This window comes from Thalassotalea algicola, from assembly GCF_012932965.1.
GTDB lineage: Bacteria > Pseudomonadota > Gammaproteobacteria > Enterobacterales > Alteromonadaceae > Thalassotalea_F > Thalassotalea_F algicola.
Genome location: NZ_JABBXH010000002.1, coordinates 173,015 through 230,685 on the forward strand (window position 1 = coordinate 173,015; position 57,671 = coordinate 230,685).

A 57,671-nucleotide genomic window follows, 5' to 3' on the forward strand; every position below is an offset into this window, starting at 1 on the left:
TAGGTTTATCTGGTGAATGGACAGGTAAAGACATTCAGTTATACGGTCGTAACTCGGTATCTGGTACTTACGGTTACTTCAAGAAGAAAGCTCTTTGTAAAGGTGACTTCAAAAATACGGTAAATGAGCAACCAGGTTCAGCGTCAGTTGTACAGTCTGTTTCAGCATCATTAAACGGTATTGGATACTCTGGTATTGGTTACAAAACTTCAGGTGTTCGTGCACTTCCTTTAGCGAAGAAAGGCGATAACTTTGTTGAAGCTAACATGGACAATGCGGTTGCAGGTAAATACCCACTTTCTCGTTACTTATACGTTTATGTGAACAAGCACCCGAACCAGCCATTAGATCCAATGACTGCTGAATTCTTGAAAATGGTAATGTCGAAAAGCGGTCAGAAGATCGTAGAAAAAGACGGTTACATTCCTCTACCTGCAAAAGTAGTGGCAAAAGAATTCAAGAAGCTAGGTTTATCGCTTTAGTTTAAAGTTTGAATAGTAAACTAATCATTAAAAAGGCCAGCAATGCTGGCCTTTTTTGATCCGCTGAGTCGTAATTTAAAGCGTTGTTAGCAAAAACTTAACGATAAACCCAGCGTATTAAACTGTTTTCTTTCTTGAACTAGGTCAGCTTGAAATAATGGTCGCTCAGCTAGCCAATCGTTAGGAAAAGATAATTTAATATTATCGTTGTGAATTGCAACTTCAAACTCTACTTGCTCGGTTAGCTGTCGTTGCTGGCTTAAAAGAACGGATAATCTTAATATTGCTAATACCTTGGTTAAACTTACTTCTTCTAATAAGTAACAAAATTGCTCATCTTCAAATTGCACTTTCTTTCGTTGATTGCCAACCAGCCAAGCTAATGCTTGCTGTTGCTCAAGCGTAAAGCCTGGTAAATCGGCGTTTAAAATAATATAGCGGCTATGCTTATGATGAGCTGAAGGGTTAATGTCATAGCCAATTTCATGGACAATAATCGCCCAATCAAGCAATTTTTTGTAGGCTTTCTTATTAAGCTGCCAGGCTTTTTTAGCTGCTTTAAATAATTTATTTGCGGTGGCTATTACGATATCTATTTGTTTTTTATCTGCGTTAAAACGAGTGGCTAAACTATTTATTGTGCGATCGCGAATATCTTTGGTTTGAATCGTATCTAATTGCTCATTAAGTACACCTTCGCGCAATGAATTGTCGCAATACTCTATCGTGCCGACAGATAACATTTCGACGATGCCAATTAATATAGCCAGACCCGGTGCAATAATCGCGCGTCGACTCTCTTTTAATGCGGGGAGTTCAATATTGTCGGCGTGACCAAAATTAATTAGTGCTTGCTTAAGCTGGTGGAGCTCCGCTAGGGTAAAAGGCTGCTGTTTTCCTCGTATTTGGTTTAGCTGATTATAGATTGATTTAATGGTACCAGATGTTCCAATAACCTCTTGCCAACCTGTTGAGGTAAATCTTTTTACATGAGATTCAATCTCTTGTTTACTCTCCAATATCGCTTGATTGAATGCTTGGCTGCTAATTTCGCCAGTAGAAAAGTACTTATTAGCAAAGCTAACACAGCCGATATTTAGACTGGTTAATTGCTTTGTTGTTAAGTTCTTGCCGATAACACACTCGGTGCTGCCGCCGCCTATATCAATAACTAATCGTTGACTTGAAGGCGGAAGGTGATGTGCAACACCTTGATATATTAAACGAGCTTCTTCATGCCCTGAAATAACTTCGATATCAAAAGGAAAAACTTTAGCTGCCGCGTTTAAAAATGTTTGTGCATTTTTTGCGCGTCTTAGCGTATAAGTTGCGACTACCTTAAAATTATCTGGAGTGAGCTTTTCTGTTAGTGGTGCGAGATCGGATAGTGCTTTGAGCCCTCGTTCAATTGCTGAGTCATCAAGTATCGCGTTGTCGTCTAACCCTTGGGCAAGTTTAACGCGATATTTTTCAGAGTGTAGGATTTGTATATTGTCGTTGACCACTCGGGCAAACACAAAATGAAAGCTATTTGAGCCTATATCCAATGCGCCAATGTGGTAATTGTCATTCTCAGCTGCTGGCTCTATAACTTCATTCATTAGGTTTATTCCATTTTTTTCAGCGCTTTTTTATCAAGGTGCTCTTGTGCTTTCAAATAGTTGTAAATTGCAATTTGGGAGCGAACAGGTCTTGCATTACCTTGTTTAACGTACTGATTATCCTGTGCTTGGTTAACTATACGTGCTTTTTGATTGTCTTTAAATTGCAGTTCTAGTATTTCAATGATTCGCGTTTTTAACACAGGGTCGTATATCGGGCAGCCAACTTCAACTCGTTGGTCGATGTTTCGTTCCATCCAGTCAGCGGAGCTGATATAAAGTGACTGTGCACCTCTATTATTAAATAACATTACTCGAGGGTGCTCTAAAAACTGATCGACGATAGAAATAATTTCTACGTTTTCACTGACGCCTTTTATTCCCGGAATAAGTGAACACATACCGCGGATAATCATGCGTATTTTTACACCAGCACTGCTGGCTCGGTATAACCGATCGATTAGTCCTTTATCGACGAGGTTATTAACCTTCAATGTTATACTTGCAGGTTGACCCGATTCAGCTATTGCCACTTCATTATCGATTAATTGATAGGTCTTTCGACGAGAAGTTAACGGAGAAACAATTAAATGATTAAAACGAAAACGTTTGTAACTATGGGCAATAAAAGAGAATACGTTATCAACTTCCTGTGATATTTCTTTATGTTTTGTAAATAAAGAAAAGTCGGTATAGATACGGGCATTTTTTTCATGAAAATTTCCGGTACCAATATGGGCGTATCGGACAAGTCGTTCATTTTCCATTCGCGTAATAATGCACAGCTTAGAGTGTACTTTTAATGATTCAATGCCAAATTCAACTTGAATTCCTGCATCTTTCATACGTTTGGCCCACTCAATATTCGCTTGCTCATCAAATCGCGCCCTTAATTCGACAACTACTGTGACATGCTTACCGTTTTTGACGGCCTCAATGAGCGAGTGAATTATTTCTGAGTTTTTTGCAACCCGATAAATATTGATTTTAATACTTCGTACTAATGGATCATAAGATGCTTGGCGCACAAACTCTGTAAAATGTCTAAAGCGGTAATAAGGATAATAGACAAGAACATCTTGGTGGCTTATCGCTTCAAATACATTATTAAATGCCAAGAAACGTTTTGATTCTAAAGCTACTAAATCTTGTTTTTCTAACGAAGGGCCACCCAAATTAGGAAACCCTAAGAAGTCTTTGAAATGGCGGTAGCGTACCCCAGGCACAAGATTGTTAGTATCACGGATTTTCAACGCTTTACGTAAAAATTTCACCATGTGCTCTGGCATGTGGCGATCATAGCCAAGGCGCGCTGGAACTGCTTTTAGGCGTTGCTTTAGCCCTTTAGACATTTTATCAAGCAAACTTTCGTCAAGTTCGTCGTTTAGATCGTATTCAGCATCTCGTGTAAGTTTTACCGAGTAAGCGTCCATGTCTTCATATTCAAAAATACCAGAAAAAATATCGTCTAAGAAGTAATGAACAACGTCATCTAGCATGACAATACGCTGCATGGATTCGTCAGCTTCTTTCGGTAATATAATAAAGCGGTTAACTTCTTCTCGTGGAATTTCAATTAATGCGTATTGAACGTTTTCAGTTTGCTTTAATCCAACAAGTAGATAAATTCCATCGTCATCAAGGCAATTTGCTAGCTGTGTATTCGATGAAATGATAATTGGCGTGATATGTCGAATGACTTGATGTTCAAAAAATGTTTTTAGCCATTTTTTCTGGTGACCTGACAATTGCTTTTTAAAAACTTTAGATTTTTCATCATTAAATAATAATTCAATATTATGTTGGGCAAGTTCATTAAAGGCTTGAATAGCAATAGGTTGAAATTTATAAGTTAGTGATTGTACTTTCTCTATTATTTGGTCAAGTAGTCGCTGTTCTTGGTTTTCCTTCGAAGATGTGTCTTCACTTGTTGCTATTGCGACTAATGCTTTACGTCTAATGTTAGCAACTCTAACTCTAAAAAATTCATCTAGATTGGCAGAGTAAATACCAAGGAAATGGATGCGTTCTATTAGTGGAACGGCCGGGTCCGCTGCTTCTTGTAGTACACGTTCGTTGAATGATAACCAGCTAAGTTCTTTATCAAAATAAATGCGAGAATCGTTCATTGTCACTTCAATTAGGTCAAACTAGAAAGTGTAAGTAATGAATATGACAGTTTGACGACGAGAGTAGTTAAACTGTCATATATATAATTAATGTTATTTAGAGATATCCACCATTAAATCATCAGCAATGTTTTCAAGTGCTTGAATTAAATCATCTATATGATTGTCGTTTACTGATATTTGTGCTTTTGCGCTAAACATTGTTTGACCGGTATGCGGGGCAGCACCTTGCTTACTAACTAGTTTTAATAAATTGCCGTTTTGTTGATGTATTACAGATGAAATATCTTGCACAATGCCGCTTCGGTCATTGGCAGTTAGTTCGAGTGTTACCGAGGTGGCTTCATCATCACTACTGGGTGAAGTTGTTTGCGTAATAATGTTGAGGTCTTCAATTGTACTAAGCGCTTTATCAAGCGCTGAAATGTCTGATTCACTTGCTGAAACTTCAATAACGCCGGCAAAAGTACCGCTTAAATGGTGCAGACTACTGTTTTGCCAATTGCCATTATGTGCTTTCACTATGTTCGATAACTTATCAACCAAGCCTGGTTTATCGGTACCAACAAAGCTAATAACGATATGATTCATATATAACCCCTTTGAAAATTAATGCGCTTTGGTAAGTTGGGAGAGTTCTTTTTCTAGTTGGCTTTCATCGCCTAAATTCAGTTCTACTAATCGCCGTAAATGGGTAACACTGTCGATATCTATTGCATTACATTGCAATCCAATGACGTCAGGTTCTTGATGAACAATGGCAACATGCATTTCAACGTGAGTTTCGCCGTCAGCTAACGCGAAATTGAGCGTGCCTAATCTGCCTTTTAATGTTGCATCGGATTCAGGTGCTGTGACTAGGGCACCATTTAATGAAATATCATGGATAGAAACCGGAAATTCATGCTCATCGACAAATAGTGAGGCTTTGATTGAAAACAGGATGCGGGTGAATTGACGTCTATTTTCCATTTCGGTTGCTAAGATTAGTTATACATAATTGTTAGCATAGCCTGTGTTGACAAAAAAGGCACCCTTAGGTGCCTTAATTAATTAAAATTTAACCGATTTTTTTATATTTTATGCGATGCGGTTGATTCGCTTCTGGACCTAAGGTCTTTTTCAGCCACTCATCATAATCGCTAAAGTTACCTTCAAAGAAGTTAACTTGTCCTTCATCACGGTAATCAATAATATGTGTTGCAATTCGGTCAAGGAACCAACGGTCATGAGAAATGACCATGGCACAGCCAGGGAACTCTAATAAGGCTTCTTCTAAAGCTCTTAATGTTTCAACGTCAAGGTCATTGGTTGGCTCATCGAGTAACAATACATTGCCACCAGTTTTAACCAGCTTTGCCAAATGTACGCGGTTACGTTCACCACCCGATAAATCACCAATAAACTTTTGTTGGTCGTTACCTTTAAAGTTAAAGCGACTGCAATAGGCGCGAGAGTTAATTTCGTAGCCACCTATTTGAATGATATCGTGACCTTCAGATATTTCTTGATAAACTGTATTTTTATCATCCATATCGTCACGGAACTGATCAACACTTGCAAGTTTAACGGTATCGCCTAATACCACATCGCCAGAGTCTGGTTGTTCTGCACCTGAAAGCATTTTAAATAGTGTTGATTTACCAGCACCATTGGCACCAATAATACCGACAATCGCACCTTTTGGAATTGAGAAGTTTAAGTTGTCAATTAATACGCGATCACCGAAAGACTTTGTTAGGTTATTTACATCAACCACTTTGTCACCTAACCGAGGACCTGGAGGAATGTATAATTCGTTAGTTTCGTTACGCTTTTGATGCTCTTGGCTTGTCAACTCTTCAAAGCGAGCCATACGCGCTTTGTTTTTAGATTGACGTGCTTTAGGGTTTTGACGAACCCATTCTAATTCTTGTTTGATGGTTTTTTGTAAAGAGCTTTCAGAACGAGCTTCTTGTTCCAAACGCTTATCTTTTTGTTCTAACCAAGAAGAGTAGTTACCTTCCCATGGAATACCTTCACCACGGTCCAGTTCAAGAATCCAGCCTGCAACATTATCTAAGAAATATCTATCATGGGTAATTGCCACAACAGTACCATCATAGTCATGTAAGAAACGCTCTAACCAAGCAACGGACTCTGCATCCAAGTGGTTAGTTGGCTCATCAAGCAGCAACATGTCTGGCTTTTTAAGTAGTAAGCGACAAAGCGCAACACGGCGACGTTCACCACCACTTAATACTGATATTTTTTGGTCCCATTCAGGCAGGCGAAGTGCGTCAGCTGCACGCTCTAGTTGGTTATCTAAGTTATGACCATCGGCGCTTGCTAAAATGGCTTCTAATTCACCTTGCTCTTTAGCTAAAGCATCAAAGTCAGCATCTTCTTCAGCGTACGCTGCATAAACAGCGTCTAATCGCTCTTGTGCGTCTTTAACAATAGAGACACCTTCTTCAACAATCTCACGAACAGTCTTGTTTTCATCCAGTTCAGGTTCTTGTGGTAAATAACCAATATTGGTACCGGCAAGTGCTTTTGCTTCGCCTTCAAATTCAGTGTCTACGCCTGCCATAATGCGAAGTAACGTTGATTTACCAGCACCATTTAAACCTAACACACCAATTTTAGCGCCAGGGAAAAATGATAGCGAAATATCTTTTAGGATTGTACGTTTAGGTGGAACCACCTTGCTTACTCGATGCATCGAGTAAATAAATTTATCTGGCAATGCCATGAATAGAGCCTTTTTGAGTTAACAGAATTGGTATGCGGCTATTTTAGTTGAATAAAGAAAGGATTGGCAAAATAAACTTTACTATTTGTTAATAAAGGGCATAGTTTGCTATGCCCTTTATCCAGTATTTAACTTAAAGGCATTAATTTATTCGTCGTTAAGTTATACAAATAAAATTTATGGTTATCACCCGTGGTTGTTTTAACAACAAACTGGGTGTCGTCATTACTCTTACTGACGATGGTTACTTCTTGATTTTTAAAAACATTGAGTAAGCTGCTAAATATCTTAGCTTCCATCGAATCTTGGTTTAAGACTATGTATTCAATTGGTGCTTGTTTCGTTAGAAGCGCATAAACATCGTGACCATCTAATGTGATATTCGCTGACTCTATATCGAGCTCACTGTCAGGAGATGTTATTGTATATTCTTGATTGGCGAGATTAAGCGTATACAGTTGAGTGCTTGTTGCTTTATTCGTTAAAGCAAACAATTTGTCGCCAGAATGATTAATTGCTAATGGTGTAAAATTATTGCCAAGCATGCTTGATGGAACTTGTTGCCAGCCATCTTCATTTTTAAGGTAAAACTCATTTTGTTTGTCTTTGCCATATGACGCTTTTAGCTTGCCTGTCGCATCAGTCATGAATGTTGTATAAGGAACTGGCCCACCTGCAATGCGTTTAGTGCTAATTTGGCCATTATAAATATCAAGTTTATACACAGATGCTAAGCGACTACCGTGATCAACCCAGTGTGTATCTGATGGGTGAGTGCCTTCAGCCCACAAAGTAGAGCTTATTAAAATCGCTCGTTCGTCATTCGGTAACAGGTCGATAATTTCCGCTGAGCCGTCTAAGCGTTTTTTCTTTTTAAACTTCGAACCAGCGCCACGTGCTTGTCGCTCGTATAAATTTCGGTAACCATAGATCATTTCACCTTTTGTGCCATCAATATTTACCGCAAATAATTCGCCATAGTAGATAGGCTCTGGACGCCAGGCTTCTTTTTTGAGAACTTTCATAACCACACGTTCGCTATTTCCCCAAAAGAACTCGCCGACTTCACTTAAACGAGGTAATTTGGCGCCGCCAACAATAGACATGGTTTTAGCATCTAAAAATGCAAGTGTACGCTTTCCTTTAACATCCATCAGTACAGCAAGGTGTCTGCCATCTGGGGATATTTTGGCGTTATAAAATTGTTGTTTTGATTGTGTGTCTTTTTGAGGTGCTGCGTAACTTACTGTTGTTAATAGTAAAAATGCAAAAAATATACAGCATTTTTTTAACATCATAATGACTTGTCCTTTAATGTGAACATTACTTAAGTAAAGGTTCATTTCCAAATTAAGCTATCAAAAATTCAGCCTTAAACAGCATGTTCAAAGCTAGTTTTTAATAAGTCTTTTAAAATCAGCGCATTGTATCAGGTTTGAAAAAGTAATTTTGAAGTAAAAAGTGTAAGAAAATGCGTCTGTCGTCTATTTAAAAATCAGTAATATGTGCTTGCTTAAAGGTTTCTCGGGAAGGAAATATTTTCTTTAATCGGCCATCGATGGCCATTTTAAGTATTGCAGTATCAAAGTATTCTTTTAAGTAGCGGCCATGAGCGGTATTTTGAAATGCTAAAAATAATGGTGTTCTATCTATTATGGTCATTTTCTTAAAGTGTTTAAGTTGCTCAGGTAAGTGATATTGATATGTCACGATAAGATCGATGCTTTTGTTTTTTAATAAGTCTACACATTCTTCAATAGGGCGTTTTAATATATTTTTGTTATCGACAAATGATAATTCTTCAAACAAAAAACTACCAGCATCTGGAAGTACACATATTTTAAGCTTACCGTCTCTTTGTTTATAGTCGAGTAGCAATGACTCTTGATATGAAAAGCCAACTAAAGGGTATTCAAAGTCAATGTGATAGTGAGAGAAAATGGCATCATTGGTTGGTAAGCTTCGGTATGCGCCAACCAGTATGTCTTTTTGGCCACTTAAGAATTGAAATAACACTTCTTCTTTTACTGCAGTAATTTTACTGGTAGTAAACGTCTTAAAAACGCTATCTATTAGTTGCCAATATATGCCAGTACCATCATTATTGGTGTAATCTGTCCAATTATTGGCGATAAAGGAAATCGGTCGTTCAGGTAATATTGTAGAGTCCAAGTAAGAGTTTTTATTATACTTTATTTGAATCGCTTGAAGTTCACCTGATTCTTTCATCGCTGCAAATATCGTTTCTAACTGGCTAGCTAAATTGGCATTTTCTGGCGATAAATAGTGATAGTCGACTTCTATATCCACCTTATCGATAAGCAAGTAAGGGTTTAAGTATGCCGCTTGATCTAATTGAAAGTTCATTAATAAGACTGAATCAATGCGTCGCTTAGCGATCATTGCATTGAGTTGCTGAGGGTTAGATACTGCAAATTTTTCTGCATGTTTAGTAGCATCTTCAACATATTGCTCTGCTATCAATGCACCTGAAGCATAGGCGATGGACCTGATGTCTTTATTTAAGCAGTAGCCACATCGGTATCTGTCACTAACTTTAAGTAATTGAAAGGTTAAAACGGGAAAATCTACTCGTACCAATTTGGGGTATTGTTGCTCAATAGAAGATACTCGAGCGAGTGCGCCAGAAAGTTCATTATTTGATGCAAGTTTTAGCTCTCTTGCTCCGTTAACTTGTAGCCACTTAATTTGAATACCTAATTTGCTATATGCAGTTGTTAATAACTCTTTTATATATTCGCCATTGGCATTTGTCGGAGGTGAGCGCAGTACAACTTCATTTGCCAAAATAGGGTATGAGGTAAGCAACCATAATATAATGAGTAAGTGAGTGAGTTTTGGCAAGGCTACGTTGTATCTGTTAATTCATTCATCTAATCAAGTATAACTAATGAAAGGCAAAGTTTCCGGTATTTAATTCTTATGATCTTATTTATATTAAATATTTACAAATTTCTGTAACAGAATTAGAGTATTATATAGGACACTTCACCTTTAACGTTTATGGACAAACATAAAAAGCGCCGCAGTTCTGAAGAAGTAGTATTAATGTCGATGAGCGCTTTCGCCAGCATAGTTATTTTGCCTTTTGCTTGCTATCGCTTTATGGAGCAACATTGGCCTAGTTTTTTTACAGATCTAGCATTAATTACAGGCCTATTATCAGTCTTTATTTGTGTCTATTTTACTCGGAAGATTAAGCTTGCTGCTTGGTTAGCGATTAGTATTGCTGTTATTGGAATATGTTTGATCGTTAAGTTCAATGGCACCTTTCCGATTTATTGGTGCTATCCGGTAATTATTGCCACTTATTTTTTAATAAAACCCACCGTTGCTGTTTTTATTTGTTTAGGCATGCTGAGCGTTTTATTAGCGCTTGTCATGGATATATTAGCGTTTGTCGATTTATTTACGTTTTTAGCAACTTCATTGATTACTATCGTATTTTCTTATGTGTTTTCGAAGAAGACCTTACACCAGCATAAAAAGATTAGTCATAATGCTCATGTAATGCAGTTACGAAATCAAGCGCTAGAAGAAATAGTGCATGGTTCTGATTTATCGGGAAGTTTAGATAACTTATGCCGCAATATTGAGCATGGGTTCGCTGGAATGAAATGTTGTGTTGCATTAGTTTCCGCTGATAGAAAGGTTATCGAGGTTGGAGCTGCACCATCGATGAAAGACAATTTTATTTCAGCAGTTGCTGAACAAGAAATTGTCTTGTCTTTAAATCCATGCGCCTATGCAATAAAGTCTAAATCTCGCGTTGTTATAGAAGATATTGCTCAAAGTCACCAATGGCCGCAATGGCGTGATATTTGTGTGTTAAATGGGTTAGGAGCATGTTGGTCAGAGCCGATATTGGGCAGTAATGGCCAAGTATTAGGCACCTTTTCGTTTTATCATGTCGCGGCACGCAAACCAACCAGAAAAGAAACGGCTCTTATAATTCAAGTTGCAAACTTAGTAAGTATGGCAATAGAACGAGAGCGCTCAAATCACCTAATTTGGCATCAGGCAAATTTTGATCAATTAACTAATTTACCCAACCGAAACATGATGCAAGATCACCTAAAGCAATCACTTGCTGTAGCTAATCGTGAGCGTAAACAAGTCGCTGTCGCGTTTCTTGATTTAGATCATTTTAAAGAAGTGAATGATAGGTTGGGGCATGATATTGGTGATTTATTCTTAATAGAAACTGCAAAGCGTTTAAAAGCTTGCTTACGTGCTACCGACGATGTCGCAAGGTTAGGTGGTGATGAATTTGTGGTAACTATGACCAATATAGACGGATATAGAGATATTGAGGTAATAACCGAACATATAGTCAATGCGCTATCAACGCCTTATTATTTACAAAATGAAATTGTTCATAGCTCGGTAAGCATCGGGGTAACGGTATACCCTGATGATGGCCGTGATATTGATACGTTGCTTAAAAATGCAGATCAAGCAATGTATGGCGCTAAGCACAGTGGCCGAAATGGTTGTCATTTCTTCACGGCAGCGATGAGAGATGTAGCAGAACAGCGTTACCAAATGCTACAAGACCTTAGAGTCGCTTTAGCCCAGCAACAATTCATGCTGTATTATCAACCAATAGTTTGTATGAAAAGCCAACAAATAATTAAAGCTGAAGCTTTATTGCGCTGGCAGCATCCAGATAAAGGCATTATTTATCCGAACGACTTTATCTCATTAGCCGAAGAAACCGGCTTAATAGTTGATATCGGTAATTGGGTTGTTGAGCAAGTCATAGAACAATTAACAGACTGGCAAACCCAAATACACCCTGAATTTCAAGTGAGTATTAATACTTCTCCAGTACAATATAGGCAAGGTTATCACCACTTAGCGCAGTGGACGAAGAAAATGCGTATGAAGTGCTTATCAAGCAACGCGCTTTGCTTGGAGATTACCGAAAACTTGTTGATGTCAGATAAAATAGAAGTGCATCAAACATTAACGCAATTACAAGAGGTGGGATTAGAAATCGCCATTGATGATTTTGGTACTGGTTATTCTTCATTTGGTTATTTAAAACAATATTCAGCAGACTATTTAAAAATAGATCAAAGCTTTGTAAATAAAATCACGCAAGATCCTAAGGAACTTGCATTGTGTGAAGCGATCATTGTCATGGCGAAAAAGCTGGGAATAAAAGTTATTGCTGAAGGTATTGAAACATTAGCGCAGGCTCAACTGTTAAATAAAATTGGTTGTGATTACGCTCAGGGATATTATTTTGCTAAACCAATGACTAAAGATGATTTTGAAGCGTATATTAGTCAGAAACTTCTTATAGAGGTTTAGCTATTTTGACGGTGCACTTGCGCTAAAACTTTTACGATATCTCGCCAAGAAATAATACCGACCAATTGTTTTTCGTTGATTACGGGTAAGCAAGAGATGTGATTATCATCAAACCAAACAATGGCATCTTTTATCGCCAATGTCGTCGGTGCAGCGACGATATCCCTAGTCATAATTTGGTGCACTTTCTTTTTTAACATGGCTAAGTCATCGTGACTTTCTTTAGCTGTGCCAATCGTTGGGCTAAGGTGCTTGTATAAATCTCTATCAGTAATTAGTCCTGAAAGTTGCTTGTCATCATCGAGAATTAAAATATGGTGGATAGTGTGCTTTTCAAATATATCTTTAGCATCACCTAATGTACTGTCTATAGTCAATGTGATGAGTTTAGTAGACATAATACTGCTGATATTCATTCAACTTGTCCTTTAATTTACATATTTGAGCAACTTCATATTAGCTAAGCTAATTTCTTCGTGCTAAATGTCAATATTTTTATGGTTGATCACCTATTAAAAATTAAGTAACCTTGGGTAACTTAGTATAATTAAACATTTGGTATCAATATAATGGCTGATAATAAATACACGTTAGAACAAGACCATCAATTAGTTGAATCACTCGATCAGCTATTTGAGCAGCAAAAATCTGCATTTAGACAGCAGCCATATCCCAGCGCAGAGCAAAGAATTCAATCACTTAAAAAGCTAAAGGCCGCTATGCTCGCTTACCAAGACGAACTAGTGTCAGCGTTAAATAGTGATTTTGGCTGCCGATCAGCTGATGACAGTAAAATGGGCGATTTTATGCCAACATTAATGGCTATCGATTATTCGATTGCTCATATTAAGAAGTGGATGAAGCCTTCTAAGCGTAGTGTTGGCGTTTTGTTTCAGCCAGCTAAAGCTTATGTAATGTATCAGCCATTAGGGGTGATCGGCATTATCACACCTTGGAATTATCCGCTTTACTTGTCTATTGGTCCGTTAGCTACTGCTTTGGCTGCTGGTAATACGGCAATGATAAAAATGTCAGAATTTACTCCGGCGACTAATGAAGTGTTGGCAAAAATGTTGTCAGAAAATTTTGATAGTAGCCAAGTTGCTATTCTTGGCGGAGGCCCTAAAGTGGCTGCGCACTTTTCTACAAAGGCCTTTGATCATTTATTATTTACTGGTTCTACTCGTGTCGGCAAGTTAGTTATGGCTGCTGCGGCTCAAAACCTAACGCCAGTTACTTTAGAGTTAGGTGGTAAATCACCTACCATTATTGATGAACAAATCGATATGAAAGATGCTGTATCGCGCTTTATTTTAGGTAAAACATTAAACGCAGGGCAAACCTGTGTTGCTCCTGATTACATTTTGTGTCCCTCTAATCGTATTGATGAATTAAAATCTGCTGTTGCGCATTGGTTTAATAAAATGTATCCAAGCGTTGAAAATAACCAAGATTACACAGCAATTATTAATGACGCGCAGTTATCGAGGTTGAAGGCTTGGCTTGATGATGCAACAGAAAAAGGCGCTAGTGTAACAACACTTGGCAGTGATTCATTAGCTTCTTGCATTACATCGGGTAAGCTCCCTTTAACCTTACTTACCGATGTTAATATGGATATGACGGTAATGCAGGAAGAGATATTTGGCCCACTACTGCCTATCGTAAGCTATGAAACAGTTGAACAAGCGATTGACTATATTAATGATCGCGATAGACCTTTAGCTTTATATGTTTGTAGCCAAGATAGCCAGTTCCAACAGCGAATTTTAGAGCATACTCATGCCGGTGGTGTTTGTATTAATGATGCTGCAATGCATGTTGCTCAAGATGATCTGCCTTTTGGTGGTGTTGGACCATCGGGAATGGGGCATTACCATGGGCCGGAAGGCTTTAAAACTTTTAGTAAGGCAAAGCCCGTATTTGCAAAAGGTAAGTTCAATTCGGCAACAATGGCGTTTCCACCGTATGGAAAATTAATTCATAAGTTAATTTATAAATTTTTTATCAAGTAAATAGCGCTCATTTTGAAGTTCAATAATTACTAACGTAGTTATTGAACTTCATTATTTTATATCGCTTTAATCTGGGTAATTATTCACTTCTTAAATGCCGCTATATAGCTTCTTTCATTTTAAACCCACGGCTAACAACAGTTTGCATAAAAACATATATATGACTCATTCATAATTGATGAATAAAAACCGAATAAAGTCATAAAAATTTCACTATGTTACCGTTGGCTAAAATGGCGCTACCCCTTGTTAAATGTGGGATTAACAATAATGTTACTATTTAATGAATTAGTGATTGTCACAAAACTGTCATATTTCTGTCTTATAATTCCGCCAGTTTTTTAATCCCATTAATTAAAGTAGGTAAATTGAGTGTCTATAGCGTCTCAATCAGCTGATATACGTCAGATGAAAAATAAGCTAGCAAAATGGTTCATCTCCCTTGGAGGTGTCATGGTGCTATTTACTTTGATCTTAATTTTCTTGTACTTGCTATACGTAATTAAGCCGATATTTGAATCGGCTGACGTAGAACCGGTCAATGAAATCAGTGTTCAGGCTAATGGTCAAATATTAGCAACTGGACTTGATGAGCTAAAAGAAGTGGCTTATCTAATTGATAGTCAAGGTTCGATGACCTTTTATCAAATGTCTAAAAGTGACTTTCGTGATCAAGGCAGTGAAATATTATCTGAACAATTAGTGCAGGGTGATATTGAGCAAGTAATTGCTAGTGACAATGGTCGCCTTCTTATTGTTGATGAGCAAGGTCAAGTACAATTAATCACTGCGAAGTTCACCGCCACTTATCCTCAAGATAGCCGAGATATTACTCCTTCCATCGAGTACCCACTTGGTGAAGAAGTCTTACCGGTAGATGAGCAGGAAGGGAAAGTCGAACGTCTTGGTTTTGCCATGAATGAAGAGAAAGCGGTAGTTGTTGCTTACACTGAAGATAATCGCTTAATTAAAACCACTTTTGTTGCAGAAGATGATTTTAACTACGATCCTGAGTTTGAAGCGGTTTATCAGGAAATAGAGTTTTTTGGTCCAACGGTTGACGACATTAAAGTTACACCAGACCTAAGAATGGCATTTGTCCGCGTTGGAAATTCAGTAAGTGTTTATAACCTAGACGATGAGTTTTCTGTTGATAAAAAAGCTGAACTAAATTCAATCGTACCCAATGGTGTAGATATTACGGCTACGGCACTTCTATCTGGCGGAAGCTCGATATTATTTGGTGATAGTGACGGAAAAGTGAGCCAATGGTTTGAAGTTGCAGGTAAGTCAGGTAGAGAATTTAAAAAAATTCGCTCTTTTACCGCAAGCAAGACAGAGCCTGTTGTCGAAATTCACACAGAAATGTTCCGTAAAAGCTTTTTTACCATTACGCCTTCTGGTGAAATGGGAATATTTTACACGACAAGTGATGCCGATTTATGGCATGGCAACATCGCGCAGAAAGTCCCTTCTGCACTAGCTATAGCGCCACGAGCAGATGCAATAATTTTTGCTGATCAAGCAAGGTTATCTTTATTAAAAGTTGATAATCAACACCCTGAAGTAACATGGAAAGCGTTATGGCAGGAAGTTTGGTATGAAGGTTATCCAGAGCCAGACTATATTTGGCAATCTACAGGTGGTGTAGATGATTTTGAGTCTAAATTTTCTTTAGTCCCAATTTCTTTCGGTACCATTAAAGCTGCGGCTTATGCGATGTTATTCGCGATGCCATTAGCACTAAGTGCCGCTATTTACACCGCGTACTTTATGCCGCCAGGTCTACGCAAGAAAGTAAAGCCTACGATAGAATTAATGGAAGCTCTTCCTACCGTAATTTTAGGCTTTTTAGCGGGTTTATGGTTAGCCCCGCTAATTGAAGACTACTTGCCGGCGATATTCTTGTTGTTATTGACCTTACCAATTGCAACTTTCTTAGCGGCATTTGCTTGGTATAAATTGCCGAAAGAGATGAAGGTTAAATTGCCTGAAGAGTGGGCGCCGATTATTTTGATACCTGTTTTATTGGTCGCTGGTTTCTTATCATTTGCTCTATCTCCTATATTGGAAACTGTATTTTTTGGTGGCGATATTCGTCAGTTTATTACAAACGATTTAGGTATTTCATTTGATCAACGAAACGCATTAGTTGTTGGTATCGCAATGGGATTTGCAGTAGTACCTACAATTTTCTCTATGGCAGAAGATGCAATTTTCAGTGTACCGAAACATTTAACTAGTGGTTCATTAGCCTTAGGTGCGACTCCTTGGCAAACATTGATCAAAGTTGTATTGCTAACGGCAAGTCCAGGTATTTTCTCTGCTGTAATGATGGGGTTAGGTCGAGCGGTAGGTGAAACCATGATTGTATTAATGGCAACGGGTAATACACCAATTTTAGACTGGAGTATATTCCAAGGTATGCGCACCTTATCGGCTAACATAGCGGTAGAAATGCCAGAATCTGAAGTAGGTAGTTCTCATTACCGAATATTATTCTTAGCGGCATTTGTTTTGTTCGTGTTCACCTTTGTATTTAATACGCTTGCCGAGTTTGTTCGTCAGCGTCTCAGAGAAAAGTACAGTTCGCTGTAAGGGAAGGATTGATTAAATGAAAGATTGGTTTAAAACAGGCTCCCCTTGGGTATGGCTTTCAGCCGGCGGCGTAAGCTTGAGCTTAATATCAGTAATTGGTTTATTGTGGCTAATTGCTTCAAATGGTTTGTCATATTTTTGGCCGTCACAAATTCATCAGTTTGATGTGGTTGATGAGCATGGCAAACAAAGCGTAGTTATCGGTGAAATATACGATAGGGAAAGCATTCCTACCGTGCAGCTCGCTCATTTAGATTTAGGTAGGGAAATAGAATCGGAAACCATTGAGCGAATCTTAGTTAAAACGGGTAACCGAGAATTAGTGAGTTTAGATTTCAGATGGATTCTAGAACCGCTAATTACACAACGTTCATTACCTGAAGACGTAGCGGTAGTAGAGCGTCGCAGTAATGGTAATTTCTATGGCTTCATAGAAAAAATTGTATTAGATGGAAAAGATGTTGATAGCTCGAAACTTGATGAGTTGCTTGAGCGTGTTAATGAATTTCAAGCACAAATTAGCGAGCTTCAAAAAGTAGATATTGGCGCAATCAACTATCAACTAGAGCGTATTCGTTTAAAAGAGCGTAAACATATTTTAGATGGCACGCTTACCGAAGACGTTAAAGCTGATTTAGTTAGCCAAAGCGATGCCCTTAAAGCAGAGTATCAAACGTTAGAAAAAGAATTATTGGCGTTGCGCAAGGAAGTCTCACGAGATCAAATTGTTATGCGTGCGATGGGCGGTGAAACTGTTGCTATTAATTTTGACCAAATTATTAAAGTCACTTTTAGTAACCAATTGGGTGTAATTGGCAAGTTTGGCGTATTCATAGAGCAAATCTATGGTTTCATCTTTGATGATCCAAGGGAAGCCAATACCGAAGGTGGTGTTTTCCCAGCAATTTTTGGTACGGTACTTATGGTGCTATTGATGACCGTAATTGTTGCGCCATTTGGTGTTATCGCTGCGATATATTTACATGAGTACGCAGGTAAGAATGCCTTCACTAAACTACTACGTATTGCAGTGATTAATTTAGCTGGTGTGCCGTCAATAGTTTATGGTGTATTTGGTTTAGGTTTCTTCGTTTATATGGTTGGTGGTAACCTAGATAGACTTTTCTATCCAGAAACCTTGCCTAGCCCAACATTTGGTACGCCAGGTGTTTTATGGTCGGCAATCACCTTAGCAATATTAACGTTGCCGGTTGTAATTGTTTCAACAGAAGAAGGTTTAGCTCGAATTCCATCTTCTATGCGTCATGGCAGCTTAGCACTTGGCGCAACTAAGGCAGAAACCTTATGGCGAATCATTCTACCAATTGCTAGCCCGGCAATTATGACGGGAATTATATTGGCGATTGCCCGTGCTGCTGGTGAAGTTGCGCCACTAATGTTGGTAGGTGTAGTTAAGATGGCACCAACATTACCGCTAGATGGCAACTTCCCGTTCTTGCATTTAGAGCGCAAGTTTATGCACTTAGGTTTCCATATTTATGATGTTGGCTTCCAAAGCCCGAATGTTGAAGCTGCACGCCCATTGGTTTATGCAACGGCGTTATTGTTAGTGACGATAATTGTAGGTCTGAATATGACCGCAGTAAATATTCGTAATAAGTTACGTGAGAAATATCGCGCGTTAGAACATTAATACTAAAGCACTTATAAACGCATAGTTGGATTAAAAATTTATCGGGTGTGGCAAATGCTGCACCCCCGGAAGAGTTAAAGAGTTATTATGATTACAGTAAGCCCTAAAACACTAAATGACGTGCCAGCACCATTAGATTTGGCTAACTTAACGCCAGAGCAAACCGCTTTGGAAATTAAAGACCTTAATTTATTTTATGGCGAGAAACAGGCGCTACAAAATATTTCGATGAAGATACCTAAGGGTCAGGTAACAGCTTTTATCGGACCAAGTGGTTGTGGTAAGTCAACGCTATTACGTTGTATAAATCGTATGAACGATTTAGTTGATATTTGTCGAATAGAAGGCGGAATAGAGCTAAACGGTGAAGATATTTATGGTAAGCACGTTGACGTAGCTGCACTTCGCCGTAAGGTTGGTATGGTATTCCAACGTCCAAATCCATTCCCTAAAAGTATTTATGAAAATGTTGTTTACGGCTTACGAATCACTGGTGAGAAAAATCGCCGTGTACTTGATGAGGCGGTAGAGCGCTCTTTAAAAGCAGCTGCACTATGGAATGAAGTAAAAGACAGATTGCATGACAGCGCTTTAGGTTTATCTGGTGGTCAGCAACAACGTCTGGTTATAGCTCGTGCTATTGCAATTGAACCAGAAGTACTTTTATTGGATGAGCCAACGTCCGCACTTGATCCAATTTCAACGTTGACGATTGAAGAGTTAATTAACGATCTAAAGAAAAAGTACACAGTGGTTATCGTTACACACAACATGCAACAAGCTGCACGTGTATCAGATCAAACGGCATTCATGTATATGGGTGATTTAATCGAGTACAGTGATACTAATACACTTTTTACTACGCCAGCTAAGAAGAAAACAGAAGACTATATTACGGGTCGTTACGGTTAATTTAGACGATTGTAACTATACTGAGTAAGAATACAGGATAGAGATACTATGGATAATTTAAATGTCGGCCGTCATATTTCGGGCCAATTCAATGAAGACCTAGAGCGTGTTATTAATCATGTAATGAGCATGGGTGGTTTAGTTGAAAAACAACTTAAAGATGCAATTAATGCAATGATAGAAGGCGACGAAAAACTCGCTAAAAAAGTGCTTAAAGGTGATTATCAAGTTAATGACTACGAAGTTAATATTGATGATGAGTGCACTCGAATTATTGCTAAGCGTCAGCCAGCAGCAGGTGACTTACGCCTTATTATGGCGATTATCAAAACCATTACTGATTTAGAACGTATTGGTGACGAAGCTGAAAAAATCGCAAAAGTTGCACAGGAAAGCTTTTCTAAAGAGCAACGCGATCTATTAGTAAGCCTTGAAAACCTAGGACAAAGTGTTTTAGTGATGCTTCAAGCAACGCTGGATGCGTTTACTCGTATGGACTTCGATGCTGCACTTAAAGTGCATCAGACAGACGATAAAATTGATCGTGAATATGAAGGGTTAATGCGTCAACTAATGACGTACATGATGGAAGATCCACGTTCAATTCCACAGATTATGAGTGTTATTTGGTCAGCGCGTGCATTAGAGCGTATTGGCGATCGTTGCCAAAACATCTGTGAATACATCATGTATTTCGTAAAGGGTAAAGTAGTTCGTCATACAAGCCCTGAAGACATGGAAAACTTATAAACTTTTGTTTTCACTAACAACTGTTTTAAAAGTAAGCTACACTGCGAAAAGATACATCAGTTTGATGTATCTTTTTTTTACCTGAAATATGACAAAGATTTTAAAGTTTTGTGAATAATGAGGTGAGTATTTGTTGCAAATAGCCTTAAATTCGCTAGAATCCGCGTCGAAAAATAACAATTAGATTTGTATCCGGAACATAAATTATGCCGAACAATTCAATACTAGGTGTATTTGCAAAATCACCTATTAAACCACTTGAAAAACACATTCGAATCGTCACTAAATGTGCTCGTCAATTGACCCCATTTTTTACAGCTGTTGAAGCTAGTGATTGGGAAAAAGCGACAAAGGTTCGTAAAGATATTTCACAACTAGAAAAAGACGCTGATACGCTTAAACGTCAATTGCGATTAGAATTACCTGGCGGATTATTTATGCCAGTTGATCGTGCAGATTTGTTAGAGCTTTTAACTCAGCAAGACCGAATCGCAAATAAAGCCAAAGATATTTCAGGACGAGTATTAGGCCGAGAATTAGAAATTCCAGATGCATTGCAAAAGGACTTTAATAGTTATTTAGCTCGTTGTATCGATGCCATTGAAAAGGCTGCTGATGCAATTAACGAACTAGATGATTTATTAGAAACTGGTTTTAGAGGTCGTGAAGTAGATTTAGTCGAAAAAATGATCCTACAACTAGACGAAATTGAAGATGATACAGATTCAATGCAAATAAGCCTGCGCTCTAATCTTCGCAGCATAGAGAAAGATCTAAACCCAGTTGATGTAATGTTTTTATATCAAATTATTGAATGGGTAGGTGATCTAGCCGATTTAGCAGAGCGTGTTGGTGCTCGCTTAGAAATTTTATTAGCGAAAAATTAGAGTTAAGTTTCGATGGATATTTTAATTACACACGGCCCTATGTTGGTCATGATAGCTGCTGTTGTCGGCTTTTTTATGGCTTGGGGTATTGGTGCAAATGACGTAGCTAACGCGATGGGTACATCAGTTGGTTCAAAAGCACTTACAATTAAACAAGCGATTATTATCGCTATGATCTTTGAATTTGCTGGTGCATATTTAGCCGGCGGAGAAGTTACCTCAACTATTCGTAAGGGTATTATTGACCCCGAGTATTTTACTGACATTCCGCATTTACTTGTCTACGGTATGATCTCAGCTTTACTTGCTGCTGCTACATGGTTACTTATCGCTTCTGCGCTAGGTTGGCCAGTATCTACAACACACTCAATTGTTGGCGCCATTATTGGATTCGCAGCAATTGGTGTAAGCGTTGATACAGTTGCTTGGGGTAAAGTAGGTGGTATTGTGGGGAGTTGGATAGTAACGCCATTACTTTCAGGCTTTATTGCTTTCCTTATCTTTAATAGTGCTCAAAAGCTTATTTTCGATACAGATCACCCACTACGCCAAGCTAAGCGTTGGGTGCCAATGTATATGTTTATGGCAGGCTTTGTACTTTCTTTAGTAACAATTAAGAAAGGGTTAAAGCACATAGGCTTAGAGATTGGTGCAACGGAAGGCTATATTTACGCGGTTGCGGTAGCATTGCTTGTAGCAATTGTTGGTAAAGTGTTTATTGCTCGTCTTAAGTTTGACGAGACAGGAGATAAATCAAGCCACTATGTAAACGTAGAAAAAGTATTTGCCGTGTTAATGATAATTACCGCTTGTTGTATGGCGTTTGCTCACGGTTCAAACGATGTTGCTAACGCGATTGGCCCATTAGCTGCTGTTGTGAGCATTGTTGGTAACGAAGGTGAAATCGTTAAGAAAGCTGCGCTAGCATGGTGGATACTACCATTAGGTGGTTTAGGTATTGTTGCAGGTCTTGCCATTTTTGGTCATCGAGTCATCGCAACAATAGGTAAAGGTATAACTCACCTAACGCCAAGTCGTGGTTTTGCCGCAGAGCTTGCAGCAGCGTGTACCGTTGTGATTGCTTCTGGTACAGGTTTACCAATTTCAACTACTCAAACGTTAGTTGGTGCGGTATTAGGTGTAGGTATGGCACGTGGTATTGCAGCAATAAATTTAGGTGTAGTGCGTAATATTGTAGTATCGTGGGTTATTACATTGCCTGTTGGTGCAGGTTTATCGATTGTATTCTTCTGGATATTATCTAGCTCACTTGCTTAGTAACTTATTGAGTTTAAAAAGCCACTTATAAAGAGTGGCTTTTTTTTATCTGTTAAATTGCTAATATTAATCAATATGTGATTTTTAATTATAATTATTGATAAATATGGCCAGTACTTTACCTAATTTAAAACATCTTCAATACCTACTTGCACTCCATCAGCATCAAAACTTTAACCGAGCGGCCGAGGCATGCTTTGTAAGTCAATCGACGTTAAGTAGCGCGATATTAAAGTTAGAAGAGCAATTAGGTTGTCAGCTGTTAGAACGAGATCATAAGTCTTTCGTCTTTACTCCCCATGGCGAAGAAGTCGTTAAAAAAGCAAGACAAATTATCGTTGCAACCACTGAATTGGCTGATTTCTGTCAACATCATGGCACACCTTTCGGTGGTGGTTTACGTCTAGGGAGTATTCCAACTATTGCACCTTATGTACTTACTGACCTAGCTCGCATCTGTCATGAAGAATTGCCTGAACTCTCTTTATTCTTACGTGAAGACACGACTGAAAACTTAATGAGAATGTTAGCTGACGGTGAAATTGATGTAGCGTTACTTGCTTTACCGGTACAACAGCATAGCTTTCAGCAAAAAGTGGTTGGTAAAGATGCTTTTTATATTGCAGGCAATCCAGCGTTGATAACAAAAGTTAAAACGCAATCCGATTATCGCTTGCTGCCCCAGCACTCTATTTTTCTTTTATCACAAGAACATTGTTTATCAGAGCATGCGGTAAGCGCATGTAATGTCGAAGATCAAACGTTAATTAACCCATTTTTCTCTTCAAGTCTAACAACATTGGTACAAATGGCGGCATACCATAACGGGGTTACGTTCTTGCCTGAAATGGCGGTAGATAAAGGGGTTGGTTCAGAAGAAGGGTTGGCGTTAGAAAAAATGCCTAATGATATGTATAGAGAAATTGGCCTACTATGGCGCACAACCAGTATGAGGCAAAGGCTTTACGCTAAGTTGACCAATATAATCTCAACGTTGTTTGAAAAAAATTAATTTTTTTCAAACTATTTAAACTCTTGCCTCTACCTTATTAATAACAACGTTGATAAATCAATAAAAAGTAGGAAACTCAGTGTTCAAACGGAGCGATGAAGCGCTAATTAAACAAGCTTTGAAAGGGAGTAAGTCTGCCTGGGAAGGTTTAGTTAAACGCTATGAAAGCGGCATCTATAACTATGCATATCGTATGGTAAATCATCCTGATGATGCGATGGATTTAATGCAGGATATATTTATTGCTGTCTTTAGGAATTTATCTTCTTTTCGCGGTGATAGTCCTTTCAAGGGATGGCTATTTAAAATTGCGCATTATCGCTGTATTGAGTATTACCGAAAGAAAAAGCCGCTACAGTCGATAGATGATACGCCAGAGCAGGAAGATGAAAGTGAAGAAAGTTGCCCTGAGTATGATTTAACACAAGGTCAGGAAAACAAAGCCTTACACCTTGCAATGCAGCGTTTACCATTTAATCAAAAATTAATGGTAGAAATGAAGTTTTTCCAGCATTTTACATTTGAAGATATTGCTAATCAGCTAGGTATTTCAACTAATACAGCAAAGTCGAGATTGTATAGTGCATTAGATAAATTAAAAGACTATCTGGAGGTGGAAGATGTCGCCGCGTGATAATCAATTTGATGATTGGCTTGATAAGAAGTTAAGTAACGAGCAGTCAGAACAGTTTGAGAATGATGTAAATAATGAGCAATCAATGAAAGAACAAATTGCTACAGCAAAATATGTTGAATACTTAGTTGATCAAGAGCACACCCGAAAAGTACCTGATTGGGATAGATCAGCAGGTATCGAGTTTGAAGACAAACGATGGTGGCAATGGCAAGGTTTGCCTGTGTTATCCATGGGGTTTTCATGCTTTGCAATGGTATTGGTGTTGTTCAATGTGCAATTAGCGGTTAACGATGATGGTGTGCTGTTAATCTTCGGTCAACAGAACTCTAGTCAACAACAAGTCGCAAAATTAGTCGATGAAAAGTTGAATGCTTATCAACAACAACAACAATTAGCGCTTGCAAACTTTACAGCTGATTTATCAGCGAAACAGCAAGAAAGCAATTTACAGCTAGCAGGTTATATTCTTGATACGTCACGACAGGAGCGTAAAGAAGATATTAGTGATTTTATTCAGTTTGTTAATGCTCAGCGCCAAGATGATGTTGTTGAGCAGCGCATTCGATATCAACGATTAGAAGATGCTATTCAGTATCAAGGTCAGTTTATAAATAATACAAGTATTCAGCCTGCAAGCTGGGTGTCAGAGGAGTAGAAAAATGAAAAAGTTAGCCGCAGTTTTACCTTGTTTTATCGCAGGTGCGTCAATGGCTGCCGATGTAAGTTTTGAGCAGTTACACAAGCAACTTGATATTATGAATAATATTATCAAATCATCAGTAACTAGTGGTGATAATAGGCAAAATATTAAACTTTCAGGTGTTGAAAGTACTTACCTAAAAGGACAAGGGGTACTGTTTACTTTGCGCTCTCAAAGCCGTTTTGGTCACTGGGGCAATTATAATTTTGATGTTGTAATGCCACCAATGCCGCCAATGCCGCCGCTATCTCCTGATCAAATTGTTGATATAGAGACTACAGTTGCTGAAGCTGCAGAAATTGCCGACATTGATGTAGAAAAGGAAGTTGCTAAAGCAATGGAAAATGCGTCGAGAACCTACGAGCGTGTTATCGAAATCCATCACGATAAGCATGAAACTTACCGAGATTTAAGAGAAGAGCAACGTGATTTAGCTTACGAGCTTAGAGATATTACTCGTGAAAAACGCGATATGGAGTATCAATTAAAGCGCTCTGAAGACAAAGAAGACAAGGCCGAACTTAAGTCTGAGTTAGCTGCACTGGAAAAGAAAAAGAAAAAAATCCTTGCCAGTAAAAAAGAATTAACTGAGAAGGCGAAACAGATAAAGTCCAAACAGTTAGCAGAACAAAGTAAGCAAGAAACTGCACGTAAGGGGTACTATGAAAATTTAAGTGCTGCGATGGCTGAAACTTTATGTTTATATGGTAACGGATTGAAAGCACTACCTAAAGGTGAGAATGTAACGGTAATTTTAAAATCCGGTGGCGATAAATTAGGTCGTCAATACCAAGATAAAATTCATGTGTTTACTAAGCGTAATATCAATGGCTGTGCGATAGATAAAATTACATCGACACAATTGCTAGAGAAAAGCAAAGCCTATCAGTTTTAATCGCTAGGGCGAGTGTAAAAGAGAATTAAAAAAGCCACTGTAAAGTGGCTTTTTTAATTCAAGAAAAGGGTTCAACGATTAACTACGTTTTACATTGCAAGTGCTATTTTGATGCTTTTTCAGTGTCATTTCACCTTCCTCATTCATCGAGTAACTTGGCGTTGAGTGAGTAAAGCTAGCAATAAGTTGTTGAAGCTTGTCATTAAATACTGTGGCTAGTGCAAAAAAATCACTCTTCTTCGCTACTGGGCTCATATGGTTAATGACTTTTTCGTCGAGCGGAATCTTTACCAAAGGCTTATCAAATATTTGTGCGAACTTTTCAGTCGCATATAAACTGTCTGACACTCCAAAATCGTTGTAGCTTTTGACTGACGTATATTTATTAACAATGACTAAATTGTAGTCGGCAGCTTGCGGTACAGCAGCAATAGCATGAGATACAGTAAAACATAAACTGGCAGAGCTTACGGCTGCAGCAGCAAATATTGCTTTTAGTTTTGTTTTCATAAATCCATCCTTTTAGCTTTTCTTACAAGACCGTCACACTTGTAACTAAATTGCACAATTTTAATATAATTTGTAACAATCGAATATGCTAACGCTTTGGGATAAGTGGCGGGTATTCTGAGATAAACCGCAAAGATATTACTTATTACAAAGGTTTTTCATCTTCGTACAGTGTTTAATAAGCTTAATTACAAAATTAGAAGGTTGGATGTAAGAAAGCGTCATTGGTTCCATAAGAATTATAGAAACCTAATATGACGCTTTTATTAAGGTGGGATTTTTTACTTAGTTGCTTTGTTTCTTAGTTAAACGGTACTGGTGAAGTAGTGGCTCAGTATAACCGCTTGGTTGTGTTTGGCCTTTAAATACCAAATCACATGCTGCTTTAAAGGCAATGCTCTGCTCGAAGTTATCCGCCATAGCTTGATATAAAGGGTCACTAGCATTTTGCTGATCAACAATTTTAGCCATTTTCTTCAAACTTGCCATTGCTTGTGCCTCTGTACATATGCCGTGCTTTAACCAGTTAGCCATATGTTGACTTGAAATGCGTAGCGTTGCTCTATCTTCCATTAGGCCTATATTGTTAATGTCTGGCACCTTTGAACACCCAACACCTTGGTCAATCCATCGCACAACGTAACCTAAAATACCTTGTGAGTTATTATCGAGTTCTTCGCAAATTTCAGCTGCAGACCAGTTTGTATTATCAGCTAGCGGGATTTGCAAAATATCATCGATATTTGCAGGCTCTCTACCTTTAAGGGTTTGTTGTAGATCCGCGACGTTAATTTGATGGTAATGTAGCGCATGAATAGTTGCTGCTGTCGGCGATGGTACCCAAGCGGTATTTGCACCTGACTCAACATGCGCTAATTTTGCTTTATACATAGCGTCCATATTATCTGGAACTGGCCACATTCCTTTACCTATTTGAGCTTTTCCGCTAAAGCCACATTGTAAACCAACATCAACATTGCTTTGCTCATAAGCACCTATCCACTGTGTTAACTTGATGTCATTTTTTCGCGTCATGGCTCCGGCTAGCATAGATGTATGAATTTCATCACCTGTTCTATCTAAAAAGCCAGTGTTAATAAATACAACTCTATCTTTTGCCTGGTAGATACAGTTTTTAAGGTTGAGGCTAGTACGGCGCTCTTCATCCATAATGCCCATCTTTATAGTGTTATCAGGTAAACCTAACATTAGTTCTACACGTGCAAACAATTCATTTGCAAATGCAACTTCTTCACTGCCATGCATTTTAGGTTTTACGATATAAATAGAGCCCTGATTACTGTTTTGGCCTGCGAATTGTCCTTTAACATCCAAGCTACCAATTAAGCTTGTTACTATGGCATCAATAATACCTTCTGGCATTTCATTACCATTGCTATCTAAAATGGCATTGTTAGTCATTAAATGGCCAACATTACGCACAAACATGACGCTGCGTGATTTTACTTCGAGTGTTTCGCCGTCAGTTTTAGTAAAGATTTTATTTGCATTCATCTTACGAGCAAACGATTTGCCGCCTTTTGATACAGTCTCAGATAAGTCACCTTTAATAAGCCCTAACCAGTTTTTATAAGCGACAACCTTATCTTCAGCATCCACAGCTGCAACTGAATCTTCACAGTCCATTATCGTGGTTAGCGCTGATTCTAATAATACATCGGACAAACCTGCTTCGTCTTGCTGGGCGATAGCACTGCTTTGATCAAAACATAACTCGATTAGTAATTGATGGTGTTTAAATAAGTAGCTGATATTGCTATCGCTATGCTGTGCAAACCCCATTAAAGACTCTGGCTTTTGCAAGCCAACTTGATTACCGTTATTTAATGTAGCAACTAGATTTTTTTGCTCAATTGCATACTTAGTGACGTCTGCATGAGACCCTTGAGTCAATGGTAAACTTCTATCAAGAAAGTCTTTAGCAAACGCTACAACTTTAGCGCCTCGCACTGGGTTATAACCACCTGCTTTTTCAGCACCGTTATCTTCGCCAATGATATCAGAGCCATACAAAGCGTCGTATAAACTGCCCCAACGAGCATTCACTGCATTTAACGCAAAACGTGCATTCATAATTGGCACAACAAGTTGAGGGCCTGCCATTGTTGCAAGCTCCTTATCTACGTTTTGTGTGCCGATTGAGAAGTTTTCAACAACGGGTTCAATATAGTTAATGTTTTGTAGAAAACTTTTGTATTGCATAAAAGTATCAGCGTTATAACTATTTTCTTCATGCCAGCTGTCAATTTGCTTTTGTAATTGCTCTCGTTTTTCTAATAACGCCTTATTCTTTGGCGCTAGTTCGGTAAAAATATCCGAAGTTTTTTGCCAAAAATGCTCAGGCTCTATATCTGTTAGGGGTAACACATTTTGTGAAATAAACTGGAATAAGCTGCTAGAAACTTGCAAATCATGAATCGAATTGTACTCAGCCATAGAACACCATCATTTAAATTTATTAAGATTGTGACAATGTATTCACAAAAGGTTATATAGGCAAGTGTCCAAAGAAAGATGTAAAGTGTAACTAAGTTGATACTAGAGCGGCAATAATTGTTGTTATACCATTAAACTCTCTTAAAACAATGACTTAAGATTTTCCGGTGTGCACGGAATATTACTTTATAGCTGTTATTGTTGTTGTTGATACTTTGTATTCATGCTGTTTATATAGGGGCCTGGTTGTAAAAAAACCACCAAACATCACATTTGATGGTTTTATAACAATATAGATTAGCCTTTACCTTAAGTCACTTTAGCAATCAGCAGCCGCTTCCATTACGAGTTGTCTAAACCAAATGTGGCTTGCATCATGATGTAACAAAGGGCTCCAGATCATTTTCAATTCAATATCAGGAATATCAAACGGTGGTTTTAAAATAGTGAAGTTTGGATCGTCTTTGTGAAGCAAAGCCGCTTTACTTGGTAGTGTTGCTATTAAACCATCTTCAAAAGCTAATTGCATAGCTACATGGTAGTTACGAGTAAAAACCTTTATGTCTCGCTTCTTGCCAAGCCGTGCTAAAGCTTCGTCTACCCAACCAAGTTTTTGTACGTCTTTAGGATCCATACCGACACCGACACCAAACCCTGTTTTAGACACCCACACATGCTTCGAGGCCAAATAACTGTTCAAATTAAACTTTGTAACTACTTCATTATCAGCACTTAGCAAACAAGAGAAACCATCTCGCCATACTGTTTTTTGGTGGAATGACTGCGGTAGCTCATCAAAACGGTTAATCGCCATATCAATTTTACCGGCTTCAACATCATGGAAATTTACATCACTTGGCGTCATGATATCCATGGTGACATTTGGTGCTATTTTATTAATTCTTTTCAATAGCTTTGGTATTAGTGTAGATGCGGCATAGTCACTTGCCATAATACGGAATACACGTTGGCTATTTTCCTGGTTGAAATCTTCTTCTCCTTGAAGCGCTTCTTCCAATTCGAGTAATATTTTGCGGATAACAGGTGATAAGGCACGGGCACGTTCGGTAGGTACCATGCCATCAGAAGTTCTTACTAAAATAGGATCGTTAAATAAGGTTCTTAGACGCTTTAAACCGTTACTCATTGCGGGCTGAGTAATGTTTAATTGGCTTGCTGCACGCGTTACATTTTTCTCTCTAAGTAGCACGTCTAAATAGATTAATAGGTTTAAGTCTATTTTAGATATATTCATTGCATTTATCCTGTTACCAAAAAGTATTACTAAAGAATATGGCTTTGCTTGGTTATTTTGCAAGTGGTTTTTTATTTATTAGAGTAAATGATGTTTTTACTACTAAAATAACTGTTGTGAATGGTGGTAATATTTAATATATATTTTAAGAATGCGTGATAGTTGTTGTATTGTTCTTGCAACTCGATATGAAAGTTTACTTTGTCGATATCAAGATGAAACGAACGGTTAAGTTGTTGACTTGATGAACAACACAACGAAGTGAATAAGCCTTTAAGCTGATAAATATCGTAAGACATTTTAAATTTTTGAAAAAGACACGTGGAGAATGATATGTCTAATTATCAAAGTGCAATTGAAGCAGTAAGAGCGATTAAAGAAAAAGCAGGTGATTCTTGGGGAGCAATCGACCCTGAAAATGTTGCCCGTATGCGTGTTCAAAATAGATTTAAATCAGGTCTTGATATCGCTAAGTATACAGCAGACATTATGCGTGCAGATATGGATGCTTTTGATGCAGACAATACAAAATACACACAATCATTAGGTTGTTGGCATGGTTTTGTTGGTCAACAAAAGCTGATTTCAATTAAGAAGCATTTTGGTTCTACTAAGCGCAGATATTTATATCTTTCTGGTTGGATGGTTGCAGCGTTACGCTCTGAGTTTGGCCCTTTACCTGACCAATCAATGCATGAGAAGACAGCGGTAGCATCTTTAGTTGAAGAGCTTTATACATTTTTACGCCAAGCAGATGCTCGCGAATTAGGTCTTTTATTCAGCGCATTAGATAAAGCAAGAGAAGCTGATGATCAAGCGAAGGCTAAAGAAATCCAAGACGCTATCGACAACTTCGAAACGCATGTTGTGCCAATTGTTGCTGATATTGATGCAGGTTTCGGTAATGCAGAAGCAACTTACTTGATGGCTAAGCAAATGATTGAAGCTGGTGCCTGTGCGCTTCAAATTGAAAACCAAGTAGCAGATGAAAAACAATGTGGTCACCAAGACGGTAAAGTAACCGTACCACATGCAGATTTCCACGCGAAGATTCGTGCGCTACGTCATGCTTTCTTAGAGTTGGGCGTAGATAACGGTATCATTGTAGCGCGTACCGACTCTGAAGGTGCAGGCCTTACGAAAGAAATCGCTGTTGTTAAAGAACCAGGCGATGAAGGTGATATCTATAATTCTTACTTAGATGTAGAAGAGATTGATGTATCACAAATGCGTGAAGGTGATGTGTGCTTAAATCGTGATGGTAAGCTAGTTCGTCCTAAGCGATTACCTTCAGGTTTATATCAGTTCCGTGAAGGTACAGGTCATGAACGTTGTGTATTTGACTGTATTGGAGCATTAAACGCTGGTGCTGATTTGCTTTGGATTGAAACGGCTGTTCCAACAGTACATGAAATCAAAGGAATGATGGACGACGTTCGCAAAGTTCATCCTAATGCAAAACTTGTTTATAACAATTCTCCATCGTTTAACTGGACGCTTAACTTCCGTCAGCAAGCATATGATGCTTGGGCAGAAGCGGGTAAAGATGTTTCTGCATATGACCGTGGTGACTTAATGAATGCTAAGTATGATGATTCTGAATTGTCTGCAGAAGCTGATGAGCGCGTACGTACATTCCAAGCCGATACGTCTCGTGAAGCGAATGTATTCCACCACCTAATTACATTACCTACTTATCATACAACAGCCTTGTCTGTAGATAACTTGGCGAAAGAGTACTTTGGTGAAGCAGGTATGCTTGGCTATGTTAAAGGTGTACAACGTCAAGAAATTCGTCAAGGTATTGCCTGTGTAAAACATCAAAATATGTCAGGCTCTGATATTGGTGATTCGCACAAAGAGTACTTCGCTGGTGAAAACGCGCTTAAAGCGGGCGGTGCGAAAAATACTTCTAACCAATTTAGCTAATATCTTATCGGTTTTGATACTAGCAAATGCTAAAAAACGCTTAGGTCCCAACCCCTAAGCGTTTTTTTTATCTACAAGATGTAATGTATGCCACGGTGCCAAGCACGGCAAAAAGTAGCGATGTACAGAATATTCGGGAATAGAAGCTATTTAGCTAAATAGGCTTTCATAGTATCGACATCACTGACTTCAAAAGGATCTGTTGGGCAATTATCCATTAAGCCATCTTCGACAAACATTTGTTTAATTTCTCCATCGACGACATGCATTGAGTAACGCCAAGATCTATCACCAAAACCTAGATTTTCTTTTTTAACTAACATGCCCATGAGGCGTGTAAAATCGCCATTACCATCTGGCAATAGTTTGACATTTTTGGCACCAAGCTTTAACCCCCATTGATACATAGTGAAGGCATCATTAACACTTATGCAATAAACCTCATCGACTCCAAGTGCTTTTAATTCGTCGTATTTTTCATCGTAGCCAGGAAGATGTGTACTTGAGCAGGTAGGAGTAAATGCTCCAGGTAGTGAAAACATTACGATATTTTTATTTTTAAAAATGTCATCAGTAGTGACGTCTTGCCATTTAAATGGGTTGTCGCCACCGATACTTTCGTCTCTAACTCGCGTTCTAAATACTACTTGTGGAACTTGGTTTGGCATAACTGCTTTCCTTTAATAAATGATTCTACTTATAAAAATAGAAAAGAGATGAGATAAAGCAAGCATTATTGAATGATAAAGTAGCGTATAGAATTATACCCATAAAAAAAGCCGCAAAAGCGGCTTTTTAACGAAACTGATTCAGTTATTTAACTTCTTCTCCTGCTGCTTGCTTATCTGCGTGATAAGAAGATCTAACTAGCGGTCCGCAAGCTGCGTGTTTAAAGCCCATTTTCATTGCTTCTTCATGGAACATGTTAAATTCATCTGGATGAACGTAACGCTCTACAGGAAGGTGATCTTTACTCGGCTGCAAATATTGTCCTATGGTTAGCATAGTTACACCATGGGCACGAAGGTCACGCATTACTTCTAAGATTTCTTCGTTGGTTTCTCCTAAGCCGACCATTAAGCCTGACTTTGTTGGTACATCTGGGTTTGCTTCACCAAACTTTTTCAATAGATCTAATGACCATTGATAGTTAGCACCAGGTCGCGCTTTGGTATATAAACGTGGTGCAGTTTCCATATTATGATTAAATACATGTGGAGGATGAGCATTCAATACTTCTAATGCGCGGTCCATTCGACCACGAAAATCTGGTACTAAAATTTCTACTTTCGTGTGTGGTGCAAGTTCTGCAATTTCCTTTACACATTCAGCAAACTGACTAGCACCACCATCACGTAAATCGTCGCGATCTACCGAAGTAATAACGACATATTTCAATGCCATGTCTTTTAGTGTTAACGCTAGTTTTTTAGGTTCTTCTGCATTTGGTTTTAAAGGACGTCCGTGAGCAACATCACAAAATGGACAACGGCGCGTACAAATATCTCCAAGTATCATGAAGGTGGCAGTACCGTGATTAAAGCACTCTGAAAGGTTAGGGCATGAAGCCTCTTCACAGACAGAATGTAAACCATGTTTACGTAATCCAGATTTTATTGCATCAATCTTCTCTGTTGTACGAGGAAGTTTGATTCGCAACCATTCAGGTTTTCTAAGCATTTTTTCTCGCTCAGAAGGGACTACTTTGATCGGGATGTGCGCTAATTTATCGGCATCACGAAGTTTAGTGCCTGCCTCGATTCGGGAAGATTTAATTGTCATATTGCTGTTCCAAACCTGTTTGGTATTGAAGCTCACTTGCTTCAAGTAATTCGCTTAAATGCTTGACTAAGCTTTCACCCGCTTGCGTTACGGTAGAAGGCCCTGCTAAGTCTGTACTTTGCACCATTTCTAGTCCTGCATATCCGCAGGGGTTAATACGTAAGAAAGGCTCCATATCCATGTTTATGTTTATTGCTAACCCATGGAACGAGCAGCCCTTGCGAACACGTAAACCTAGTGATGCTATTTTTTTATCGTCAACATATACACCTGGCGCATCTGGCTTTGGATATGCTTTAATGCCGAAATCAGCCAATGAGTTGACTATGCCGTTTTCAATTAAAGTAACTAACTGACGAACACCCATTTTTCGACGTCGTAAGTTGATCATAAAATAAATTACTTGCTGGCCTGGACCGTGATAGGTTACCTGACCACCACGATCTACTTTAACTACAGGTATATCACCTGGCATTAGTAAGTGTTCTTCTTTACCCGCTTGGCCTTGAGTAAAAACTGGAGGGTGCTCCACTAACCATAACTCGTCCAAGCTTTGTTCATCACGATTATCGGTAAAGGCTTGCATAGCATGCCAAACTTTCGTGTAGTCCATCTGCGCGAGTTGTCGAATAATTAACGGATTATTCAAGGGAATACCCTATAAAATTTAATTGAGTGGATTATATCTGAATAAATAACCTAAATCACCGGAGGATGAGTATGGGTATTTGATCTTACACAAACTTACAGAACGTATCTTACTTGTTCAATTGCCGTAAGTGTTTTATAGATTTTTTCAATATGGTCTTTGCTCGTAACTCTTACTGCAACTGACACTGACCAATAGTTGCCTTTTGAGCTAGGTTTTATTTTTGGTGAGTAATCACCAGGGGTGTGCTTTTGTAATTCTGCAACAATTAAATCGGGTAATTCGTCACAAGCGACACCCATTATTTTAAAGTTAAGTACCGTTGGGAACTCTAAAAGTTCATCAAATTTCGTTTGCATGTTTACTCTCTATGCCTGACCATTGACTAGCGATTGCTTAAATGATTGAAATAACTTATGTATTTCTCTCGCTGTGTCACCTATCTCACCATTAGCGATTATTTTATCATTAATCTGATAAACAGGGCTAATTTCACGAGACGAGCTGCTTATCCAAACTTCGTCAGCTTGTAACAATTGCTCAACACTTATCGCACTTTGAACTACCTTAATGGAGGCTTTTTCTGCTAATTCAATAATTAGATCGCGAGTAATTCCCGCCAATATGTAATTATTTTTAGGTGGCGTGTAAATAACCTTGCCTTTTACCATAAAAACATTGCTGGCCGTTGCTTCGGTTACTTGATTGTCTCGATATAAAATAGCTTCTTCAAAGCCATTATCTTGTGCTTGGTTACGGAGGATAATGTTTCCAAGTAAAGCGGTTGTCTTTATGTCGCAATGTTGCCAACGAAAATCATCTAACAGTGCTACTTTTATAGCCTTGAGTGTCGCGACTTCGGTTGAAAGTGGCATTGGCATTATAAGCACTGTTGGTAGAGTTTGCTTATCTAGCACATGGTCACGTTCTTTGTCTGAGCCGCGTGTTACTTGTATGTATATAGATAAGTGGCCACCCCCGTTTTTGTTGATGACTTGTTCTATGAGTTCTTGCCATTGAGGCGAGGAGTGAGGAGAGTCTAAATTAATTGCGCTAAGGCAGAACTCAAGTCTATCGAGGTGCTCTTTTAACCGAAACGGTTCATTATTGTAAACAGGAATAACTTCATAAATACTATCTGCAAATAGAAAGCCTCGGTCACATACTGAGACTTTGGCATCTTGTTTTGCGATATATTCGCCGTTTAAATAAACCGTTTTTGTCATCGTTTGAGTTAAATTTATTTAACGAATTGAAGCTTTACATAATCGACTAAGCGACTGAACATACTGCCTTCATTAATTTCTTGCAATGTGACTAGCGGGTATTGGGCAATATCTTCACCATTTAATGTTAGGTAAAGCGTACCAACTTCTTCACCTTTTGCTAATGGCGCTACCAGTTGCTTACTTAATTCAAAGTTAGCTTTAATTTTTTTACGTTGACCACGTGGAATAGTTATTGGTGTGCTAGACAGTATGCCTAGGTTTACTTCTTTAACATCACCCATCCAAACGCGATCTGTAGCAAATGTTTCACCTGCCTGGTACGGGGTAATTGTTTCGAAAAATCTAAAGCCGTAATTGAGTAGTTTCTTACTTTCTACTTTGCGAGCACGTTCACTTTCCGTGCCCATTACAACAGTCACTAAGCGCATGCCGCCCTTAACTGCTGAGGTTACTAGGCTATAACCTGCTTTTGAATGATAACCTGTTTTGATGCCGTCTACGTCTAAACTTTTATCCCAAAGTAAGCTATTACGGTTGTATTGCTTAATGTCGTTGTAGGTATAAGATCGTTGTTTGTAGAGCGCATATTCTTCAGGTACATCACGTATTAATGCGATTGCTAATGTCGCCATGTCTCTTGGCGTAGTAAAATGCTCTTTGCTGTGCAATCCATGGCTGTTTTCAAAGTAAGTACTGTTCATACCTAACTGCTGCGCATGGGCATTCATTAGGTCAGCGAAAGCGTCTTCACTACCAGCGATATGCTCAGCCATAGCAACACATGCATCATTCCCAGACGCTACTACGATACCTTGATTAAGTTCTTCAACGCTTACTTCAGTGCCTACTTCGATAAACATTTTAGAAGAGTCAGGGAAGTTTTTTGCCCAGGCATTTTCACTAATTGGCACCATGTCGGTTTGTTTAATGTTGCCTTCTTGTAACTCTCGTCCAATGATGTAGCTTGTCATCATTTTAGTTAGGCTAGCAGGCTCCAACTGAGAGTCAGCATTACCTTCAGCAATAACTTTACCAGTTGTGTAATCTAGAAGAATAAAACCGTTGGCGTTAATTTCTGGAGCGTCTGGCGTCACACTAATTGATTGTGCAAATGCAGTCGAAGATAGTGTAATAGCGCCGAATAATAGCAACCAACGCTTAGTTGATTTAGCCAAAGATTTAGCTAATGGGCGTGACATAATATTCCTTGAATTTAGTAATTTGTAAGAAGTGTTGCAAACGAGCACAATTTTCGAAGGCAACAGACAAAATTGCCGACAGTATACCATTACTGTTGCTATTTTCTACGGGGAAACTGGCTAAGATAAAGACTTAATGTAATATTTTGCGACGATAGGCTGAATCATAGCCAGAGCGTTTTAAAGTGCTAACCAATTCACTGGTGTCAAACTGCTCATCAAACGGACCCATTTGCACACGGTACACGCCATTATTCTCAGGAAAGATTACATTTTGCTGATAAAGGCTGGCTAAGGCTGTTGCCGTATTTTCTGCGACTTCAGCATTTCGAGTTGCAAATACTTGTATGTATATCGCTGATTGTGTTTTAGCTGATGGTTTTACTGCTTGTTTGTTTTCGTTTTGGGTGTTCTGTTTTGTTATTTTTTGAGTATCAAGTTGTTGATCAAATTGCGTAATTGCTTCAATTTTCACTTGGGCAGTACCGGTTTTTAACATGCCAAGTTTGTATGCAGCGCTATATGATAAATCGATAACGCGACTTTGGTGGAATGGCCCACGATCATTGACGCGTACAATCACTGATTTTTGATTCGTTAAATTGGTAACTCTTACATAGGTCGGCAACGGTAGGTTTTTATGAGCTGCGCTCATCGCGTACATATCGTATATTTCGCCATTTGAAGTCAGGTGCCCGTGAAATTTATTACCATACCAAGAAGCTATGCCTGTTTGCACAAAGTTATGTGCTGAGTCTAGTACTTGGTAACTTTTACCTCTCACTTGATATTGTTTCTTGTTACCACCACGACTTTTAGGTTCGAATCGTGGAATTGGATCTCTAAGCTCTGCTTGTGTAGGGAGCCGGGTAGGAGTGCTGTCATGAGCCTGCTGGTAACGGCCAGAGTTATAGCTACAACTTGCTAATACAAATGATAAAGTAAGAACAAAAAGTAAATTTGAATTCCGCATAAGCTATTGAGCTATAAACCTACGATGTGTGCCAATTGCCATTAGCATGCCAAAGCCTGCCATCAATGTCACCATTGAAGTTCCACCATAGCTTACAAGTGGTAGCGGTACCCCTACAACAGGTAATAAGCCTGATACCATGCCAATATTAACGAAAACATACACGAAAAAAGTTAATGTAATGCTGCCTGCGAGTAGTTTTGCAAAAGCTTGCTGGGCATTTACTGCAATCCATAAACCACGCATGACTATGGCTAAGTAAGTAATCAATAGCAAAGAAACGCCAACTAGCCCAAATTCTTCACTGAAAACAGCAAAAATAAAGTCAGTATGCCTTTCAGGTAAAAACTCTAATTGAGACTGTGTACCTTGCAGCCATCCTTTACCGTTTAAGCCGCCTGAGCCGATAGCGATTTTTGATTGAATAATGTGGTAACCCGAGCCTAATGGATCTTGCTCTGGGTTTAAGAAGGTGAGTACTCGTTGCTTTTGATAATCTTTCATCAAAAACATCCAAAATACAGGTGTGAATGCTGATGCTAAGCCAACGCAAGTACCAATTAATTTCCAGCTAGCACCGGCAAGGAATATAACAAAAAGTCCTGAGCTAGCAATAAGCAATGATGTACCTAAATCTGGTTGCTTGGCAATTAATAGTGTGGGAATAAGCACAAGAATAAAAGCAATAAGAATGTTGCCTAGTTTGGCTGGAAGGTCATGCTGACTAATAAACCAAGCAACAGTAATAGGCACTATTAGTTTCATAACTTCTGATGGTTGAAATTGCATGAAACCTAGGTTTAACCAGCGTTGTGCACCTTTACCCATTGTGCCGACAAGTAATACCGCGACTAACATTCCCAGACCTACGACAAACATAGGTACGGCCCATTTTAAATAGTACCGAGGAGGGATCTGAGCAACGAAGAACATGACGACTAATGCAATGCCTAAACGTATTCCTTGCCTAACCACTAAGTCAGCGTTTTGCCCACCTGCACTATATACAACGAAAAGCCCTAGAATCATCAGGCATAAAATACCGACAAGCAATGGTAAATCAATATGAAGTTTTTGCCAGATATCCTTTTTCTTGGCTTGATCATGTCCAGTTGAACGCATTAATGAGCTCCAGTATGAGATGCAGATTCAGAAAAGTGTTCATTGTGAACTGGATGCATAGTAGAACTATATTCGCTTTTGATCACTCGATTACCAAAATATTGATCCATAATTTGTCTAGCAACAGGTGCGGCATTAGTCGCTCCACCGCCTTGAGCTACATTTTCTATTGCTACCGCGACTACAATCTCGGGTTTGTCAAAAGGAGCAAAAGAAATGAACATTGCGTTATCTCGTTTGTTTTCTTGAATCTTACTGGCGTCATACTTTTCATCTTTAGCTAATCGAGCTACTTGAGCGGAGCCTGTCTTCCCCGCCGCGTCATATTGGTGACCTTTAAATGCATTATGTCCAGTTGCACCTTGTTTTTGCACTGTCGAATGCATTGCATCTAGGACTATTTGCCAGTTACTTTGTTCAGTTAGTTGTATTGGAGGGTGCTCTTCTATTTCATAAGGCTGTGCTTGTACTTTTACAATATTTTTGTCGTCTGCTTGAACATAAGTTGTTTGAGAAGTTGCTTTAAGCATGTGTGGTGTTTTTACTTCGCCTTTATTGACGAGTATTGATGTTGCTTGTGCTAGTTGCAGCGGTGTAACTGTCCAATAACTTTGTCCAATACCAACGGATATGGTTTCCCCTGTGTACCAAGGCTGATTAAAACGAGCTCTTTTCCAACCAACACTTGGTAAAATACCGCGACTTTCTTCGTGGATATCGATACCTGTGTATTCACCAAAGCCAAATTTATCCATCATATCGCTAATGTTATCGATGCCTAATTTATAGGCCAGATTATAAAAATAAACATTACAAGATTTTTCAACCGCTCTTGTTAGGCTAATCCAACCATGACCACCTTTACGCATGTCCTTATATTTTTTTTCTACTTTTGGTATTTGAAAAAAGCCAGGGTCATACACCTTACTTTCTTTGGTGATAACGCCTTTATCTAAGCCCGTAAGTGCAATAAATGGTTTAATCGTAGAGGCTGGTGGATAGCCTTGAACTGTACGGTTAATTAGCGGTAAGTCTTTAGAAGATAGTAATTTTTTATAATTTTTCGAGCTAATACCGTGGACAAATAAGTTACCGTCATAACTTGGATTAGAGTACATAGCAAGTACGCCACCATCTCTAGGATCGATAGCGACAACGGCGCCACGTTTGCCACTTAATGCGCGTTTAGCGATCATTTGCAACTCGATATCTAACGTTAATGTTAGATCTTTGCCAGGAGTAGGGGGCGTAAAGTCTAAGGTACGAATAATTCGGCCTTGGTTATTTATCTCTACTTCTTGGTGGCCTATGGTGCCATGTAAAATATCTTCGTAATATCTTTCTAAGCCGAGTTTTCCTATTTCACGAGTAGCGGCATAGTTTTCTGTTTTCCCTTGTTCTTCTAACTTATTGGCATCTTTGCGGTTAATACGAGCAACATAACCTAGATTATGTGTAGTTAGATCGCCAAATGGATAATAGCGTTTTAAGCGTGCATCAATAAACAGCCCAGGATATTTATGCTGATTTACAGAAAATAGTGCAACCTGTTGGTCACTTAATCTTGAATGGAGCTCAAGCGGTTTAAAACGTCGCTTTCCTTTCGTTGCTTTGAAAAACTTTTCTTGTTTCTCTTTGCTAATACCCAATAAATCGCTGACTTCAGCAATTGTCGTGTCCAAATCTTCAACTTGCTCTGGAATGACCTCTAAGCTGTAAATGGGCTTGTTTTCAGCTAATAACACGCCATTGCGATCGTAAATCTGGCCTCTGTTAGGTGCAACAGGTAGTAGTTTAATGCGATTACTGTTCGAGCGTGTTTGGTACTTTTCGAAAGAGTTTACTTCTAGGTTGTAAACGTTACTAAATAATATTAACAACATTACAACGACACCAATAAAGGCGATAAATGTTCGGCGAGCAAATAGATTTGCTTCTGCCGTGTGATTTCTTATCGATACGCGTTTAATAGGTGCCATAGATTTTTAATTATTCTCTATGGTAAGGATGATTATTGTTTACGCTCCAAGCTCGATATAAGCTTTCTGCAATCAATATTCTTACCATAGGGTGTGGCAAGGTTAATGGGGATAACGACCACTTTTGCTCTGAAGCTTTTATACAAGCGGGCGCTAAACCTTCTGGGCCACCCACTAGCAAGGCTACGTCTCTACTATCGTGTTGCCAACGTTCTAATTGTTTAGCTAACATTGGGGTATCCCAAGGTTTACCTGTAACTTCAAGTGTGACGATACGATTACCTTTAGGAATTGCCGCCAACATTAGTTCGCCTTCTTTATCGAGAATTCTGGCGATATCAGCATTTTTTCCTCGCTTTCCAGGCGGGATTTCAACTAAGTCGAAACTTAAATCACGTGGAAATCGTCGTGCATACTCTTCAAAGCCTTGCACAACCCAAGCGGGCATTTTGTTACCAACGGCATATAAGGTTAATCGCATAGTCTATAAGCCTATTGGTTATTTACTCTTCCCAAAGTTGTTCTAATTGGTATTTGTCTCTTTGTTCATCAGTCATAATGTGAACAATCACTGAGCCTAAATCGACTAAAGACCATTCACCGATATCATTTCCTTCGATGCCCAATGGCTCTACACCCTCAGCGCGACATTCCATCGCAACATTTTGTGCAATTGATTTTACATGTCGGTTTGAGTTTCCAGATGCGATAACCATGTAGTCAGCAAAACTTGCCTTGTTTTGAATGTCCAGCGTAATAATATCGCGGCCTTTTAAATCATCGATCTTTTCATGAACGAAAGTGGAAAGCGCTTCACTTTGCAAGGTTTTTTCCTTATTCAATAATGTCTTTGGCAATACTACCATTATTTATTTCAGCCGTTAACCGCAGAAATGTAAGATAGCTTTAATTAATTACGATATAAGCCAGTTTCAGAAATATATTGCGCAATAGCCGCAGGTAAATGAGATTTAGTAATCTGATCTAGGCCAGTATTTGCCAATTGGGTTTTTAACAAGGTTGATGAAATATCGTAATTCATTGGAGGAAGTAGATAGATTTGGCCACTGTTTGCTAAGTTTATATGATTCACCAAATACTGAGTAACATTACTGTTAAGGTTAGAGTATTGAGCGTCAAGTTCAATACCGGGGCGAGTACAAACAATTAAATTAGTGAGTGTTAATATTTCCTGCCATTTATGCCATAAATGAAGGTTTACTAAAGAATCCATGCCAATTACAAAGTTCAGTGCTGATTGCGGTAGCTCCCGCTTAATTTCAGCTAACGTATCTACAGTAAATGATGGTGTTTCTCTGTTTAACTCTCTGCAATCAATACTCAGAAACGGCTCTGTTGAAGCTAAAGAGTTTAACATGGCCAAACGGTGCTCACTACTTACTTTGGGAGTTGCTTTATGAGGAGGAATATGTGCCGGCAATAAAGTAATATTTGGTATAGCTAGAGACGTCGTTACATGCTTAGCAACCGCTAAATGACCATTGTGAAATGGGTCGAAAGTACCCCCAAAATATAACTTGATTTCTCCGGTCATTTTTTATCTACAATATTAATGAAAGTCTAAGCTAAGTGGTTTTAGTTTGCTGCTCTGATATAAGCAAATACATACATCAGCAAGCAATTGAAAAGGGCTAAAATCTGACGTTGTTTTACTAATAATGTCTACGTCTGCAATTCGATGTAACGCGATTAGCGTGTTCTCTAGGCTACCATTTTTTAACGCATGTTGATAAAGCGGTTTACGTTTTTCCCATACTTTGAATAATTTTAATACCTCGGCGATATTGCTGCCTTGTTGCAGTTGCGTATGCATTTGTTTTAATTGGTTTAGCTCTTTATTAATAAAGAAAATAATTTTAGCTGCCGGAACACCTTCTTGCTGCATTTGATCTAACATCAAAAGGCATTTATCCGTTTTACCTGAAAGTAGTGCATCGATAAGGGCAAAAGGGTTGAATTTTGATTGATTGATCACTAATTCAGAAATAGTGTCAGCGTTTATTGCCTGTTGACCATATAAAATAGATAACTTTTGTAGCTCTTGGTCTAAGGCAAGCACATTGCCTTCAAAAAAGCTCAACATGATGTCTATCGATTGACGATCTAAATTAAGCTGATATTGCCTAATTTGTTTATTTAACCACATACCTAAACCTTTGGTATCAAGGTCGTACAATGGTAAATAAACACCAACGGCTGAAAGCGCTTTAAACCACTTTTTGTTCGTAGTTGCGCCATCTAACTTGCCGCCATGGCAAAGTAGAAGTACATCAGGTGTTAACTGCTTTGTAATTTCGGTTAATGCTTTTACGCCGGCTTCATTTACTTTGGCTGATACAAACTCTAACTCGATGATACGACGAGCGGCAAAAAGGCTCATTGCGCAATATTCGTTTATCAAGTCATCCCAGCTAAATTTATCATCAATGCTAAAACGGATCAGTTCATCAAAGCCTTGTGACTTTGCAGCGTTTTTTATTTGATGAAGGCTATCATTTTTCTGCCAAGGCTCATCACCAAATATTAGCCAAATAGGGGAAAGATTTTGCGCTAACGTTGATGAAAGTTGATTATGGTAAATGCGCATTTGCTTGATGACTAGCCGTTAATTTGAATACTAGCCATATCCCTGAGGATTTTATCTGCGGCTACTTTGCGCATTTCACTAAGCAATAGCGATAATTCACGACTTTTTGCTAATGCACGGTCGGGATCATCTTGATAGTCTCGATACAGTTCAAAGCTAAATGATTCGGGCTCTTGGTTGGTAATTCTAAGCTCGTACTTAACGGTATAAATGAGCTCGTATTCCGCTACTTGACCATTTGGAAATACGGAAAGGGTACGACGATTAAGCTCATCTTTTAAGATTCTTAACTCTGGTAATTCAACACTATATTTATCGACCAAGTTTACTTGGTTGATACGTAAATGTTGTTTTACTACTCGAGTAAGCTCACCGTGTTTATCTACTGAGCTAACGTATAACGTTTGTAACTCAGGCGCGAGTAAAAAGTCGCCACGTAGCCGAAAGCCACAAGCGGATATCGTTAAAGCACAGCTTATAAGCAAAATAGCTTTTAAAGACGACTTGGTTACTCGCATTTATTATCCTTAAGTGTGATTAGTTTGCCACTATATTTAATAGTTTACCTGGTACATAAATCACTTTACGTACGGTTTTACCTTCAACGAACTTTGAAACATTCTCTTCGGCTAAGCCTTTTGCTTCAACGCTGTCTTGGCTTGCATCTGCAGCGACAGTAATTTTAGCTCTTAACTTACCGTTTACTTGAACGATAATCAGTTTTTCGTCTTCAACTAATGCTGTTTGATCTACTGCAGGCCACGCTGCTTCTTCAACTAAAGAGCCATCACCTACTTCTTGCCAAAGTTTATGGCTTAAGTGAGGAACGATTGGTGCAAGCATTAACACAACCGAGCGAACAGCTTCTTGCATAACCACTAAGTCTTCATTGCTGTCTAATTTAGCTTTTGCTAAGTGATTCATCAGCTCCATAATCGCTGCGATTGCTGTATTAAAGGTATTACGGCGACCAATATCATCACTTACTTTTGCAATAGTTTTGTGAAGTTCTCGGCGCAGCGCTTTGTGATTGCTGCTAAAGTTAACGGCGTTAGGCTCAATGCTGTCGGCTTTCTCTGAAAAATCGTGTGCTAGTTTCCATACACGTTTCAAGAAGCGGTGAGCACCTTCAACACCTGAATCTGACCATTCTAATGTTTGCTCTGGTGGTGAAGTAAACATAATAAATAAGCGAACCGTATCAGCGCCAAACTGATCAATTACCGCTTGTGGGTCGATACCGTTGTTTTTAGATTTCGACATCTTGCTCATGCCTGCAGATATTACAGGTTCACCATCTAGCTTACTTTTGGCAAAGGTAACTTTACCTTTTTCATCACGCTCAACTTCAACATCTGTTGGTGAAATCCAATCTTGGCTACCGTTTGCACCTTCACGGTAGTATGTGTCTGCTAATACCATGCCTTGACAAAGTAAACTCTTGAATGGTTCGTCAGAGTCAACTAAACCTACATCACGTAGTAATTTATGGAAAAATCGAGCGTATAGTAAATGTAAAATAGCGTGCTCTATACCACCAATATATTGATCTACCGGTAACCAATAGTTTGCTTTTTCAGGGTCTAACATCTCTGTTTCAGATTCTGGAGAACAGTATCGTGCGTAGTACCACGATGATTCCATAAAGGTATCGAAAGTGTCTGTTTCACGAAATGCTGTTTCACCGTTGTAGGTGGTTTTCGCCCACTCTGGATCGTCTTTAATTGGCGAAGTTACACCATTCATTACCACGTCTTCTGGTAATTCAACTGGTAATTGATCTTCTGGCACTGGCACTGATTCACCATTTTCCAAATTAATCATTGGAATCGGTGCGCCCCAGTAACGTTGACGCGATACGCCCCAATCTCTTAAGCGGTAATTAACAGTAACTTTACCTTTACCTAAAGATTCAAGTTTTGCAGCGACGGCTTTAAAGGCTTCATCAAAGCTTAAACCGTCAAACTCGCCTGAGTTAATTAGTGAATTCTTTTCGGTAATTGCCGCTTTGGTAATATCGTCTTCTTCGCCGCCTGAAATAACTTGCTTAATTGTTAAATCGTATTTTGTCGCAAATTCAAAATCACGTTGGTCGTGACCAGGTACTGACATAACAGCACCAGAACCGTAGTCCATCAGCACAAAATTGGCAGCCCAAACAGGTACTAACTCACCAGTAATTGGGTGAACGGCTTTAAGACCAGTATCAACACCTTTTTTCTCGGCAGTTGCCATATCGGCTTCTGATAATTTGCTTTCTTTACATTCAGCAATAAACTCAGCAAGTGCTGGATTATTTGTCGACGCTTTTAGGGCTAAAGGGTGTTGAGCTGCTAATGCTACATAAGTAACACCCATAACTGTGTCTGGGCGGGTAGTATAAACATCAAAGCTTTCTTCACTGCCATCAACAACGAAGGTCATTTCTACACCTTCAGAGCGGCCGATCCAGTTGCGTTGCATAGTTTTTACTTGTTCAGGCCAGCCTTCTAGCTGATCTAAATCATTAAGTAACTCTTCTGCATAGTCTGTAATTTTAATAAACCACTGTGGGATTTCTTTACGCTCGACGACTGCTCCTGAACGCCAGCCGCGGCCATCAATTACTTGCTCATTTGCTAGTACAGTTTGATCGACAGGATCCCAGTTAACGGTAGCATTCTTTTTATACACTAAACCCTTTTCATATAGTTTAGTGAAGAACCATTGTTCCCAACGGTAATATTCTTTTGTACAAGTCGCGAATTCACGATCCCAGTCATAACCAAAACCTAATGACTTTAGTTGGTTACGCATGTAGTCGATGTTTTGGTAGGTCCATTTTGCCGGGGCAGAGTTATTCTTAATTGCCGCGTTTTCCGCTGGTAAACCAAAAGAATCCCAACCCATAGGTTGCAGCACATTTTTGCCTTGCATGCGTTGATAACGTGAAATCACGTCACCAAGGCTATAGTTACGCACATGACCCATGTGTAATTTACCACTAGGGTAAGGAAACATTGAAAGACAGTAGAACTTTTCTTTTCCTGGCTTTTCTTGTGCTTTAAAGGTTTTATTTTCAGTCCAAAATTGTTGAACTTCTGATTCAATCGATTGGGGATTGTAGGTGGATTCCATCAACTAATTTCTCAAAACTTAGACGAGTAAGCCCAAATTAAGCGATTTTCGCAATAAGGGCACAGTAAATTCGGCATAGAATACCTTATCTAACAAGGTAACAACAAGCTTATATCGGGGGAATCAAAGATAAATATCAACTAGCAGAAAATAATGACGGTTAATCCATTATATTTTAATCATTTGCAGTTGCTATACTCAAAGTGAAGGCCTGAAATTAAGGGAAGTAATATGACCGAAAAGAAATCATTTGATGACGTCTATAAATCGTTAAATAATTGGCTAGAAGATGTAAAAAGCCATGAAGTGAACCAGTTAGTGGAAATTGTTGAAGAAGCAAAAGCGTTAGTTGGGGCGGCAGAGAGTCTATCGCAAGAAAGGGTGACACAATTCATTAGTAACTTTAAATACGATTTAAAGGAGTTTGTTCAGCAATGGCAAGATGATTCTCAACACTCTATTTATCTAGGGCTGCTGAATGAAACATGGTGGGACACAATTGCTAAGACCGCAGACAAAGCACAAATAGAATGGGCGGAACTGCCAGATGACTTTGCGCATGATGGTATTTATCGCAAAGGTGACTTTATTGGCTTTGGTCAACTAACATGTTGTCAGTGTTCAGAAGTATTAACCATATCTCATTTCTCTCAAGTTGGTGAGTGTCCGCAATGCGGAAACGACGAATTTAATCGAGTTCCGTTGTCACCTTAGCTGTCGAAAAGACTGAGATTTAGCCTTTGCTATAGCAAAGACATACACGTTAAAATAAATAACATTAAACAAAAATAACAATTGTCATTAGAGTATCTGCATGAGTTCATCCGCTGTTAACTGCTTGCTAAAACCCGCTCAGCTTACCGCTAAGTTATCTGAATCTATGTTTAGTCATTCCTCGGAGGAAGCGATTGAACGTCAGCCATTTGTTGGTCATGAAAGGGCAAAAGAGGCATTAGAATTTGGTTTGTCGATGGAAGCCATAGGTTTTAATGTATTTGCAATGGGCGAGCATGGCACAGGTCGTCAGACTCTAATAAAACAAATGTTAACCCAGCTAGCCACTGAACGAGATACGCCACCAGAATGGTGCTATATCAATAACTTTGATGATAACCACGCGCCTTTTAAACTCTATGTAAGTCCAGGGGATGGCAAACAATTAGTTGCACGCATTAATACCTTTATTGATGAGTTGTTGGCTCTGTTTCCAGAAATTTTTGATAATCCTGGCTACCAAAGGCAAAAAGCGGCAATCGATCGTGAATTTAATCAAAAATACGATGGTGCAATTGCAAATGTTGAAGAAACAGCGTTAAGCAATAGCGTCGTTTTGTATGAAGAAGCGGGCGAAATAGGTTTTTCTCCTTTAGTGGAAGGTAAACCCGTTAATGACAAAGAATTTGCCAATTTACCTGATGAAAAGCGTACTGAATTTTACAAATTACTCGCGGCACTAGAGAATTTATTGTCGGAACAATTACTCGAATTACCGCTATGGAAACGAGAGTCGTCTGATAAGCTGCGTAAACTCAAATATGAAACAGCTGCGCAGAGTATCCGTCCATTGATAAAGGAAATGGAGCACGAATTTGCGAGTAATTTGGGGGTATTGAAATACCTCTCTAAGTTAAAAGCACATGTTGTGGATACTGTACTAGAAGTACTAGTCGACGAAAGCAACGAAAACACAAACGATAAAGACAATCGTAAACTACTTGTTGAACAATTTTTACCAAACCTGTTGGTAGAGCGTAAATTAGAGCAAGGTTGCCCCGTTGTTTACGAGCAAAACCCAACATTTCAAAATTTGTTTGGTCATATCGATATCTCGTCATTTCAAGGCGCACCATATACCAGTTATCGTTTAATAAGGCCGGGGGCACTACATAAAGCAAATGGCGGCTATATTATTTTAGACGCTGATAAGTTAATGACTCAGCCATTGGTATGGTCACGATTGAAACTAGCGCTTAAAACTCAAAAACTGGCCATTGAAAACCCATATTCAGAACTAGGTACTGGCGGTAGCTACAGTTTGCAGCCAGAGAAGATCCCGTTGAATGTGAAGGTTATCTTACTGGGGAGCTCTGATGTTTATTATATGCTCCAAGAATATGATCAGGAGTTTACTGAGTTATTTAGGGTGTTAGCAGACTTTGATCGTTATTTAGAAAATGACCACAACAGCTTAAAAGCTTACGCTAACTTAATTCGTCGTCGTGCGATTACTCATAATTACCCTGAAATTTTAGATGAAGCTGTTGTGGAGTTAGTGCGCTATGCCCTTCGACGTGCAGAGCACCAACATAAACTTTCTGCCAATATTGTTCAGGTCAATGATTTGCTCGATGAATCAGTGTACTGGTGGAAAAAACAAAGTTTAGAAAATACCGTAACAGCGGAGTTTGTTAAATTAGCTTTAGCGGCAAAAAAACGTCGAACTGGACGTTTAAGTGAAACTTGGTTAAGTGAAATTAAAGAGCGACAAGTACTTATTAGCACTGAAGGAAGTAATATAGGCAAGGTGAATGGCCTTACTGTACTAGAAATTGGTGATAGCGTCTTTGGCACTCCGGCTCGTATTACTGCAACTGTATATGCAGGAAGCAATGGTGTTACTGATATTGAGCGAGAAGTAGATTTAGGTAAATCGATTCACTCTAAAGGTGTTTTATTACTTACCGGTTATTTGGGACATAAATATGGCCAAGGTTTTCCTGTCTCTATTTCAGCTAATATAGCGATTGAACAATCGTATGGTCATATCGATGGCGATAGCGCTTCTATGGCCGAGCTTTGTGCTTTAATTTCAGCGATTACTCTACTACCAATTGATCAAAGTATTGCCATTACTGGTTCGATTAATCAGCACGGTGAAGTGCAATCAGTCGGCGGTGTAAATGAGAAAATCGAAGGCTTTTATCGTTTATGTAAAGATAAGGGCTTATCTGGCACTCAAGGTGTGATCATTCCTAAAACTAACGTGATTAACCTAATGCTAGAGCAAGATGTTATTGACGCAGTTAAACAAGGCAATTTTCATATATATGCAGTTGAATGTATTGATCAAGCGATAGAAATATTGATGGCGACAAGTGCTGGTGAGTTAAGTCGTACAGGCCGTTACCCGAGAAAGTCTATCCATGGTTTAGCGTTAGATAAATTGAATACATTCGCTAATTTACTGCACGGTGAAGAAGAGTAGTCGTATTTAATACTTTGCCTGGAAGGAAAAACGTTTTGTTTTCGTGTTGTAATCATCGGCAGTAGGTATTACTGCCGATGAAATATCGAGTCGCGAACTTATGCTTGCGGCTGATAAGGTAGTGAAGATTGATGTAATATAATTCTGACTCTACCGTCTTCACATTCTTTAAAAACAAAGCTTTTGTTTACAAAAATGTGGCTATCGTCTGAGCCAATAAAGTGAACATTACACTGCACTATTGCAAGATCGCCGTGCAAAATAAAATCTTCTTTACTGAACCATACTTTTACCCAAGGCTTTAATTTAAAGCCATTGTCATCTGGAAATTCGCTATTTCCACCAACAAAATAGGAGAGTGCCCCTTCTTTAGTTGGTCGGAAAGTCTGTTGACCATGAGTTAGTGTCGGTTTAAACAACACATGGCCATTATCATAATCGTAGTGATCAGATAAAACCTGATCAGAGAAGGCTTTAGCATCGCCACCTTCAGCGTAAATTTTACCTACTTTAACGACGTTGTCGCACCAAGTTTGTAATGCTGTATTCACCATTTCTGCAGTAAACATAGAGGGTATATATCTCCTTCATTATTCTGGTTTTGTCGGCTAGATGACCAACAAACCGATCGTAAATATAAAACGTTAAGCCCAGTTAAGCGCTACTATGAAATACATAATGGCGGCAACTTTATCACAACTCTCTAAGTAAAGTGGTTGAATTAGTTATAGGTTATTCTCAAATAGGGTAAAATAGTGCAATTATTATGTTTTGGAGTTTTATTTTATGGCGACAGCATGCGCAAGGCATATTTTGGTGAAGCATAAAGAGTTAGCGGAAAAGTTAAAGCAACAATTAGAAAAGGGCGCTGACTTTGGCAAGCTGGCTAAAAAACACTCGACTTGTCCATCTGGAAAAAAAGGTGGCGATCTGGGCGAGTTTCGCCGTGGTCAAATGGTAAAAGCGTTTGATGATGTGGTATTTAAAAAAGAAGTCTTAAAAATACATGGGCCAGTAAAAACGCGCTTCGGTTTTCATTTAATTCAAACCATCTATCGAAGTTAATGATTGTATTTGCTTAATTATGCGTCCTCATTTTCTTCTTTATCTAATTGCGCTTGCCTTGCTTTAATTTTTTCTTTTTGTTCATCGGTTAAATTAAATTTTTTGGCAGATTGTTTTAGTAGCAAAATACCGCTGACAATAATGCCAAGCGCAAGTGCAATGATCAAAATCAGACTGATATTCATATGATTTTTTACTAAACCTATTCGTAATATAAATTTCTAATAGCAAAATAACTGATTTGTAGGTAACTTGGTATCAGTTATTAACTATTAAACAAAAGGCGCTTGCCTTAACTAAAAAAATAAACTGGATAGTTACTATGTTAAATAAACTTAACACTAAATTGTTGTTGCCGGTTGCGGCGGTTGGGTTAGTTTTTATTATTGCTGCGGCAGTAATGGGTGTTGGATTTGGGTTAGTAAGCGTGATGTTTGCTATGGTTGTTGTGCAACTGGTGGCTGGATTTGTTTTCTCGCAAATGCAGTTAACTAAACGCTTAGAGGTATTGCAAGAATATTTATCGCTAGTAGTGAGTACGGAGAAAGCTCCTGACGGGCCGTTAGTTGATGAATCTAGTGACGATTTAGCTCAAATCACTAATGAGCTTAGCGCCTTTATTTCAAATCTAGGTGATGTAGTTGAAGAAATTAGAGCAGAATCTGAAATGCTAAGTCAGGGATCTACACAATTAGCCTCCCAAATGGGGGAGTCAGTTAATGCGGTTGATGAGTCTTCAAATCAAATCGAGTTAATGGCGAATTCGATCAACCAGGTCGCTGAAACGTCAACCATCTTGTCAGAAAGTGCAGAGCAAGTCAGCGAAACGACAAGCAAGGTCATGGAGATATTGGCGCAAGGAACTTCGTCTTCAAACACCAGCCAAATTACAATAGAGTCGGTCACCAAAGAAGTTAATAGCATGGCAGATGACCTAGCATTACTTCAAGAAGAATGTTCTCGTATTGGCTCTGTATTAGATGTAATTCGCGGTATCGCAGAACAAACGAACTTATTAGCGCTAAATGCGGCAATTGAAGCAGCACGAGCTGGCGAACAGGGGCGTGGTTTCGCTGTTGTTGCCGACGAAGTTCGTGCACTTGCACATCGTACTCAAGAGTCAACAGTTGAGATTCAATCTATGGTTGAAGGGTTACAGGAGAAATCCAATAACGCGGTAAGTGCGATAGCCAGAGGTCAAGAGTTAACGCAGGAAAGCTTAAGTCATTCTCAGCAAGTAGTTGAAGCGCTTGACCAAGTAGGAGATGCTTTTGCTGACGTTGATAATTTAACGTCGCAAATTGCTAGCGGTACCGATGAACAGCGTTTATCGACATCTTCAATTAATGACAATATGACTACTGTGGTAGCGTTAAGCCGAGATATTACGTCAGGTTTAGCTTCTGTGGCAGAGCACGCAGAACAGCAAAAGGTAACATCCGCTGAAGTTGATAAAACGCTAAATAAAGTATGTGTTTAATTAGCACCAGTTAGCAACTGCCATAAAAAAGGAGCTTAAGAGCTCCTTTTTTATTCCATGACACGATAAACGATAGGTGTAAGTTATTCTCTTTCGTCTCTTCGCTTTTGCGCTAAGGCTTGAAGTTGTCTAGATTGTTGATGCAAACTATGGCGAACAAGTGTTTCTTGGTCTTCTTCACGAATATGTTCGAACACTACTTTATAGTTAAAGCCAGTATCAACATCTTGGCATTCAACGAGCTCACCAATACAAAATACCGCACAGTTTTCTTCCAAGAGAAATATTTTCATTTCAAGGCGTTGACCAATCGTAAATGTTTTATCGCTAGAAAAAACTACGCCACCGCCACCAAAGCGATTCCCTTGATAACGCATTGTTTCTTCGTCTTGCTGACTCAAAATATAGCCAACTAATAAGTCAATTTTATGCGCTTGATGATTTAAGAAATCCGTTAATTGAGAGGCAACGCCACTTAGGCTTTGAATTGGGCGCAATGCCGCTTGATCTAACGTGACAATATCACTCGCCATTTTAAAAGGTAGAGGCATACTCGCGAGAAATGAGTCGTGACTGGTAATTTCTTGATCGGCAATCGTGCGTAAATTGATATTAAAATTGTGCTCAATCGAAAAGAATTCATCAAATTGTTGCAATTTAGTTTGCAGATCGTTTTCGCTCATGTGCTAGCCTTGTTACTCGTAATTCGCCTAAGTATCTAATAAATCATTATAAGGTGCTAGAGGCTGATTAATATTCCTGTTTAGAATTTTGTAAATTTCAACCTAAAGGAGTTGTCTCTGAAGTATTTAATGTCAGCTTTTCAACGAATTAAGCTAGTGTGGCGGTTACTGGCTATGCTATGCTCCAACAAGTTTATGTCATCCACTAATATCCATTAATTACATCGGCTTTCCTTATGTTTCAGCCCGTTAACTTTTTTATTGGCCTTAGATATAGTCAAAGCCGCAGTCGCACTGGTTTTGTTTCGTTTATTACCTTTTTTTCAATTGTTGGCATTCTATTAGGTGTTGCCTCATTAATTACCGTGTCATCAGTGATGAATGGATTTGAAGGCGAGCTTAAAAAACGTATCTTAGGTCTAGTGCCACATATTATTATTGAAAGTGATCAAGAATTTACGCAGTTGAATTCAACCGTTTCAAAATTACCTCAAGTGACAAAGTTTACCCCTTTCGAACAAATCGAAGCCCTTGTGCAGTCGCGGTCAGCGATGTCTGGTGTGCTATTACAAGGTATTAACCCTGAACTAGAACAAAGCTCTATTGTTCAAAAAAACATGGTGGCAGGCGAGTTAGCCGCATTAACGACAAATAAATATCAGGCCGTAATTGGCCGAGCGTTAGCGCGAAAATTAAATGTTTCACTCGGTGATACCATTCGTCTTATTTTACCCAATCGTACTTTATTTACCCCGATGGGGCGCATACCAATGCAGCGTTCGTTCACTGTTGCTGGAATTTTTAATGTCGGCTCACAAATCGACGATGGTTTGGTGTATTTAAGTTATACCGATAGCCAAAAACTAATGCGTAAGAAGCAAGGGGCAATATCACAGTATCGCGTGTATTTAGCCGATGCGTTTGATATTGAACAAACTGAAGCCGAGCTCAGAAAGTTGTTGCCGAACACCGAATTAACCACTTGGCAACAATCTCAAGGGGCGTTGTTTTCTGCGGTAAAAATGGAAAAGAACATGATGTGGTTAATGCTAAGCTTAATCGTTGCAGTAGCCGCATTTAATATCGTTTCTGCCTTAGTGATGGTGGTAAATGAAAAACAAGGCGAGATCAGTATTTTACAGACCATGGGCATGAATCGTGGTGGTATCTTACAAATATTTATTACCCAAGGCATGATAAATGGTACTTGGGGGGTAGCGTTAGGTACAGTCACTGGTTTACTACTAACCATTGGCTTAAACCCAGGTTTAGAGCTGCTCGGTATTAATATTTTTGGTGCTGGCTATAGTAGCCAAGCGTTACCTATACAATTGGCGTGGCAGGACGTAATGTTAATTGTACTTTCCGCATTTAGTATGAGCTTTCTTGCAACGCTTTACCCTGCTTATAGAGCTGCTGCAACATTACCTGCTGAGGTGTTAAGAAATGAGTAGTGTTTTACAATGTATCAACTTGGCCAAGTCATATCAGCAGGGAAAAAATGAAACACCTGTGTTATCTGATTTGGAGTTAGACGTTAAACGCGGCGAGCTATTGGCTATTGTTGGCAGCTCTGGCTGTGGTAAAAGTACGTTTTTACATCTAGCTGGAGGTCTTGATATCCCTTCGAAAGGTCAGGTCTTAATTCAAGGTACCGATCTATTTTCACTTTCAGATAAAGAAAAAGCTAAATTTCGCAACCAAAATGTCGGTTTTATATACCAGTTTCATCACTTAATGATGGAGTTCTCTGCCCTTGAAAATGTAGCGATGCCCTTGATGATTGCAGGAGAGTCGGCAAAAGTAGCGCAAGACAAAGCAAAAGCGATGTTGGAAAAAGTCGGACTAACGCATCGAATTTCTCATCGTCCGTCAGAACTTTCTGGTGGCGAGCGTCAACGTGTCGCAATAGCTAGAGCATTAGTGACAAATCCTGCCTTAGTTTTAGCTGACGAACCAACTGGAAATCTCGACTTTGACACCGCACAGCAAATCTATCAATTAATTAAATCGCTTAATGAGTCGTTGAACATTAGTTTTGTTGTCGTAACGCACGATTTATCTTTGGCAGCTAAGATGGATCGACAGTTGCGATTGGACCATGGCAAGTTGGCACCTTTAGTGGCCGAAGTTAAGTAGGCAGAGGACGTTAAAGTGTTTCAACCGTTTAGTTTATTTGTTGGATTACGTTATATCCGAAGTCGGCGTGGCAAAGGGTTTGCAAAGTTTATTTCGGCGGCGTCGACAATTGGCATCGCGCTAGGTGTCATGGTACTTATTGTTGTTTTATCCGCTATGAATGGTTTTGAAAAAGTACTTGCTGAGAAACTACTTTCTATAGTGCCTCATGCAGAACTAATCGCGGTTAATGAGCCGGTGAAAAATTGGCAACAACGCGCCCAAAAGCTTACACAGCACCCTCAAGTTATATCTGTGGCACCCGTAATTAAATTAACAGGCATGATGCAATATAAATCAGCCTTAAAAGCGGTAGAAATACGAGGCGTAGACGCACAATTAGAGCTAGCTGTTAGCAATATTAATGACTATATAATTGATGGCAGTTGGCAACAAACTTTTGAACTGACAAAAGAAGGCGAACCAGCGCAGTTAGTTATTGGTGCAGGTATTGCCAAGAAGCTCGATGTTAACGTCGGTGACAAGATTCAAGTATTGGTCCCGCAAAATAGCGGCACAGGTGGGCTAGAACAGAAGTTTAAAGCCCCGAAGAGAGTGAACCTTACCATAGGTGCTATCTTCAAGTTTGGCGGTATGATCGATGATTCTTTAGCCTACATTCCGCTTTCGCTTGCCGCGGAATTGCAAGGGTATAAAGAAAATACCGTGCAAGGGATCCGTTTAAAGGTTGCTGACGTGTTTGCCGCTAATCAAATTGCACGAGAGCTTGCATACCAATTTGACCACTATGTTTATATTTATGATTGGACGTACACTGAAGGTCATTTATTCAATGATATTCAGCTAGTTAGAGCTGTAATGTTTATTGTGATGGTATTAGTTATTGCGGTTGCCAGTTTTAATATTGTCTCAACCCTAATTATGATGGTAAATGAGAAAAAGGGTGACATTGCTATTTTAAAAACTATGGGTGCGAGCCAAAGTCAGATAATGACTGTTTTCATAATGCAAGGAATGAGCAATGGCATTATAGGCTCGGTTTCTGGCGCATTAATTGGTGCTTACATTGCAAAACATCTTACCGAGATCTTTGCTAGCATTGAGAATGCGTTTAATGTTCAGTTTTTATCTGGAGATGTTTACTTTATTGATTATCTGCCAACTTCAGTCAACAGTACAGATATCTATATCACCACTATTGTCGCGTTTACTATGAGTGTATTTGCTACTATTTATCCTGCATGGCAAGCGACAAAAGTAGAACCAGCGAAAGTACTCGGTCAAATTTAACATTGTATTAACATCTGGAGTTTCCTTGAATTTCCACTTATAGTTTAAAACTTATACAAATAAGTGGAAATAATAATGAGAAAAGGACGCGGACCCCGCTTAATTCAACAGGCGAAACTATTATGGCTTCTAGCAGCAATAATAATCTTTATTAAACCGCTAAATGCAAAGCAATTAGAATATCGATTACCTAATAACATCGCTGCAACTAAGCAAGTGATAGAGTTATCTTTGCTTCCTGATAAAGCTTCGTTTAGTGGCAAAACCGTTATTGATTTAGCCATCAATGGCAGTGTTAGTAAAATAGCCGTACATGGTATTAATCTTGACATAAAAACGATAAACCTAAGCCAAGGGGAGTCTGTAAGACGTCTGCAGGTAAGCCCTGGCGAGTATGATATGTTGTGGTTGTCGGATGGAAAGGACATTCCAGCAGGAAGTTATCAACTAACAATTGATTACAACGCTGAATTTTCAACCGATGCACTTGGTTTGTACAAAACCCAATACAATGATCAAACTTATTTGTTTACCCAGTTTCAGTCGCTATATGCGAGGCGAGTCTTCCCTAGCTTTGACGAGCCTGATACAAAAATTCCTTATCAATTCATTTTAACAGTGCCTAAGTCGCTAACCGTTGTAGCAAATACACCTCAACAGAGCAGCACAACCTCAGGTGACTTACAAACCGTAACCTTTGCCGAAACACCACCTATGCCAAGTTATTTATTGGCGCTTACGGTAGGGCCATTGGATAAAACACCCATTAATGGGCTTGGTGTGAAGGGCAATATTTACTCTCCAAAAGGCACGGCAAATCAAACGGGTTATGCCGTAAAGCACACACCTAAAATATTAAAAGCATTAGAGCAGTATTTTGGAATGCCTTATCCGTACAAGAAGCTCGATTTTATCGCAGTACCTGATTATGCATTTGGCGCAATGGAGAATCCCGGCTTAGTGACTTATCGCCAAGAACTATTGCTACGTGGCGATAATGCTACAGCTAGTGAAGCTAACGGCACACTGAATGTTATTGCTCATGAACTTGCTCATATGTGGTATGGCGATCTGGTGACCATGAAATGGTGGGATGACCTTTGGTTAAACGAAGCATTTGCGACCTGGATGGCGCAAAAAGTAATGGATGGGCTTTATCCAGAATTACGTTCAGAGCTTCTCTTACCTCAAGAAGGTGCATTTTATGAAGATGCGTTGTCTGCAACCAAAGCAATACGAAAGGAAGTAAAAAATAACGATGATATTGAAGATGGTTTAGGTCTTAACTACTCAAAGGGTCACGCTATTTTATCTATGTTTGAACAACTGGTTGGTATCGATAATTTTCAATTAGCCATTCAGCGGTACATGAAAAA

The 57,671-nt window shown here is 39.0% G+C and carries 50 protein-coding genes and 1 pseudogene (2 of these 51 running past the window's edge); 22 read left to right on the top strand and 29 right to left on the bottom strand.

The features are described 5' to 3' along the window. Positions 1 to 482 carry the final stretch of a PstS family phosphate ABC transporter substrate-binding protein gene (locus HII17_RS05365; protein ID WP_169074338.1) on the top strand. 484 nt of this gene lie to the left of the window's left edge, so only the last 482 of its 966 coding nucleotides appear in the window; its start codon lies off the left edge, out of view; the stop codon is at positions 480 to 482. Positions 483 to 568: 86 nt separating this feature from the next. Here the strand turns inward: HII17_RS05365 and HII17_RS05370 are convergent, their stop codons facing one another. The 7 genes from HII17_RS05370 to HII17_RS05400 form a co-directional block, all read right to left on the bottom strand. Then, positions 569 to 2,083, bottom strand: a complete 1,515-nt coding sequence (locus HII17_RS05370) for a Ppx/GppA phosphatase family protein (protein ID WP_169074339.1) — start codon at positions 2,081 to 2,083, stop codon at positions 569 to 571. Between the two features lie 5 nt (positions 2,084 to 2,088). After that, complete coding sequence (gene ppk1, locus HII17_RS05375) at positions 2,089 to 4,212, bottom strand: polyphosphate kinase 1 (RefSeq protein ID WP_169074340.1); 2,124 nt, start codon at positions 4,210 to 4,212, stop codon at positions 2,089 to 2,091. 93 nt (positions 4,213 to 4,305) lie between these two features. Then, entirely contained in the window at positions 4,306 to 4,803 is a 498-nt protein-coding gene (locus tag HII17_RS05380) for a glycine cleavage system protein R (protein ID WP_169074341.1), read from the bottom strand. 18 nt (positions 4,804 to 4,821) lie between these two features. Beyond that, on the bottom strand, positions 4,822 to 5,184 hold the full coding sequence (locus HII17_RS05385) for a PilZ domain-containing protein (protein WP_169074342.1): 363 nt from the start codon (positions 5,182 to 5,184) through the stop codon (positions 4,822 to 4,824). A gap of 88 nt (positions 5,185 to 5,272) precedes the next feature. Continuing rightward, positions 5,273 to 6,946, bottom strand: coding sequence for an energy-dependent translational throttle protein EttA (gene ettA, locus HII17_RS05390; protein WP_169074343.1), 1,674 nt, complete (start codon positions 6,944 to 6,946; stop codon positions 5,273 to 5,275). 128 nt (positions 6,947 to 7,074) lie between these two features. Beyond that, on the bottom strand, positions 7,075 to 8,244 hold the full coding sequence (locus HII17_RS05395; RefSeq protein WP_169074344.1) for a hypothetical protein: 1,170 nt from the start codon (positions 8,242 to 8,244) through the stop codon (positions 7,075 to 7,077). Positions 8,245 to 8,434: 190 nt separating this feature from the next. Then, the gene (locus HII17_RS05400) at positions 8,435 to 9,811 is read right to left on the bottom strand and encodes a type 2 periplasmic-binding domain-containing protein (RefSeq protein ID WP_169074345.1); all 1,377 of its coding nucleotides are present in this window, start codon (positions 9,809 to 9,811) and stop codon (positions 8,435 to 8,437) included. 159 nt (positions 9,812 to 9,970) lie between these two features. On the opposite strand from HII17_RS05400, the gene HII17_RS05405 reads away from it, so the two are divergent. Then, complete coding sequence (locus HII17_RS05405) at positions 9,971 to 12,286, top strand: EAL domain-containing protein (protein ID WP_169074346.1); 2,316 nt, start codon at positions 9,971 to 9,973, stop codon at positions 12,284 to 12,286. Here HII17_RS05405 and HII17_RS05410 read toward each other — a convergent pair. Then, positions 12,283 to 12,702, bottom strand: coding sequence for a CBS domain-containing protein (locus HII17_RS05410; RefSeq protein WP_169074347.1), 420 nt, complete (start codon positions 12,700 to 12,702; stop codon positions 12,283 to 12,285). The two genes, HII17_RS05405 and HII17_RS05410, sit on opposite strands and share 4 nt — an antisense overlap. Before the next feature lie 153 nt (positions 12,703 to 12,855). On the opposite strand from HII17_RS05410, the gene HII17_RS05415 reads away from it, so the two are divergent. From HII17_RS05415 to HII17_RS05465, 11 genes are all read left to right on the top strand, one after another. After that, entirely contained in the window at positions 12,856 to 14,301 is a 1,446-nt protein-coding gene (locus HII17_RS05415; RefSeq protein ID WP_169074348.1) for a coniferyl aldehyde dehydrogenase, read from the top strand. Between the two features lie 453 nt (positions 14,302 to 14,754). After that, positions 14,755 to 16,899 (top strand): ABC transporter permease subunit, encoded by a 2,145-nt coding sequence (locus tag HII17_RS05420; protein ID WP_169074924.1) that lies wholly within the window; start codon positions 14,755 to 14,757, stop codon positions 16,897 to 16,899. A gap of 16 nt (positions 16,900 to 16,915) precedes the next feature. Continuing rightward, positions 16,916 to 18,553 carry a phosphate ABC transporter permease PstA gene (gene pstA / locus HII17_RS05425; RefSeq protein WP_169074349.1) on the top strand — a complete coding sequence of 546 codons (1,638 nt, stop codon included), beginning with the start codon at positions 16,916 to 16,918 and terminating at the stop codon, positions 18,551 to 18,553. Between the two features lie 87 nt (positions 18,554 to 18,640). Continuing rightward, on the top strand, positions 18,641 to 19,465 hold the full coding sequence (pstB, locus tag HII17_RS05430) for a phosphate ABC transporter ATP-binding protein PstB (protein WP_169074350.1): 825 nt from the start codon (positions 18,641 to 18,643) through the stop codon (positions 19,463 to 19,465). A 48-nt stretch (positions 19,466 to 19,513) separates the two neighbouring features. Beyond that, positions 19,514 to 20,215: a phosphate signaling complex protein PhoU gene (phoU, locus tag HII17_RS05435; RefSeq protein ID WP_169074351.1), complete on the top strand. Its 702-nt coding sequence runs from the start codon at positions 19,514 to 19,516 to the stop codon at positions 20,213 to 20,215. A 206-nt stretch (positions 20,216 to 20,421) separates the two neighbouring features. Next, positions 20,422 to 21,102, top strand: a complete 681-nt coding sequence (locus HII17_RS05440; RefSeq protein ID WP_169074352.1) for a TIGR00153 family protein — start codon at positions 20,422 to 20,424, stop codon at positions 21,100 to 21,102. A 12-nt stretch (positions 21,103 to 21,114) separates the two neighbouring features. Next, positions 21,115 to 22,380 (top strand): inorganic phosphate transporter, encoded by a 1,266-nt coding sequence (locus HII17_RS05445; protein ID WP_169074353.1) that lies wholly within the window; start codon positions 21,115 to 21,117, stop codon positions 22,378 to 22,380. Positions 22,381 to 22,486: 106 nt separating this feature from the next. Next, on the top strand, positions 22,487 to 23,392 hold the full coding sequence (locus tag HII17_RS05450) for a hydrogen peroxide-inducible genes activator (protein ID WP_169074354.1): 906 nt from the start codon (positions 22,487 to 22,489) through the stop codon (positions 23,390 to 23,392). A gap of 79 nt (positions 23,393 to 23,471) precedes the next feature. Beyond that, the gene (locus HII17_RS05455; RefSeq protein ID WP_169074355.1) at positions 23,472 to 24,026 is read left to right on the top strand and encodes an RNA polymerase sigma factor; all 555 of its coding nucleotides are present in this window, start codon (positions 23,472 to 23,474) and stop codon (positions 24,024 to 24,026) included. Further along, entirely contained in the window at positions 24,013 to 24,684 is a 672-nt protein-coding gene (locus tag HII17_RS05460) for a hypothetical protein (RefSeq protein WP_169074356.1), read from the top strand. Before HII17_RS05455 ends, HII17_RS05460 begins: the two co-directional genes overlap by 14 nt. A gap of 4 nt (positions 24,685 to 24,688) precedes the next feature. Further along, on the top strand, positions 24,689 to 25,624 hold the full coding sequence (locus HII17_RS05465) for a hypothetical protein (protein WP_169074357.1): 936 nt from the start codon (positions 24,689 to 24,691) through the stop codon (positions 25,622 to 25,624). A gap of 78 nt (positions 25,625 to 25,702) precedes the next feature. Here the strand turns inward: HII17_RS05465 and HII17_RS05470 are convergent, their stop codons facing one another. The 3 genes from HII17_RS05470 to HII17_RS05480 all read right to left on the bottom strand — a co-directional run bounded on the left by HII17_RS05470 (position 25,703) and on the right by HII17_RS05480 (position 29,846). Further along, positions 25,703 to 26,134 carry a hypothetical protein gene (locus HII17_RS05470; protein ID WP_169074358.1) on the bottom strand — a complete coding sequence of 144 codons (432 nt, stop codon included), beginning with the start codon at positions 26,132 to 26,134 and terminating at the stop codon, positions 25,703 to 25,705. 285 nt (positions 26,135 to 26,419) lie between these two features. Beyond that, positions 26,420 to 28,591, bottom strand: coding sequence for a malate synthase G (locus tag HII17_RS05475; RefSeq protein WP_169074359.1), 2,172 nt, complete (start codon positions 28,589 to 28,591; stop codon positions 26,420 to 26,422). A 319-nt stretch (positions 28,592 to 28,910) separates the two neighbouring features. Then, entirely contained in the window at positions 28,911 to 29,846 is a 936-nt protein-coding gene (locus tag HII17_RS05480; protein WP_169074360.1) for a LysR family transcriptional regulator, read from the bottom strand. 333 nt (positions 29,847 to 30,179) lie between these two features. Between HII17_RS05480 and HII17_RS05485 the strand changes: the two genes are divergently transcribed. Continuing rightward, positions 30,180 to 31,775: an isocitrate lyase gene (locus tag HII17_RS05485; RefSeq protein ID WP_169074361.1), complete on the top strand. Its 1,596-nt coding sequence runs from the start codon at positions 30,180 to 30,182 to the stop codon at positions 31,773 to 31,775. 155 nt (positions 31,776 to 31,930) lie between these two features. Here the strand turns inward: HII17_RS05485 and HII17_RS05490 are convergent. The 15 genes and pseudogenes from HII17_RS05490 to leuS all read right to left on the bottom strand — a co-directional run. Continuing rightward, positions 31,931 to 32,443, bottom strand: a pseudogene (locus HII17_RS05490) (redoxin family protein); the annotation flags it as partial. A 145-nt stretch (positions 32,444 to 32,588) separates the two neighbouring features. Next, the gene (gene lipA, locus HII17_RS05495; RefSeq protein WP_169074363.1) at positions 32,589 to 33,557 is read right to left on the bottom strand and encodes a lipoyl synthase; all 969 of its coding nucleotides are present in this window, start codon (positions 33,555 to 33,557) and stop codon (positions 32,589 to 32,591) included. Then, positions 33,547 to 34,170 (bottom strand): lipoyl(octanoyl) transferase LipB, encoded by a 624-nt coding sequence (gene lipB / locus HII17_RS05500; RefSeq protein ID WP_211185296.1) that lies wholly within the window; start codon positions 34,168 to 34,170, stop codon positions 33,547 to 33,549. Before lipB ends, lipA begins: the two co-directional genes overlap by 11 nt. 131 nt (positions 34,171 to 34,301) lie before the next feature. Next, entirely contained in the window at positions 34,302 to 34,565 is a 264-nt protein-coding gene (gene ybeD / locus HII17_RS05505) for a DUF493 family protein YbeD (protein ID WP_169074364.1), read from the bottom strand. Positions 34,566 to 34,574: 9 nt separating this feature from the next. Next, the gene (locus tag HII17_RS05510) at positions 34,575 to 35,432 is read right to left on the bottom strand and encodes a D-amino acid aminotransferase (RefSeq protein WP_169074365.1); all 858 of its coding nucleotides are present in this window, start codon (positions 35,430 to 35,432) and stop codon (positions 34,575 to 34,577) included. A 14-nt stretch (positions 35,433 to 35,446) separates the two neighbouring features. Beyond that, the gene (locus tag HII17_RS05515; protein WP_169074366.1) at positions 35,447 to 36,634 is read right to left on the bottom strand and encodes a serine hydrolase; all 1,188 of its coding nucleotides are present in this window, start codon (positions 36,632 to 36,634) and stop codon (positions 35,447 to 35,449) included. Positions 36,635 to 36,767: 133 nt separating this feature from the next. Further along, the gene (locus tag HII17_RS05520) at positions 36,768 to 37,607 is read right to left on the bottom strand and encodes a septal ring lytic transglycosylase RlpA family protein (RefSeq protein WP_169074367.1); all 840 of its coding nucleotides are present in this window, start codon (positions 37,605 to 37,607) and stop codon (positions 36,768 to 36,770) included. Between the two features lie 3 nt (positions 37,608 to 37,610). After that, on the bottom strand, positions 37,611 to 38,729 hold the full coding sequence (rodA, locus tag HII17_RS05525; protein ID WP_169074368.1) for a rod shape-determining protein RodA: 1,119 nt from the start codon (positions 38,727 to 38,729) through the stop codon (positions 37,611 to 37,613). Continuing rightward, entirely contained in the window at positions 38,729 to 40,708 is a 1,980-nt protein-coding gene (gene mrdA, locus HII17_RS05530) for a penicillin-binding protein 2 (protein ID WP_169074369.1), read from the bottom strand. Before mrdA ends, rodA begins: the two co-directional genes overlap by 1 nt. Positions 40,709 to 40,718: 10 nt before the next feature. Beyond that, positions 40,719 to 41,189 (bottom strand): 23S rRNA (pseudouridine(1915)-N(3))-methyltransferase RlmH, encoded by a 471-nt coding sequence (rlmH, locus tag HII17_RS05535; protein ID WP_169074370.1) that lies wholly within the window; start codon positions 41,187 to 41,189, stop codon positions 40,719 to 40,721. Between the two features lie 22 nt (positions 41,190 to 41,211). Continuing rightward, positions 41,212 to 41,532 (bottom strand): ribosome silencing factor, encoded by a 321-nt coding sequence (gene rsfS, locus HII17_RS05540; protein WP_169074926.1) that lies wholly within the window; start codon positions 41,530 to 41,532, stop codon positions 41,212 to 41,214. A gap of 86 nt (positions 41,533 to 41,618) precedes the next feature. Further along, positions 41,619 to 42,263, bottom strand: a complete 645-nt coding sequence (nadD, locus tag HII17_RS05545; RefSeq protein ID WP_169074371.1) for a nicotinate-nucleotide adenylyltransferase — start codon at positions 42,261 to 42,263, stop codon at positions 41,619 to 41,621. Positions 42,264 to 42,278: 15 nt separating this feature from the next. Continuing rightward, positions 42,279 to 43,316 carry a DNA polymerase III subunit delta gene (gene holA, locus HII17_RS05550; RefSeq protein ID WP_169074372.1) on the bottom strand — a complete coding sequence of 346 codons (1,038 nt, stop codon included), beginning with the start codon at positions 43,314 to 43,316 and terminating at the stop codon, positions 42,279 to 42,281. 11 nt (positions 43,317 to 43,327) lie between these two features. After that, entirely contained in the window at positions 43,328 to 43,834 is a 507-nt protein-coding gene (locus HII17_RS05555; RefSeq protein WP_169074373.1) for an LPS-assembly lipoprotein LptE, read from the bottom strand. Positions 43,835 to 43,853: 19 nt separating this feature from the next. Beyond that, positions 43,854 to 46,433, bottom strand: a complete 2,580-nt coding sequence (gene leuS, locus HII17_RS05560) for a leucine--tRNA ligase (protein ID WP_169074374.1) — start codon at positions 46,431 to 46,433, stop codon at positions 43,854 to 43,856. Positions 46,434 to 46,664: 231 nt separating this feature from the next. On the opposite strand from leuS, the gene HII17_RS05565 reads away from it, so the two are divergent. Both HII17_RS05565 and HII17_RS05570 read left to right on the top strand, forming a co-directional pair. After that, entirely contained in the window at positions 46,665 to 47,147 is a 483-nt protein-coding gene (locus tag HII17_RS05565; protein ID WP_169074375.1) for a zinc ribbon-containing protein, read from the top strand. Positions 47,148 to 47,247: 100 nt separating this feature from the next. Beyond that, on the top strand, positions 47,248 to 49,638 hold the full coding sequence (locus HII17_RS05570; RefSeq protein ID WP_169074376.1) for a Lon protease family protein: 2,391 nt from the start codon (positions 47,248 to 47,250) through the stop codon (positions 49,636 to 49,638). A 98-nt stretch (positions 49,639 to 49,736) separates the two neighbouring features. Here the strand turns inward: HII17_RS05570 and HII17_RS05575 are convergent, their stop codons facing one another. After that, positions 49,737 to 50,207, bottom strand: a complete 471-nt coding sequence (locus tag HII17_RS05575) for a hypothetical protein (RefSeq protein WP_169074377.1) — start codon at positions 50,205 to 50,207, stop codon at positions 49,737 to 49,739. Between the two features lie 217 nt (positions 50,208 to 50,424). Here HII17_RS05575 and ppiC point away from each other — a divergent pair, with 217 nt between their 5' ends. After that, positions 50,425 to 50,703, top strand: a complete 279-nt coding sequence (gene ppiC, locus HII17_RS05580) for a peptidylprolyl isomerase PpiC (protein WP_169074378.1) — start codon at positions 50,425 to 50,427, stop codon at positions 50,701 to 50,703. A 17-nt stretch (positions 50,704 to 50,720) separates the two neighbouring features. Here ppiC and HII17_RS05585 read toward each other — a convergent pair whose 3' ends face one another. Next, a complete protein-coding gene (locus tag HII17_RS05585) occupies positions 50,721 to 50,888 on the bottom strand; it encodes a DUF2897 family protein (protein ID WP_169074379.1) in 168 nt (55 codons plus the stop codon). Between the two features lie 137 nt (positions 50,889 to 51,025). On the opposite strand from HII17_RS05585, the gene HII17_RS05590 reads away from it, so the two are divergent. Further along, positions 51,026 to 52,183: a methyl-accepting chemotaxis protein gene (locus HII17_RS05590; RefSeq protein ID WP_169074380.1), complete on the top strand. Its 1,158-nt coding sequence runs from the start codon at positions 51,026 to 51,028 to the stop codon at positions 52,181 to 52,183. Between the two features lie 83 nt (positions 52,184 to 52,266). On the opposite strand, the gene HII17_RS05595 is transcribed toward HII17_RS05590, so the two are convergent. After that, on the bottom strand, positions 52,267 to 52,866 hold the full coding sequence (locus tag HII17_RS05595) for a PilZ domain-containing protein (protein ID WP_169074381.1): 600 nt from the start codon (positions 52,864 to 52,866) through the stop codon (positions 52,267 to 52,269). A gap of 236 nt (positions 52,867 to 53,102) precedes the next feature. Between HII17_RS05595 and HII17_RS05600 the strand changes: the two genes are divergently transcribed. The 4 genes from HII17_RS05600 to HII17_RS05615 form a co-directional block, all read left to right on the top strand. Beyond that, positions 53,103 to 54,320: a lipoprotein-releasing ABC transporter permease subunit gene (locus tag HII17_RS05600; protein WP_169074382.1), complete on the top strand. Its 1,218-nt coding sequence runs from the start codon at positions 53,103 to 53,105 to the stop codon at positions 54,318 to 54,320. Beyond that, positions 54,313 to 55,005 carry a lipoprotein-releasing ABC transporter ATP-binding protein LolD gene (gene lolD / locus HII17_RS05605; RefSeq protein WP_169074383.1) on the top strand — a complete coding sequence of 231 codons (693 nt, stop codon included), beginning with the start codon at positions 54,313 to 54,315 and terminating at the stop codon, positions 55,003 to 55,005. The genes HII17_RS05600 and lolD overlap by 8 nt, the downstream gene beginning before the upstream one ends. A 15-nt stretch (positions 55,006 to 55,020) precedes the next feature. Next, positions 55,021 to 56,295, top strand: coding sequence for a lipoprotein-releasing ABC transporter permease subunit LolE (gene lolE / locus HII17_RS05610; protein ID WP_169074384.1), 1,275 nt, complete (start codon positions 55,021 to 55,023; stop codon positions 56,293 to 56,295). Positions 56,296 to 56,370: 75 nt separating this feature from the next. Further along, positions 56,371 to 57,671, top strand: partial view of a M1 family metallopeptidase gene (locus tag HII17_RS05615; protein ID WP_169074385.1) — the 5' portion only. The gene runs 1,300 nt beyond the window's last position; only the first 1,301 of its 2,601 coding nucleotides appear in the window; its start codon is at positions 56,371 to 56,373; its stop codon lies beyond the right edge, outside the window.

Excerpts from the sequence above, each read along its gene's own strand:
- HII17_RS05370 (WP_169074339.1), bottom strand. The coding sequence starts at position 2,083 with ATGAATGAAGTTATAGAGCCAGCAGCTGAGAATGACAATTACCACATT.
- ppk1 (WP_169074340.1), bottom strand. The coding sequence starts at position 4,212 with ATGAACGATTCTCGCATTTATTTTGATAAAGAACTTAGCTGGTTATCA.
- HII17_RS05380 (WP_169074341.1), bottom strand. The coding sequence starts at position 4,803 with ATGAATCATATCGTTATTAGCTTTGTTGGTACCGATAAACCAGGCTTG.
- HII17_RS05385 (WP_169074342.1), bottom strand. The coding sequence starts at position 5,184 with ATGGAAAATAGACGTCAATTCACCCGCATCCTGTTTTCAATCAAAGCC.
- ettA (WP_169074343.1), bottom strand. The coding sequence starts at position 6,946 with ATGGCATTGCCAGATAAATTTATTTACTCGATGCATCGAGTAAGCAAG.
- HII17_RS05395 (WP_169074344.1), bottom strand. The coding sequence starts at position 8,244 with ATGATGTTAAAAAAATGCTGTATATTTTTTGCATTTTTACTATTAACA.
- HII17_RS05405 (WP_169074346.1), top strand. The coding sequence starts at position 9,971 with ATGGACAAACATAAAAAGCGCCGCAGTTCTGAAGAAGTAGTATTAATG.
- HII17_RS05410 (WP_169074347.1), bottom strand. The coding sequence starts at position 12,702 with ATGAATATCAGCAGTATTATGTCTACTAAACTCATCACATTGACTATA.
- HII17_RS05415 (WP_169074348.1), top strand. The coding sequence starts at position 12,856 with ATGGCTGATAATAAATACACGTTAGAACAAGACCATCAATTAGTTGAA.
- HII17_RS05420 (WP_169074924.1), top strand. The coding sequence starts at position 14,755 with ATGGTGCTATTTACTTTGATCTTAATTTTCTTGTACTTGCTATACGTA.
- pstA (WP_169074349.1), top strand. The coding sequence starts at position 16,916 with ATGAAAGATTGGTTTAAAACAGGCTCCCCTTGGGTATGGCTTTCAGCC.
- pstB (WP_169074350.1), top strand. The coding sequence starts at position 18,641 with ATGATTACAGTAAGCCCTAAAACACTAAATGACGTGCCAGCACCATTA.
- phoU (WP_169074351.1), top strand. The coding sequence starts at position 19,514 with ATGGATAATTTAAATGTCGGCCGTCATATTTCGGGCCAATTCAATGAA.
- HII17_RS05440 (WP_169074352.1), top strand. The coding sequence starts at position 20,422 with ATGCCGAACAATTCAATACTAGGTGTATTTGCAAAATCACCTATTAAA.
- HII17_RS05445 (WP_169074353.1), top strand. The coding sequence starts at position 21,115 with ATGGATATTTTAATTACACACGGCCCTATGTTGGTCATGATAGCTGCT.
- HII17_RS05450 (WP_169074354.1), top strand. The coding sequence starts at position 22,487 with ATGGCCAGTACTTTACCTAATTTAAAACATCTTCAATACCTACTTGCA.
- HII17_RS05460 (WP_169074356.1), top strand. The coding sequence starts at position 24,013 with ATGTCGCCGCGTGATAATCAATTTGATGATTGGCTTGATAAGAAGTTA.
- HII17_RS05465 (WP_169074357.1), top strand. The coding sequence starts at position 24,689 with ATGAAAAAGTTAGCCGCAGTTTTACCTTGTTTTATCGCAGGTGCGTCA.
- HII17_RS05470 (WP_169074358.1), bottom strand. The coding sequence starts at position 26,134 with ATGAAAACAAAACTAAAAGCAATATTTGCTGCTGCAGCCGTAAGCTCT.
- HII17_RS05475 (WP_169074359.1), bottom strand. The coding sequence starts at position 28,591 with ATGGCTGAGTACAATTCGATTCATGATTTGCAAGTTTCTAGCAGCTTA.
- HII17_RS05480 (WP_169074360.1), bottom strand. The coding sequence starts at position 29,846 with ATGAATATATCTAAAATAGACTTAAACCTATTAATCTATTTAGACGTG.
- HII17_RS05485 (WP_169074361.1), top strand. The coding sequence starts at position 30,180 with ATGTCTAATTATCAAAGTGCAATTGAAGCAGTAAGAGCGATTAAAGAA.
- lipA (WP_169074363.1), bottom strand. The coding sequence starts at position 33,557 with ATGACAATTAAATCTTCCCGAATCGAGGCAGGCACTAAACTTCGTGAT.
- lipB (WP_211185296.1), bottom strand. The coding sequence starts at position 34,170 with ATGGACTACACGAAAGTTTGGCATGCTATGCAAGCCTTTACCGATAAT.
- ybeD (WP_169074364.1), bottom strand. The coding sequence starts at position 34,565 with ATGCAAACGAAATTTGATGAACTTTTAGAGTTCCCAACGGTACTTAAC.
- HII17_RS05510 (WP_169074365.1), bottom strand. The coding sequence starts at position 35,432 with ATGACAAAAACGGTTTATTTAAACGGCGAATATATCGCAAAACAAGAT.
- HII17_RS05515 (WP_169074366.1), bottom strand. The coding sequence starts at position 36,634 with ATGTCACGCCCATTAGCTAAATCTTTGGCTAAATCAACTAAGCGTTGG.
- HII17_RS05520 (WP_169074367.1), bottom strand. The coding sequence starts at position 37,607 with ATGCGGAATTCAAATTTACTTTTTGTTCTTACTTTATCATTTGTATTA.
- rodA (WP_169074368.1), bottom strand. The coding sequence starts at position 38,729 with ATGCGTTCAACTGGACATGATCAAGCCAAGAAAAAGGATATCTGGCAA.
- mrdA (WP_169074369.1), bottom strand. The coding sequence starts at position 40,708 with ATGGCACCTATTAAACGCGTATCGATAAGAAATCACACGGCAGAAGCA.
- rlmH (WP_169074370.1), bottom strand. The coding sequence starts at position 41,189 with ATGCGATTAACCTTATATGCCGTTGGTAACAAAATGCCCGCTTGGGTT.
- nadD (WP_169074371.1), bottom strand. The coding sequence starts at position 42,263 with ATGACCGGAGAAATCAAGTTATATTTTGGGGGTACTTTCGACCCATTT.
- holA (WP_169074372.1), bottom strand. The coding sequence starts at position 43,316 with ATGCGCATTTACCATAATCAACTTTCATCAACGTTAGCGCAAAATCTT.
- HII17_RS05555 (WP_169074373.1), bottom strand. The coding sequence starts at position 43,834 with ATGCGAGTAACCAAGTCGTCTTTAAAAGCTATTTTGCTTATAAGCTGT.
- leuS (WP_169074374.1), bottom strand. The coding sequence starts at position 46,433 with ATGGAATCCACCTACAATCCCCAATCGATTGAATCAGAAGTTCAACAA.
- HII17_RS05565 (WP_169074375.1), top strand. The coding sequence starts at position 46,665 with ATGACCGAAAAGAAATCATTTGATGACGTCTATAAATCGTTAAATAAT.
- HII17_RS05570 (WP_169074376.1), top strand. The coding sequence starts at position 47,248 with ATGAGTTCATCCGCTGTTAACTGCTTGCTAAAACCCGCTCAGCTTACC.
- HII17_RS05575 (WP_169074377.1), bottom strand. The coding sequence starts at position 50,207 with ATGTTTACTGCAGAAATGGTGAATACAGCATTACAAACTTGGTGCGAC.
- ppiC (WP_169074378.1), top strand. The coding sequence starts at position 50,425 with ATGGCGACAGCATGCGCAAGGCATATTTTGGTGAAGCATAAAGAGTTA.
- HII17_RS05585 (WP_169074379.1), bottom strand. The coding sequence starts at position 50,888 with ATGAATATCAGTCTGATTTTGATCATTGCACTTGCGCTTGGCATTATT.
- HII17_RS05590 (WP_169074380.1), top strand. The coding sequence starts at position 51,026 with ATGTTAAATAAACTTAACACTAAATTGTTGTTGCCGGTTGCGGCGGTT.
- HII17_RS05595 (WP_169074381.1), bottom strand. The coding sequence starts at position 52,866 with ATGAGCGAAAACGATCTGCAAACTAAATTGCAACAATTTGATGAATTC.
- HII17_RS05600 (WP_169074382.1), top strand. The coding sequence starts at position 53,103 with ATGTTTCAGCCCGTTAACTTTTTTATTGGCCTTAGATATAGTCAAAGC.
- lolD (WP_169074383.1), top strand. The coding sequence starts at position 54,313 with ATGAGTAGTGTTTTACAATGTATCAACTTGGCCAAGTCATATCAGCAG.